General features: G+C 70.8%; 40 protein-coding genes. 22 read left to right on the forward strand and 18 right to left on the reverse strand.

The window, feature by feature from the left end; genetic code table 11:
• From ABS52_13820 to ABS52_13850, 7 genes are all read right to left on the reverse strand, one after another.
• Positions 1-1,473, reverse strand: a complete 1,473-nt coding sequence (locus tag ABS52_13820; GenBank protein ODT02392.1) for a cysteine--tRNA ligase — start codon at positions 1,471-1,473, stop codon at positions 1-3.
• A gap of 164 nt (positions 1,474-1,637) precedes the next feature.
• Entirely contained in the window at positions 1,638-2,834 is a 1,197-nt protein-coding gene (locus ABS52_13825) for a hypothetical protein (GenBank protein ODT02393.1), read from the reverse strand.
• Entirely contained in the window at positions 2,831-3,619 is a 789-nt protein-coding gene (locus ABS52_13830; GenBank protein ODT02394.1) for a hypothetical protein, read from the reverse strand. The genes ABS52_13825 and ABS52_13830 overlap by 4 nt, the downstream gene beginning before the upstream one ends.
• Positions 3,620-3,621: 2 nt before the next feature.
• Complete coding sequence (locus ABS52_13835) at positions 3,622-4,026, reverse strand: hypothetical protein (GenBank protein ID ODT02395.1); 405 nt, start codon at positions 4,024-4,026, stop codon at positions 3,622-3,624.
• A gap of 139 nt (positions 4,027-4,165) precedes the next feature.
• The gene (locus ABS52_13840; GenBank protein ID ODT02396.1) at positions 4,166-5,050 is read right to left on the reverse strand and encodes an L-serine dehydratase, iron-sulfur-dependent subunit alpha; all 885 of its coding nucleotides are present in this window, start codon (positions 5,048-5,050) and stop codon (positions 4,166-4,168) included.
• Between the two features lie 48 nt (positions 5,051-5,098).
• Positions 5,099-5,773 (reverse strand): L-serine dehydratase, iron-sulfur-dependent subunit beta, encoded by a 675-nt coding sequence (locus ABS52_13845; GenBank protein ID ODT02397.1) that lies wholly within the window; start codon positions 5,771-5,773, stop codon positions 5,099-5,101.
• Between the two features lie 34 nt (positions 5,774-5,807).
• Positions 5,808-8,711: an excinuclease ABC subunit A gene (locus tag ABS52_13850; protein ID ODT02398.1), complete on the reverse strand. Its 2,904-nt coding sequence runs from the start codon at positions 8,709-8,711 to the stop codon at positions 5,808-5,810.
• Positions 8,712-8,848: 137 nt separating this feature from the next.
• Here ABS52_13850 and ABS52_13855 point away from each other — a divergent pair, with 137 nt between their 5' ends.
• The 4 genes from ABS52_13855 (at position 8,849) to ABS52_13870 (ending at position 13,314) form a co-directional block, all read left to right on the forward strand.
• Complete coding sequence (locus ABS52_13855) at positions 8,849-9,187, forward strand: hypothetical protein (GenBank protein ODT02399.1); 339 nt, start codon at positions 8,849-8,851, stop codon at positions 9,185-9,187.
• Positions 9,184-10,731, forward strand: coding sequence for a hypothetical protein (locus tag ABS52_13860; GenBank protein ODT02400.1), 1,548 nt, complete (start codon positions 9,184-9,186; stop codon positions 10,729-10,731). Before ABS52_13855 ends, ABS52_13860 begins: the two co-directional genes overlap by 4 nt.
• On the forward strand, positions 10,728-11,486 hold the full coding sequence (locus ABS52_13865) for an ABC transporter (GenBank protein ODT02401.1): 759 nt from the start codon (positions 10,728-10,730) through the stop codon (positions 11,484-11,486). The genes ABS52_13860 and ABS52_13865 overlap by 4 nt, the downstream gene beginning before the upstream one ends.
• Before the next feature lie 79 nt (positions 11,487-11,565).
• On the forward strand, positions 11,566-13,314 hold the full coding sequence (locus ABS52_13870) for a hypothetical protein (GenBank protein ODT02402.1): 1,749 nt from the start codon (positions 11,566-11,568) through the stop codon (positions 13,312-13,314).
• A 31-nt stretch (positions 13,315-13,345) separates the two neighbouring features.
• Here ABS52_13870 and ABS52_13875 read toward each other — a convergent pair whose 3' ends face one another.
• From ABS52_13875 to ABS52_13895, 5 genes are all read right to left on the reverse strand, one after another.
• Positions 13,346-14,002, reverse strand: a complete 657-nt coding sequence (locus ABS52_13875) for a hypothetical protein (protein ODT02403.1) — start codon at positions 14,000-14,002, stop codon at positions 13,346-13,348.
• The gene (locus tag ABS52_13880) at positions 13,999-15,804 is read right to left on the reverse strand and encodes a hypothetical protein (GenBank protein ODT02404.1); all 1,806 of its coding nucleotides are present in this window, start codon (positions 15,802-15,804) and stop codon (positions 13,999-14,001) included. The genes ABS52_13875 and ABS52_13880 overlap by 4 nt, the downstream gene beginning before the upstream one ends.
• 32 nt (positions 15,805-15,836) lie before the next feature.
• Entirely contained in the window at positions 15,837-16,040 is a 204-nt protein-coding gene (locus ABS52_13885; protein ODT02405.1) for a hypothetical protein, read from the reverse strand.
• A gap of 162 nt (positions 16,041-16,202) precedes the next feature.
• Positions 16,203-17,675: a glycerol kinase gene (locus ABS52_13890; GenBank protein ODT02430.1), complete on the reverse strand. Its 1,473-nt coding sequence runs from the start codon at positions 17,673-17,675 to the stop codon at positions 16,203-16,205.
• Positions 17,672-18,709, reverse strand: a complete 1,038-nt coding sequence (locus ABS52_13895) for a hypothetical protein (GenBank protein ID ODT02431.1) — start codon at positions 18,707-18,709, stop codon at positions 17,672-17,674. Before ABS52_13895 ends, ABS52_13890 begins: the two co-directional genes overlap by 4 nt.
• 141 nt (positions 18,710-18,850) lie before the next feature.
• Between ABS52_13895 and ABS52_13900 the strand changes: the two genes are divergently transcribed.
• The 6 genes from ABS52_13900 (at position 18,851) to ABS52_13925 (ending at position 24,320) form a co-directional block, all read left to right on the forward strand.
• Positions 18,851-19,630, forward strand: a complete 780-nt coding sequence (locus tag ABS52_13900; GenBank protein ODT02406.1) for an enoyl-CoA hydratase — start codon at positions 18,851-18,853, stop codon at positions 19,628-19,630.
• Positions 19,627-20,799, forward strand: a complete 1,173-nt coding sequence (locus ABS52_13905) for a hypothetical protein (protein ID ODT02407.1) — start codon at positions 19,627-19,629, stop codon at positions 20,797-20,799. Before ABS52_13900 ends, ABS52_13905 begins: the two co-directional genes overlap by 4 nt.
• Positions 20,792-21,100, forward strand: coding sequence for a hypothetical protein (locus ABS52_13910; protein ID ODT02408.1), 309 nt, complete (start codon positions 20,792-20,794; stop codon positions 21,098-21,100). Before ABS52_13905 ends, ABS52_13910 begins: the two co-directional genes overlap by 8 nt.
• A gap of 185 nt (positions 21,101-21,285) precedes the next feature.
• Positions 21,286-23,220: a DNA gyrase subunit B gene (locus ABS52_13915; protein ID ODT02409.1), complete on the forward strand. Its 1,935-nt coding sequence runs from the start codon at positions 21,286-21,288 to the stop codon at positions 23,218-23,220.
• A gap of 50 nt (positions 23,221-23,270) precedes the next feature.
• On the forward strand, positions 23,271-23,570 hold the full coding sequence (locus ABS52_13920) for a hypothetical protein (protein ODT02410.1): 300 nt from the start codon (positions 23,271-23,273) through the stop codon (positions 23,568-23,570).
• Between the two features lie 90 nt (positions 23,571-23,660).
• Positions 23,661-24,320 (forward strand): hypothetical protein, encoded by a 660-nt coding sequence (locus tag ABS52_13925; GenBank protein ODT02411.1) that lies wholly within the window; start codon positions 23,661-23,663, stop codon positions 24,318-24,320.
• Positions 24,321-24,550: 230 nt separating this feature from the next.
• Here the strand turns inward: ABS52_13925 and ABS52_13930 are convergent, their stop codons facing one another.
• Positions 24,551-24,790, reverse strand: coding sequence for a hypothetical protein (locus ABS52_13930; GenBank protein ODT02412.1), 240 nt, complete (start codon positions 24,788-24,790; stop codon positions 24,551-24,553).
• 18 nt (positions 24,791-24,808) lie between these two features.
• On the opposite strand from ABS52_13930, the gene ABS52_13935 reads away from it, so the two are divergent.
• Entirely contained in the window at positions 24,809-25,060 is a 252-nt protein-coding gene (locus ABS52_13935) for a hypothetical protein (protein ODT02413.1), read from the forward strand.
• Between the two features lie 59 nt (positions 25,061-25,119).
• A complete protein-coding gene (locus tag ABS52_13940) occupies positions 25,120-28,314 on the forward strand; it encodes a hypothetical protein (GenBank protein ID ODT02414.1) in 3,195 nt (1,064 codons plus the stop codon).
• A gap of 141 nt (positions 28,315-28,455) precedes the next feature.
• On the opposite strand, the gene ABS52_13945 is transcribed toward ABS52_13940, so the two are convergent.
• Positions 28,456-29,835 carry a thymidine phosphorylase gene (locus ABS52_13945; protein ODT02415.1) on the reverse strand — a complete coding sequence of 460 codons (1,380 nt, stop codon included), beginning with the start codon at positions 29,833-29,835 and terminating at the stop codon, positions 28,456-28,458.
• 99 nt (positions 29,836-29,934) lie between these two features.
• Here ABS52_13945 and ABS52_13950 point away from each other — a divergent pair, with 99 nt between their 5' ends.
• The 6 genes from ABS52_13950 (at position 29,935) to ABS52_13975 (ending at position 35,522) form a co-directional block, all read left to right on the forward strand.
• On the forward strand, positions 29,935-30,723 hold the full coding sequence (locus ABS52_13950; protein ID ODT02416.1) for a hypothetical protein: 789 nt from the start codon (positions 29,935-29,937) through the stop codon (positions 30,721-30,723).
• A complete protein-coding gene (locus ABS52_13955) occupies positions 30,720-31,124 on the forward strand; it encodes a hypothetical protein (protein ID ODT02417.1) in 405 nt (134 codons plus the stop codon). Before ABS52_13950 ends, ABS52_13955 begins: the two co-directional genes overlap by 4 nt.
• A gap of 153 nt (positions 31,125-31,277) precedes the next feature.
• Positions 31,278-32,129, forward strand: coding sequence for a hypothetical protein (locus ABS52_13960; GenBank protein ID ODT02418.1), 852 nt, complete (start codon positions 31,278-31,280; stop codon positions 32,127-32,129).
• A gap of 112 nt (positions 32,130-32,241) precedes the next feature.
• Positions 32,242-32,769: a hypothetical protein gene (locus ABS52_13965; GenBank protein ODT02419.1), complete on the forward strand. Its 528-nt coding sequence runs from the start codon at positions 32,242-32,244 to the stop codon at positions 32,767-32,769.
• A gap of 160 nt (positions 32,770-32,929) precedes the next feature.
• Entirely contained in the window at positions 32,930-34,945 is a 2,016-nt protein-coding gene (locus ABS52_13970) for a hypothetical protein (protein ID ODT02420.1), read from the forward strand.
• A gap of 16 nt (positions 34,946-34,961) precedes the next feature.
• The gene (locus ABS52_13975; protein ID ODT02421.1) at positions 34,962-35,522 is read left to right on the forward strand and encodes a hypothetical protein; all 561 of its coding nucleotides are present in this window, start codon (positions 34,962-34,964) and stop codon (positions 35,520-35,522) included.
• Between the two features lie 15 nt (positions 35,523-35,537).
• Here the strand turns inward: ABS52_13975 and ABS52_13980 are convergent, their stop codons facing one another.
• On the reverse strand, positions 35,538-36,056 hold the full coding sequence (locus ABS52_13980; GenBank protein ODT02422.1) for a hypothetical protein: 519 nt from the start codon (positions 36,054-36,056) through the stop codon (positions 35,538-35,540).
• 369 nt (positions 36,057-36,425) lie between these two features.
• On the opposite strand from ABS52_13980, the gene ABS52_13985 reads away from it, so the two are divergent.
• From ABS52_13985 to ABS52_14000, 4 genes are all read left to right on the forward strand, one after another.
• Entirely contained in the window at positions 36,426-36,884 is a 459-nt protein-coding gene (locus ABS52_13985; protein ODT02423.1) for a hypothetical protein, read from the forward strand.
• Positions 36,814-37,653, forward strand: coding sequence for a hypothetical protein (locus ABS52_13990; protein ODT02424.1), 840 nt, complete (start codon positions 36,814-36,816; stop codon positions 37,651-37,653). Before ABS52_13985 ends, ABS52_13990 begins: the two co-directional genes overlap by 71 nt.
• Entirely contained in the window at positions 37,650-38,423 is a 774-nt protein-coding gene (locus ABS52_13995) for a hypothetical protein (GenBank protein ODT02425.1), read from the forward strand. Before ABS52_13990 ends, ABS52_13995 begins: the two co-directional genes overlap by 4 nt.
• 119 nt (positions 38,424-38,542) lie before the next feature.
• Complete coding sequence (locus tag ABS52_14000) at positions 38,543-40,369, forward strand: hypothetical protein (protein ODT02426.1); 1,827 nt, start codon at positions 38,543-38,545, stop codon at positions 40,367-40,369.
• A gap of 67 nt (positions 40,370-40,436) precedes the next feature.
• Here the strand turns inward: ABS52_14000 and ABS52_14005 are convergent, their stop codons facing one another.
• From ABS52_14005 to ABS52_14015, 3 genes are all read right to left on the reverse strand, one after another.
• On the reverse strand, positions 40,437-41,150 hold the full coding sequence (locus tag ABS52_14005; protein ODT02427.1) for a hypothetical protein: 714 nt from the start codon (positions 41,148-41,150) through the stop codon (positions 40,437-40,439).
• Between the two features lie 15 nt (positions 41,151-41,165).
• Positions 41,166-41,879 (reverse strand): hypothetical protein, encoded by a 714-nt coding sequence (locus ABS52_14010; GenBank protein ODT02428.1) that lies wholly within the window; start codon positions 41,877-41,879, stop codon positions 41,166-41,168.
• 1 nt (position 41,880) lies between these two features.
• Positions 41,881-42,339 (reverse strand): GTP cyclohydrolase I FolE (locus ABS52_14015; GenBank protein ID ODT02429.1); only part of this gene is annotated, 459 nt, incomplete at its 5' end.

A 42,339-nucleotide genomic window follows, 5' to 3' on the forward strand; every position in this document is an offset into this window, starting at 1 on the left:
CTACCGCCAGCGCTCCAGCTGCGTCCCCTGCGCAGTGTCCTTCACCACGAAACCCGCCCCCTCCACCTCCGCCCGGATCGCGTCCGACGTCGCAAAGTCCCGCCGCGCCCGCGCCGCCAGACGCTCCTGCAACCGCCCCACCGCCCACGTCATCCGTTCACGCTCCGACGCCCCCACCCCCTCCAGCGCCGCCACCTCCGGCTCCACCCGCGACGCCCCCACCACCACCCGCGTCGCCCGCGGCTGGATGTCCAGCACCGAATCCATCAGCCCGAAGACCCGCCGCGCCTCGGCCAGCGCCGGCGTATCCCCCCCCCTCCGGTCGAGCTCGGCATTGGCCCGCTGCAAGAAGGTGAACAGCGCCGCCACCGCCTCGGGGGCGTTCAGGTCGTCCCGCAGTGCCCCCCGGAACGCGCCCTCCCCTTCCCGCGCCGCCTCCGCCAGCTCCAGCGTCCCCCCCCGCGCCGTCTCCAGGCGGTGGGCCAGCTCCCCCACCCGGCGCACCGCCTCGAGCGAGGCCTCGAGCCCTGCCCCCGACAGGTTCATCTGCTTCCGGTAATGCGTCGAGAAGACGAAGTGCCGGAGTGCCGCCGCCGACACCCCCCGCTCCCGCAGGTCCTTCACCGTCGTGATGTTCCCCAGCCGCTTCGACATCTTGGTCCCGTCGATCTGGAGGAACTCCCCGTGGCACCAGAAGCGGGAAAACGTCTTCCCGGTCGCCGCCTCGGACTGCGCGATCTCGTCCTCGTGGTGCGGAAAGACCAGGTCGATCCCGCCACAATGGATGTCCAGCGTCTCGCCCAGGTACTTCATCGCCATCGCCGAGCACTCCAGGTGCCACCCGGGGCGCCCCCGGCCGAACGGAGCATCCCAGGCTGCCCCGGTGACCTCGTCCTCGGGTTTGGCCGCCTTCCACAGCGCGAAGTCCTGCGCGTTCTCCTTCGTATAGTCGTCCTGCGCGACGCGCGCGCCGCTCCGCACCTCCCGGGCGTCGAGCCGCGACAGCTTGCCGTATCCCGGGAAACGGTCGATCGCGAAGTAGATCGACCCGTCCTCCGCCTTGTAGGCCACCCCCTTGTCCAGCAGCCGCTGCACGAGGGCGATCATCTCGGGGATGTGCGTCGTCGCCTTCGGGTACGCCTCGGCGTCCTCGATGCGCAGGTAGCGGCGATCCGCATGGAAGATCTCGGTGACCGGCTCGGTGACCTCGGCGATCGTCTTCCCGGTGGCTTCGGCGCGCCGGATGATCTTGTCGTCGACGTCGGTCAGGTTTTGCACCTGCACGACCTTCCACCCTTCCAGGCGCAACGCCCGCCGCAGCAGGTCGTTGAACAGGAAGGTGCGGAAGTTCCCGACGTGGGCCGGGTCATAGACCGTCGGGCCGCACGAGTAGAAGCGGACGGTCTCGCCGTCGAGCGGCTGGAAGGGCTCGACGGTGCGTGACATCGTGTTGTAGAGGCGAAACTCGCTCATTCCCCCAATCTAGCCGCGCGGCCGCCGATCGACGAAGCGACCGGGCGTCCCCCGTTCCGCGCGCGGTGCCCCCCCCGGCGAGGCAGGCGGACCCCGATGCCGGCCGCCAGCCCCTCCCGCGGGAGCGTCTCGTGGCCGGGCTCGAAGGTCACGCGGCGCGGCTCCTATGCGCCCCGGCGCTCGCCTCCCGACAGCCGCAACACGTCGAGCGGCGGGTCGGCGGTGACCAGGACGCCCCCATCGGCCGCCGGGACGCGCAGCACCAGCACGCGCCCCTGCCCGCCCCGCTCCATCCCCTGCGCGTCGTAGATGCGGTTGATGAGGATGCGCCGCACCATGACGATCAGCACGGCCAGGAGCGGGACCGCCACCGGCAGCCCCATCGGCCCCAGCAGGCGCCCCACGACCAGCACCGCCATGATGCTCAGGACCGGCGGGATCTCCACCTGCTTCGCGGTGATGATGGGGACGACGAAGTTGGCCTCGATGATGTGGATCAGGAAGCCGAGGACGATCACGAGGAGCGCGTGCATCTCCGGCCCCATGCCGAACACCCCCTCCCCCCCGAGCACGAAGAAGGCCGGGAGGACGGACGACACCAGGGTCCCGAAGAACGGGATGATGGCCACGGCGCCGGTGAAGACGCCGAAGGTGAGCCAGTACGGGACGTCGAGGAGGTAGAGGCCGATGGCGGTGAGGATCGCCAGCACGGTCATCGCCAGGAGCTGCCCCACGATCCACGCGCGCAGGGTACCGGCGATGTCGCCCAGGACGTCTCGCACCAGGTCGCGCCGTACCGGGGGAAAGAGGGCGATGAGCCACTCGCGATACGTCGCCGGGTGCAACGCGAGGAAGATCCCCATCACCAGGATGGAGACGATGTTGACGACGGCGTGCCCGATCCCCACCACCTGCGGCAGGATCCCGCTCACCGCCCCCTCGGCCTGCGAGACGATCCCGCTCACCAGCTTGGCCGACTCGGTGCGCCAGATCTCCTGCAGGCGCGGATAGCGCAGGAGAAGTCGTTGCAGCCACTCCTGCCAGGCGGTCACGTAGCCGGGAAGGTTGCCGATCAGCTGCTGCGTCTGCTCGACGACCGGGGGGACGAGGAGGGTGACGAGCCCCGCCACGGCGGCGATCGTGCCGGCGACCGCCAGGGAGAAGGCGATCGATCCCGGGAGGCGCGTGCGCCTGACGAGGGCGTCGCGCACGGCGCCGAGAAAGAGCGAGAGGAGGGCGGCGACGAAGAAGAGGAGGAAGATGTCCGCCGCCCGGTAGAACAGCCCCAGCAACAGAACGGTCGCGACCGTCGACGTCAGGACGGGCGCGACCTTGAGGGGGGCCGAGGGGGACGTCGTCAAGCGCCTGGCGAGTCGTCGGCGTCCTCGATCTCGGCGTGCACGGTCTCCTCGCCGGGAGCCGAGCCGGCGCCGAGCTGCCGCTTCTCCGCCGGCGGCGCCGGCGGCAGGAGCCCCATCTTCTGCTTGAGCGCCAGGAGCTGTGCGTCGGCGCTCGCCCCCCCGGCGGACTTCTCCAGGAGCTTGAAGTCGCGTTGCAGCCGGTCGCCCGAGAACTCCTCGTCGATCTCGGTCGAGGCCTTCAGCATGCGCTCGTTCTGGTCGATCTTCTCCTCCATGCGGGCGAAGGCCTCGAAGGCGGACTTCTCCGACAGCCCCGACATCGTCTCGGAGATGCGCTTCTGCGCCTGGGCGCGCCGCTGGCGGGCGAGGAGGAGGTTCTTCTTTCGCTTGGCTTCCTCGATCTTCTCGTTGAGGTCGCGCAGCGCGTTCTTCAGCTTTTCCGTCTCGAGCTGGTGCGCCTGCCACGTCATCTCGAGCTGCTGGGCGTGGGCGTAGTGTTCGCTCTGCCTGACGAGGGCCTGCTTCGCGAGGTCGTCGCGTCCCTCCTTGATGGCGAGCATCGCCTTCTGTTCCCAGTCCTGCGACTGCTTGTATTCCGCCTGGAACTGGTCGTGGAGCCGCTTCTCGTCGGCGATGGCGGCCGCGACCTGCTGCTTGGCCTTCACCAGCTGGTCGCGCATGTCGACGATGATCTGGTTGAGCATCTTCTCCGGGTTCTCGGCGGAGGAGATCAGATCATTGATGTTCGACTTGATCAGTGAGGCGAGACGGTCGAAGATCCCCATGCTCAGGCTTCCTCGCGGAATGACGCCAGTTCGCGCATGTGCGTGGCGAGCGCCAGCGTCATGCCCTCGTACGATGCCAGGAACTCCTCGAAGTCCAGGTGCGACAGCTCGAGCGCCTCGGTGAGGACGATCGCCCCATCACTGATGCCGTACGACCCGTGCACCAGGTCGCTGGCGTTGAGCTCGAGGAGGCGCCGGTTGAGCTTGTCCTCGGTGGCGGCATCCTTGGGGACGTCCATCACCTTCAAGCGCAACACGACGACGGGCGGATTGTGGTGCACGATGACGTCCGCATCGAGCATGCCGCCTGGCTGCACCCGCCAGAGCCCCGGCTGCACCTCGTCGTACGTCGCCCCCTCGTGCGAGAGGCGGTCCAGGAACAACTCGATGTCTTCGCGACTGACCATGTGCACCTTGAACGAAAGGTCTGGCGGACCCTACGGCGGGAGGGGGGGAGAGGTTTCTCGGGCGAGAAGACGAGAAGACGAGGGAAAACCTATAGGGCAGGCTTCGGTTGGAACAGCATGGGGCGCGTGGTGCTCGCGGCTAGGGCTCGGCGCGCTTGATCTGGACCAGGCGCTCTCGCGCCAGGCGCCGGCCGGTGGGGGTGGCGGCCAGCCCTCCGCCGGCGGTCTCGCGGTAGCGGACGTCCATGCTCCGCCCGATCTCGCCCATGGTGTCGATCACCTCGTCGGCGGGGATGGCGAAGGTGATCCCGGCGAGCGCCATCTCGATCGCGGCGAGCGCGATCGCCGCCCCCGTGGCGTTGCGGAAGACGCACGGAAGCTCGACCAGCCCGCCTAACGGGTCGCAGACGAGCCCCAGCGTCCCCTGCTGGGCGAGGGCGACGGCGTGGCCCGCCTGGGATGGGGTCCCTCCCAGCATCTCGGTCGCCGCACCGGCGGCCATCCCCGCGGCGGCCCCGGTCTCCGCCTGGCACCCCCCCTCCGCTCCCGACAGCGATGCCCGCTCGGCGACGACGGCGCCGATGAGCCCGGCCGTGGCCAGGGCGTCGATGAGCGCCTCCTCGCCCACGCCGCGCGCCTCGGCGAGGCCGAGGAGGACGGCGGGGAGGACACCCGCCCCACCCGCCGTCGGGGCCGCGACGATCACCCCCATCGCCGCATTCACCTCCTGCACCGCCAGGGCCCGGGCCAGCACGTCGCGGAAGGGGGTCCCGGCCAGTGGGCCGGGCGGTCCCTGGCGCAACTTGGCGGCATCGCCACCCACCAACCCGGACGCCGAGCGCAACTCGCCGGTGAGCCCCTGGCTCACGGCGCCGCGCATCACGTCGAGGGCGCGCGCGAGCGTCGCGCGGATGTCGTCCGCCGTGCGCCCCTGGTCGCGCGACTCGGCGGCGAGGGCGACGGCGGCCAGGGTCGTGCGCTGCGACTCCGCGTCGCGGATGGCGTCGGCGAGGGATTTGTACATGGTCGAATCAGAAGACGAGAAGATGAGAAGGCGAGAAGGCGAGAAGGGTCAGGCGCCGACCTTGTCGAGGCGGTAGGCCCAGCTGACCCAGGGGAGGGCGCGAATGTGGTCGCGGACCTCGGGGCCCGGCTCGTCGTCCAACTCGATCACCATGAATGCGTCGCCGCCGCGCTGCTTCCTCGTCAGGCGCAGGTTGGCGATGTTGACGCCGTCGTCGGCGAGGAGGCCGGCGATGCGGGCGACGGAGCCCTTGATGTCCTCGGCCACGAGGACGATGGTGTGGTAGGTGCCGTGCACCTCCACGGGGAAGCCGTCGACCTCGGAGACGAGGATGCGCCCGGCGCCTAACGACGATCCGACCATCACCGCATGGCGGTCGCCCCGCTCGAGCGTGATGCGGACGGTGTTGGGGTGGGTCTCCCCCTCCTCCCCGAGCTTGGTCTTCTCGAACTCGTAGGCGAGCCCCTCGCGTTCCATGATGTCGAGGGCGTCGCGCAGGCGCTCGTCGTCCGGCCGGAACCCCATCAGCCCGCCGGCGATCGCCTTGTCGGTCCCGTGCCCCTCGCCGGTCCGGGCAAAGGAGCCGTGCAGCTCGATGCGGGCCCGCTGGGGCGTGCCGCCCACCAGCCCGCGGGCGAGGAGCCCGAGCCGGCAGGCGCCGGCGGTGTGCGAGGAACTCGGCCCCACCATGACGGGGCCGATGATGTCGAGCAGCGAAACCATCGATGCAGAGACGAAAGGAGGAAGGGCCGGGCGACTAGCGGCGCGCGAGCATGGGCTTCAGGTACTGACCAGTATACGACCCCGACGCGCGCACGACCTCCTCCGGCGTCCCCGTGGCGACGATCGCCCCTCCCTTGGTGCCCCCTTCGGGACCCAGGTCGACGATCCAGTCGGCGGTCTTGATCACGTCGAGGTTGTGCTCGATGACGAGGACCGTGTTCCCGCGGTCGACCAGGCGATGCAGGACGTCGAGGAGGAGGCGCACATCCTCGAAATGCAGCCCCGTGGTCGGCTCGTCGAGGATGTACAGCGTGCGCCCGGTGTCGCGCTTGGAGAGCTCGGTGGCCAGCTTCACGCGCTGCGCCTCGCCTCCCGAGAGCGTGGTCGCGCTCTGTCCGAGGTGAATGTAGCCCAGCCCCACGTCGAAGAGCGTCTGCAGCTTCTGGTGGATGCGCGGCTGGTGCTCGAAGAAGGCCAGCGAATCCTCGACGGTGAGGTCGAGGACCTCGGCGACGTTGAGGCCGCGAAAGCGGACCTCGAGCGTCTCGCGGTTGTAGCGCTTGCCCTTGCAGACGTCGCACGGCACGTAGACGTCGGGGAGGAAGTGCATCTCGATCTTCACCAGCCCGTCGCCCTGACACGCCTCGCAGCGCCCCCCCTTGACGTTGAAGGAGAAGCGCCCCGGGCCGTAGCCGCGGATCTTGGCCTCGGGCATCTCGGCGAAGAGCTCGCGCACGGGGGTGAAGACCCCGGTGTAGGTCGCGGGGTTCGAGCGCGGGGTCCGGCCGATGGGCGACTGGTCGATGTCGATGACCTTGTCGATGTGCTCGAGCCCCGTGATGCGCCGGTGCTCGCCGGGGATGACCCGGGCGCGGTAGAAATGCCGGGCCAGCGTGCGGTGCAGGATGTCCTCCACCAGCGTGGACTTCCCCGACCCGGAGACGCCGGTGACGGCGATGAACGTGCCTAACGGGAAGTCGACGGTGAGGTCGCGCAGGTTGTGCTCCCGCGCCCCCTCCACCCGCAGCAGGCGACCGCGGTCGACCGGGCGGCGGGCGCCGGGGACGGCGATCTTCAGCTCGGCCTTGAGGTAGCGCCCGGTGAGCGAGTCGGGGACGCGCATCACGTCCTGCACGCTCCCGGCGGCGACCACCCGCCCGCCGTGCTTCCCCGCCCCCGGCCCGAGGTCGATGACGTAGTCGGCCTCCCGGATGGTGTCCTCGTCGTGCTCGACGACGATGACCGTGTTCCCCAGGTCGCGCAGCTGCTTGAGGGTGGCGAGGAGGCGCGCGTTGTCGCGCTGGTGCAGCCCGATCGACGGCTCGTCGAGGATGTACAGGACGCCGACGAGGCGCGACCCGATCTGCGTGGCGAGGCGGATGCGCTGCGCCTCGCCCCCCGACAGCGACTCGGCCGACCGGCCCAACGTGAGGTAGTCCAGCCCGACGTCGTCGAGGAAGCGGAGCCGCTCGCGCACTTCCTTGAGGATCGGCGTCGCGATCTCGGGGTCGAGCCCCGCCCGCCCGTTGCCACGAACGGGGACGTCGTCGAAGAAGCGGCGCGCCTCGCCGATCGACAGCTCCACCACCTCGCCGATGTTGCGCTCGTGCACGGTCACCGCGAGCGACTCCGGCTTCAGGCGGCGCCCGGCACACGTCCCGCAGGGGCGCACCACCATGAAGCCGTCGAGCTCCATCCGGATGGTGTCGGAGTCGGTCTCGTGGTAGCGGCGGGCGATGTTGGCGAGAATCCCCTCCCACTGGACGGGAGAGGGGAGACGGGAGGCGGCGACACGCCGCGCGGGCGCCTTGGCCGTGGCGCGCTTCGCCCGGCCCCGGGCGCCTCCCTTCTCGTCAGCCGCAACCCCCGCGTCGCCGGCGCCGCCGTGCAGGAGGACGCGCCGGATGCGCTCGGGGAGCCCGGCCCACGGGGCGTTGAGGTCGAACCCGAGCGCCTTCGCGAGCCCCGGGAGGATGACCCGGCGCAGGTAGCCGTCCGGCTCCCCCCAGGGAAGGATCACCCCCTCGAGGATCGTCAGCGACGGGTCGCCGATGATCAGCGCCTCGCTCACCTCGCGCCGCGTCCCGAGGCCGCTGCAGGCGGGACAGGCCCCGAAGGGCGAGTTGAACGAGAAGTGCCGCGGCTCGAGCTCCGGCATGGAAATGCCGCAGGTGGGGCAGCCGTAGCGCTCGGAAAACAGCTGCGTCCCCTGCTCGCCGGCGTGCGTCACGACCTCCACGAGTCCGTCGGCGAGCTTGAGCGCGGTCTCGATGGAATCGGTGAGCCGCCCCCGATCCTCGCCCCGGACCAGCAGGCGGTCCACCACGATGGAGACATCGTGATTCTGCCGGCGGTTCAGCTTGGGCGGCGAGGCGAGTTCGACCAGTTCGCCGTCGACCATCGCGCGGAGGAAGCCCTGCTTCCGCGCGGCCTCGAAGAGCTCGCGGAACTCGCCCTTTCGCCCGCGGACGAGGGGGGCGAGGATCTCGATGCGCGTCCCCTCGGGCCACGCCAGGACGCTGTCGGTGATCTGTCCTGCGCTCTGCCGCTGCACCGGACGCCCGCAGCTGGGACAGTGCGGCGTCCCGGCGCGGGCGTAGAGGAGACGGAGGTAGTCGTAGATCTCCGTGACCGTCCCGACGGTCGAGCGCGGGTTGTGCCCGGCAGTCTTCTGCTCGATCGAGATGGCCGGCGACAGCCCTTCGATGGTGTCCACGTCGGGCTTCTCCATGAGCCCGAGGAACTGCCGCGCGTAGGCCGACAGCGACTCGACGTAGCGCCGTTGCCCCTCCGCGTAGATGGTGTCGAAGGCGAGCGACGACTTCCCCGACCCCGACAGCCCCGTGATCACGGTGAGCTTGTCGCGCGGGATGGTGACATCGACGTTCTGCAGGTTGTGCTCGCGAGCCCCGCGAACGATCAGCGCTTCGTCGGCCATAGATCCCGAATATTGACCGAAGGCCGGGCGCGCTTCAAGGCTGGCAGCTGGCGCGACCCGCGTGACTTCCGCTACCTCTGCGCTGTCCCTGCTGGGGCGGCGTGCCCCGGCCACCGCCCCCCGGACCAGTCGAATCCATGCCCCACACCGATGCCGTCGTCGTGATGACGACCGTGGCCTCCCCCGACGAGGGGGCAACGCTCGTGCGTGCCCTCCTCGAGCGCCGCCTGATAGCCTGCGGCACCCTCCTCCCCGGCTCCCGGTCGCTGTACCGGTGGGAGGGGAGAATCGCCGACGAGCAGGAGACCGTCATCCTGATGAAGACCCGCTCCGCGGTCCTGCACGCGCTGGAGCGGGCCTTCGCCGAGTTGCACCCGTACAAGGTGCCCGAGCTGCTCGCCCTCGAGGTGCAGTGGGGACTCGAGAAGTACGTGAACTGGATCAACGACGAGACCTCGATGGCCCTCCTGTCATGAACGCGCGCGGCGCCCTGGCGATCGGGATCCTCGCGGCATGGGGGGCGGGGATCGCCGCCTTCGCGCAGCGCGAGCTCTCGCGCTCTCCGCGCGAGAAGCTGGCGGCGGCGGCGATGCGCGTGGCCCCCGGCGCCACCTTCTTCGCCGTGGAGCGCGACGGTCGGCATGTGGGGTTCGCGTCGAGCACCATCGACACGGTGCCCGGCGGCGTGCAGGTGACCGACTACCTGGTCGCCGACCTCACCATTCGCGGGGCGCTCCAGCGCTCGACCGCGCAGTCGGTGGTGCGCCTGTCGCGCGCCCTGGCGCTGCGCGACTTCGCCATCACCGTCGCCAGCGACTCGATGGCCCTCCGGGCCGACGGCCGCACGGTCGGCGACTCCCTCCTCCAATACGTGGTGCAGGCCCCTGCCACCCCCGCCGACACCATCCGCGTGCAGCTGGCGGGGCCGCTCCTCCTCCCCACCGTCGTCCCGCTGGCGGTCATGCTGGGCGATGCGCCCGAGGTGGGGCGCGACGCCACGGTCGACATGTTCGACCCCGTGACCATGTCGGCCCGCCCGCTGCCGGTGTCGATCCGCGCCGAGTCGACCTTCGTGCTCGTCGACAGCGCCGCCTTCGATCCCAACTCGCGCCGCTGGCTCGGCGCCCACGCGGACACCGTGCGCGGCTTCCACCTGGTGGCCACGGATGGTGGCCCGTTCGATGCCTGGGTCGACGATCTCGGGCGAATTATCACCCTCCGGGCGCCGGGCGGGCTCACCGTGCGGCGCACGGCCTACGAGGTGGCGTTCGAGAACTGGCGCGCCGCCAGCTCGCTGCGCGCCCGCGCCGCCAGGGGTGAGCGTGCCACCCTTCCCCCGGCGCGCGCGGCCGGGACGCCGCTCGACACGCTGCGCGTCCGCATCCGCGGGCTCGACCTCGCGCGCCTTCCCGTGCACGGCGGCTCGCAACGCGTGCAGGGCGATACGGTGACCGTGGTCCGCGACGACCAGCGCGCGCTGCTCCCTTCATTCCCCCTCCCGCCGAGCCCGGCGACCCGCGCGCGCTTCGCCCGCGAGCTGCGCGCCGAGCCGTTGCTCGAGGTCGAGCACCCGGTCATCGTGGCGCTGGCGCGGAAGCTGCGACGCCGCGAGGCGCAGACCGACCTGGTCGCCCGACGCATCGCCGAGTGGGTCCACGACTCGCTGGTGGTGGAGCCATCCGTCACCCTCCCGAGCGCCGTGGGGACGCTCCGCTCGCGTCGCGGCGATGCCGCGGAGCATGCGCAGCTGTTCGTGGCGCTCGCCCGCGCCGCCGGGATCCCGGCGCGCACCGTCAGCGGCATCCTGCTGGCGGACGGCACGCCGTACCGCCACGCGTGGGCCGAGGTGATGCTGCAACGCTGGGTTGGGGTCGACCCGACCCTCGGGGCGTTCCCCACCGACGCCTCGCACATCCGCCTCTGGGTGGGGAGTCTCTCGTTGGAGGCGGAGCTCGCCCGCGTCATCGACCCCATCGGCCTCGACGTCATCTCCCGGACGCCCCGCCCCGCATCACGATGATCGAACTCACCGGACTCACCAAGAAGTACGGCAACTTCACGGCCGTCGACGCGATCGACCTCTTCGTCCCGAAGGGAGAGCTGTTCGGCTTCCTCGGGCCGAACGGCGCCGGCAAGACGACGACGCTCCGGATGATCGCCGGGATCCTCCGTCCCACGGCGGGGAGCGTGCGCATTGCCGGGTTGGACCTGGCCGCCGACCCGATGGCGGCCAAGGCGAAGCTCGGCTTCATTCCGGATCGCCCGTTCATATACGAGAAGCTGACGGGGATGGAGTTCCTGCGCTTCGTCGCGGGGCTGTTTCGCGAGGACGGCGCCAGGGTCGAGCAGCGCGCGCGCGAGCTGCTGGCGCTCTTCGACCTCGAGGACTGGCGCGACGAGCTCGTGGAGTCGTACTCGCACGGCATGCGCCAGAAACTGATCATTTCCAGCGCCTTCGTGCACCGCCCGGAGGTGATCGTCGTCGACGAGCCGATGGTGGGGCTCGATCCGAAGGCGGCGAGGACGCTGAAGGACCTGTTCCGTGAATACACCCGCCGCGGGCACACGATCATGATGTCGACGCACACGCTCGAGGTGGCGCAGGCGATGTGCGACCGGATCGGGATCATCCAGAAGGGGCGCATCCGCGCCTGCGGGACGATGGACGACCTGCGACGGCACGCGGAGCGCGGCGATGAGGGGCTGGAGGAGATCTTCCTGCGGCTGACGGGCGAGAACGCGGTGCGGGGGCTCGTGGAGGTCCTCGATGCCTGACCATCCGCTCCCGCCGCTCCCGGCTGCCCCGACGCCGGGGGTGGTGGAGCGACACCGTCTCCTCTCGGGAGCGCACCCGTTGGTGGCAGGTGACGATGCCCGCTACACCCCCGCCGGAGGACGGGTCGTCCCGGGGGCGGGCAAGGGGAGCACGCTCCTCCATCTCCTCTCCCCCAAGTGGCTCACCGCCCGCGCCCGCGCGGCAACCGCCGAGACGGGGCGCGCCGCGCGCTACGCGCTTCTCGGGGTCATCGGGCTGGGATTCTGGGCCTTCGCCTTCGGCGCGCTCTACCGGGTGCTGGCCTACTTCAAGGGCGTCGAGGAGATCGGGGCGCTGCTCGCGGGGAAGCTCCTCGGGATCCTCCTCCTTTCGTTCGTCTCGATCCTCCTGCTCTCGAACATCATCACGTCGCTGTCCAGCTTCTTCCTCGCCCGCGACCTCGACCTGCTCGTCGCGGCACCGGTGGACTGGCTCACGCTGTATGGCGCGAAGCTGCTCGAGACGATGGTGCACTCGAGCTGGATGGTGGTGCTCCTCGCCATCCCGATGCTGAGCGCGTATGGAATCGCGTACCAGGGCGGGCCGCTCTTCCCGCTGGTGGCGCTGGTGGCGTTCGTCCCGTTCCTCATCATCCCCTCGGTGGTGGGGAGCGCCATCACGTTGCTCCTGGTCAACATCTTCCCCGCCAGGCGCACCCGCGACATCCTGTCGGTCATCACGGTGCTTGCCGGGGCGGGCGTGGTGATCCTCTTCCGCCTCATGCGCCCGGAGCAGCTGGCCCGGCCCGAGGGGTTTCGTTCGCTCGTGGAGTTCATCGCCATCCTCCGGGGCCCCACCTCGCCGGCGCTCCCCAGCGAATGGATGCAGCGAACGCTGATGGGATGGCTCACCGGGGACTTCGACCCGCTCCCCCTCTACCTCTTGTGGTCGACGGCCGCCGCGTTCGTCGTGCTCGGGGCGTTGCTGCACCGCCGCCTGTACGCCGTCGGCTTCACCAAGGCGCAGGAGAGCGCACAGCAGGGCGTGCGCAGCACGGGGCGCCCGGCAATCGTGGCCCGGCTCCTGGCGCCGTTCGGGACGCTGCGGCGCGAGCTGATCCTCAAGGAGCTCCGCGTCTTCTTCCGCGACACCACCCAGTGGTCGCAGCTGATCCTGCTGGGGGTGCTGGTGGTCGTGTACGTCGTGAACATCAAGTTCCTGCCGCTCACCGGCGACGGGATCACCTTCTTCATCGTGAACCTCATCCCCTTCCTCAACCTCGGGCTGGCGGGATTCGTGCTGGCGTCGGTCGCCGCGCGCTTCCTCTTTCCCGGCGTGAGCCTGGAGGGACGCTCGTGGTGGCTGCTGCGCTCGAGCCCGATGTCGATGCGCGAGCTGCTGTGGTCGAAGTTCTGGGTCGGGACCGTCCCCCTCCTCGTCCTCGCGCTCGCGATCGTCACCGTGACCAACACGCTGCTGCAGGTGAGCGCCTTCATGTTCGCCGTCTCGGTGGGATCGATCACGCTCCTCACCTTCGCCATCGCCGGGCTCGCGGTCGGGTTCGGGACGCTCTACCCGCGCTTCGAGACCGAGAACGCGGCGCAGATCCCCACCTCGTTCGGCGGACTGATGTTCATGATGACCGCCGTGGTCGTGATCGGGGGGATGATCTTCCTCGAGGCGCGCCCGGTGTACCAGTACCTGTCGGCCCGGCTGTACGGCGCGCCGGAGACGGTCGATCCGACCCAGATGGTGCTGGGCTTCGGCCTCGCCGCGCTCCTCTGCCTGCTGGCGACGTTCGTCCCGCTGCGCATGGCGCAACGGCGGCTGGAGGCACTGGAGCGTTAGGCCACGCGGGGGCCGCGGAAACGGCGCCCGCTCAGGGCGTGGCGAGCGCCGCCCCGCAGTGGTCGCAGAAGCGGGCCCCCGGGACGCGGAGCTCGCGCCCGCACGACGGGCAGCCGCCCAACGCCCGGCCGCAGTGCGAGCAATGGCGCGCCCCGGGCTCGGGGCGCGGCCCGCACGTCGCGCACGACACGGCGCGCTGACGCGCTTCGCGCACGAGGCGCTCCGCCATCGCGTCCAGCTCCAACGGCGCATCGCCCGGCGGCGCGGGGATCGACTCGACCGTCCCGGCGCTGGGAGGGGTGCGGCCGGCCGCAGCTGACGGAGATGCGGTCGCCCCCTTCGCCGCCCGCCGCTCGAGCCCAGCGCGCAGCGTCCGGTAGTCACCCTCCGACAGCTTCCCCATCGCCAGGTCGAGCTCCAGCTCCTCGAGCTCGGCGGCCAGCGACGCCGGCAGCGCGGCGAATCGGGCGCGTGGAGCGCCGGCCGGCGCCGGCAGCGCCCCGGCGGGAACGGTCGCGCTCCCCGATTCGGCGTCCGCGGCGCGCCCGGATGCGGCAGATGCGGGATCGGCCGCGGCGCCATGCCGGCGGGGGCCTTCGCCAGCTGCAGTGTGACGCCGCAGGAAGGGGGCCGCGGCAAAGGCCACCCCTCCGACGACGAGCACGATTCCGATGATGAGCGCAGTCATTCGCAGGTCTCGCCGGGTGCAACCCCGGCCGGTGATGAGGTGAGGAGCGTCGCCGCCCGGACCAGCGCGGCGAGGACGACCAATACGAGGGCGAGGGTCCATCCCGCGGCGAACGGCACGACCGTCACCGACAGGCGCACCCCCTCGTCGGCACCGACCTCGGCCAGTTCGACGCGCACCTCCTGCGACCGCGTCCCGAAGTCCGCCGGGCGCGAGGCCGCCGGGCCCAGCGTCTCGTCACGCGAGTCGACATATTCGCGCAGCTCCACCGACACCAGGGGGAGCGGTCGCCCCCCGCGGCCCGGCTCGAGGGCGACGGCGAGGACGTGGGCGTTGCGATCGGGGAAGCGGGAGACGCCCTGGTGGGCGAGCGTGACGGGGGGACCGAAGCGCATCGCCACCTCGCCCTCTCCTCCGCTCGGGATGGCGATGGCGGTGCGGACGGCCCCTCCCTCCCCCGCCGACGCGAGGGCGGCCGCGGCCGTGGCCAGCGAGAGGATCGTCAGCGGGAGCGTCGCCACGCCCCCCGTCGCACCCGCCAGCCGCAAGGCGGCCATCCCCGTCGCGAGCCCCGCCAGGACCGACCAGGCGAGGGAGGGTGATGCGCTCGGCGACAGCCAGGCGCCAAGCGCGCCCCCGGCCACACCGCCGGCCACCACCCATGCGGCGCCGTACCGCGGCGCGCGGACGGCGGTCGCCTCCGGCCCCGGGACCTCCGCAAGGACCAGGGCCGCGCCGCCCGCGGCGAGAAGCCACTGGGCCGCGGGGACGCTCCAGGCCCCTCCGTCTCCCGCCAGCCACAACGTGGTCGCCGCTCCGCTCGCGAGGGCAGAGATCGCCAGGAGCGCCAGCACGCGCCGCACGCCGGCCCGCGCGCGAACGGCGCCCCGGGCCGCTCCCCAGGTGGCCGCACCGAGGGAGGCCACGGCGAAGGCCGCCATCGCCGGCGCCGCCGCGGCGCGCCCGGGAGGGGCGAGGACGACGACGCACATGAGTCCCAGCGCGCCGAGGGCGGTGCCCAACGCCGCGGCCCCGCCGGCACGCCCCCCGTGCCACGCGAAAACGGTCGCGACGAGCGCCGGGACGAGGGCCCCGCCCCATGCAGCTGGCGGGGCCGGCGAGGCCTGGGCGCCGGCGACGAACGCCCCGCGCGCCGACGCCCACATCGCCACCCCCAGCAGGGCGAGCGTGCCAAGCGGCAGCAGCGCCTGCAGGCGCGGTGCGGCCGCGGTGGCTCCCCCCTGCGCCAGGCGGTCGGCCGCCGCCACGCTCGCGACCGTCGCCAGCGCGATGGCCGCCACCAGCGCCATGCGCCCCGCGACCGACCACGCATTCTGCAGCACGGGCGCCAGGCCGAGCCCCTCGGTGGGAATCCACGGCAGCGTGGTGAACGGTGCGGCCGCCAGCGAGGCGGCGCACAGCGACATCACGATGGCCCCCGCCACCGCCACACCGAGCGAGCCGCGCGCACGTACCGACGCCAGGCTCCCGGTGACGGCGACCAGCGCCGCCGTCGGGAGGACCGCGCCGGCCGGGAGGTTCCAGATGGCGGCCAGCCGGTACGGCGCCGGGACGTTTCGCGCGATGCTGCGCGCCACGTAGCTGACCGTGACGTCTCCCGACAGGAGCAACGCCAGCATCACGGCGGTGGCGCCGGCGGCCGCCACCGCGCTCGCGACGAGGGCCCGCTGGGCCGACCGCCGGGCCGGGTGACCGGGGGACTGCGCGGCAAGACCGCCGATGAAGGCCCAGGCCGCGAACAGCGCGGCCGCCCAACTGGCCAGGAGTCCCGCAGGAGCCATGTCAGCGGGACGACGAGGGGAGCGCCACGCGCTCAGCGATCTCCGTCACGCAGCGCTTCCTGCCGCACTTGCGACATGATGCGCTCCAGCGCCCGCTCGGCCGTTTCACGATCATTCGGGTCCCACGGCCCCGTCGCCTGCCGATGGATCTCCCGCACCTGCGCGAGCATGTCGTCGATGAGAATCCGGAGCAGGACGTTCTTGCGCTGTTCGCGCGGGACGTCGTCGTCGGTCATGGGCGGTGGGGGATATGAGGATCCCGCGCGCGGGAATCGCTGTCACTCGCGCAGCGCGTGAATGATGGTGTGACTGGCCGCCCCGGTCCAGCGATGGCCCGACGGAGACCGGACGGCGCGCGGACGGGGAACGGCGAGTGCGACGCCCGGCGCCCGCCGGCCTCATGGGCGATCATCGGCCCAGGCGAGCGCCGCGCGCACCGCCCGCTGCCACCCCGCGTACCCCGCCCGCACCTCCGCCGCCGCGCGCTGCGGCGAGAACCGCGTGAAGTCATGCGCGGCCAGGAACTCGCCGGGCGAGCGCCACACGCCGGCGGTGACTCCCGCCAGCCCGGCCGCGCCTAACGCCGTGGTCTCGATCATCGCCGGGCGCTCGACCACCACCTGCAGGACGTCGGACTGGAACTGCATCAGCCAGTCGTTGGCCGTGGCCCCGCCATCGACGCGGAGACGGTCGAGCGCCACGCCCTGCTCCCGCACCGCGGCCGCGACATCGGCCGTGCCATAGGCCATGGCCTCCAGCGCCGCCCGGGCCAGGTGGGCGCGCGACGTCCCGCGCGTGATCCCCACGATGGTGCCGCGCGCCTCCGGGGCCCAGTGCGGGGCACCAAGCCCCACCAACGCCGGGACGAAATACACGCCCCCCGTCGACTCGACCGACCGGGCCAACGACTCGGTCTCGGCGGCGCTCTCCACCAGCTGCAACCCGTCGCGGAGCCACTGCACCGCGGCACCGGCCACGAAGATCGCCGCCTCGAGGGCGTAGACCGGACCACCAGACGCGTCGCACGCGACCGTGGTGAGGAGTCCTCCCCCGCCCTTGGGGCGCGCCGCACCGGCATTGAAGAGGAGAAAGGCACCCGTGCCATACGTGTTCTTCCCCTCGCCGCCGGCCCAGCATCCCTGGCCGTACAGCGCCGCCTGCTGGTCGCCCGCGACGCCGCAGATCGGGAGCTCCACGCCCAGGTGCTCGCGCCGCGCGACACCGAAGTCGCCTGCCGAACGACGCACGTCCGGGAGCATTGCGAGCGGAACTCCGAAGAGGGCACACAGCTCCGGGCTCCACGCCCCCGCGTCGATGTCATAGAGCATCGTACGCGAGGCATTGGTGGGATCGGTGGCGTGCACCTCCCCACCCGTGAGGGTCCAGATGAGCCACGCGTCGATCGTGCCCGCCAGCAGCTCGCCCCGGGCGGCGCGGCGCTCGAGCGCTTCCTCGCGCAACAACCACTCCAGCTTGGTCGCCGAGAAATAGGGATCCACGACGAGCCCGGTGCGCGTCGCGATCTCCGCCCCCCGTGGCGCGAGCTCGGCGCAACGCGCGGACGTCCGGCGATCCTGCCACACGATGGCGCGCGACACCGGGCGTCCCGTCTCGCGTTCCCAGACGATGATCGTCTCGCGCTGGTTGGTGATGCCGACGGCGACCGGCGTGACACCCGCCATCTCGATGGCCTCGCGCGCGGCCTCGCACGTCCGCTGGAAGATCTCGACCGCGTCGTGCTCCACCCACCCGGGCCGTGGATAGTGCTGCGTGATCTCGCGGTAGGCACGTGCCGCAACGGCGCCGTCGGCGCGGACGACGAGGCAGGTGGTGCCGGTCGTCCCCTGGTCGATGGCGAGCACGTGCTTCATGCGCTGGTCCACCAGGCGCTCGTGAAGTCGTACGGCCCCCGCACGATCCCCCGGTGGGTGATGATCGCCGTCACGAGTGTCGCCGGCGTCACGTCGAAGGCGGGGTTGCAGACCATGACGTCGCTCGGCGCGGTCGCGGCGCCGAAGGGGCGCACCACTTCCTCGCGCGCGCGCTGCTCGATGACGATCTCGCGTCCGGTCGGCGTCGTCGGATCGATCGTGGACGACGGGGCCGCCACGTAGAAGGGGATCCCATGATGGTGCGCGAGGACCGCGACTCCATAGGTCCCGATCTTGTTGGCCACATCACCGTTGGCGGCGATGCGATCCGCCCCCACGATCACGAGGTCGATCGCCCCGAGCGCCATGAGCGACGCGGCCATGCTGTCGGCGATGACGGTGACCGGGATCCCCGCCCGGGCCAGCTCCCACGCCGTCAGGCGGCTCCCCTGCAACAGGGGGCGCGTCTCGTCCGCATAGACCACCACCCGGCGCCCGTTCCGCGCCGCGTGGTAGACTGGGGCCAGCGCCGTCCCGATGCCCCCCGTGGCCAGCGCCCCGGCGTTGCAGTGGGTGAGGACCCGAGCCCCCTCCGGAAGGAGCGGCTCGCCGTGGGCGCCAATGGCCTCGCACATGGCCCGGTCCTCCTCGAGAATCGCCGTCGCCTCACGCCGCAGCGTGGCGAGGAGGAGCTCGTTGCTCCCGTCCGTCACGTCGGCCAGGCGCTGCATCCGGTCGACGGCCCAGCCGAGGTTGACGGCGGTGGGTCGCGCCTCGCGGATCTCCGCCGCCACCGCCCGCAAGCGATCGCGAAACGCCCCCGGCGCCTCTCCGGCATGCGGAGCCAGGGCGGTGACGATCCCCATGGCGCCCGCGATCCCGATGGCTGGCGCCCCGCGGACCGCGAGAGTCCTGATGGCATCGCGCACCTCGTCCACCGTGCGCAGGTCGCGCTCGGCGAACGTCCCCGGGAGCTGGGTCTGGTCGATGATGCGCACGGCGTCGCCGCCCGGCGACCAGCGCACCGCCTGAATGATCTCCATGGCGGGCTAAGCTACCCCGTCCCCATCGTGAGCGGGAGCGGATCGACGGCATCACGCCCGAGGGGCGCATGGCGGTAGATTTCACCCGGCTGACGTACGCGGCCCCACCCTCGTCCCTCTCGTGCCTGCGCCATGTCCTTCGACAACCTCACGCTCGGCGTCACCGATCGCATCGCCCTCCTCACGGTGAACCGCCCCGACAAGCTCAACGCGCTCAACGACGCCACGATCGCCGAGCTCGGTCGGGCCATCGACGAGGTGCGCCGCCGCGATGACATCGGTGGGGTGATCGTGACCGGGGCGCAGCGCGCGTTCGTGGCCGGGGCCGACATCGGCGAGCTGTCGAGCCAGCGGCCGATGGATGCCAAGATGCGCGCCGCACACGGGCAGCGCGTCTTCGACGCCTTCGAGCAGTCGCCGAAGCCGGTCATCGCCGCGGTGAATGGCTTCGCGCTCGGCGGCGGGTGCGAGCTCGCGATGGCGTGCCACATCCGCATCGCCTCCGAGGCGGCCAGGTTCGGCCAGCCGGAGGTGAAGCTCGGCATCACCCCGGGATACGGCGGGACGCAGCGGCTGCCGCGCCTCGTGGGACGCGGGCGCGCGCTGCAGTTGCTTCTGACGGGGGAGATGGTCGATGCGCAGGAGGCGCTGCGGATCGGTCTCGTGAACAAGGTGGTGCCGGCGGCCGAGCTGCTCCCGGCCGCCGAGGCGATGATGCGGCAGATCCTGGCCAACGCGCCGCTCGCCGTCGCGCACTGCATCGAGGCGGTGAACCGTGGCAGTGAATCCACGCAGGACGACGGGCTCAACCTCGAGGCCAACCACTTCGCGATCCTCTCGGGGACGGCGGACATGGCCGAGGGGATGGCGGCGTTCCTGGCCAAGCGTCCCCCGAACTTCACGGGCCGGTGACACTCGCCCTGGCCGCGCTCTCCATCCGCGACTTCCGGAACCTGGCGCGCGTCGAGCTCGAGGTGCCGGTGGCGGGGATGGCGATCGTCGGCCCGAACGGGCACGGCAAGACGAACCTGCTCGAGGCGATCCGCTACCTGCACACGCTGCGATCGGTGCGGGGGGCGCGCGACGTGGAGCTGGTCCGCTTCGGCGCCGAGGCCTTCCACGTGAAGGCGTGCCTGGCGGGGGCACGGGTGGACGTGATGGGGGTCGGCTTCGCGCGCGCGGCGCGGCGCAAGAAGGTGACCATGGACGGCGTGGAGTGCGAGCGGCTGGCCGATGCCTTCGGGGCGGTGCCGTCGGTCATGTTCTCGCCGCGCGACGTGGAGCTGGTGGCGGGGGCGCCGACCGAGCGCCGGCGCTTCCTCGACATCGCGCTGGCCTCCACCTCGCGACGCTACCTGACCGCGCTGCAGCGTTACCGGGCGGCGCTCGTCAGGCGCAATGCCTCGCTCCGCGAGGCGGTGCGGCGGGGCGACGGCGCCCAGCGGGCCACGGTGTGGGAGCCGGCGCTGGCCGAGGCCGGCGCGACGCTGTGGTGCGAGCGCCTGCAGTGGAGCCGCTGGGCCGCCCCCCGGCTCGAGGCGCTCTGTGCGGCCATCGGCGAGCGACAGCGGGTGACACTGGAGTACCACACCGCCCTCGCGGTGCCGGGGAACGATGCCGGGGAGGAGGGGGCGGTGAGGATGCAGCTGGCGGCGGCGCTCGAGCGCGACCGCGCCCACGACCTCCGGCGCGGGGTGACGCACAGCGGTCCGCACCGTGACGACCTGGCGCTCGAGATGGGGGGGAAGGCGCTGCGCGCCTTCGGGTCGGCGGGGCAGCAGCGCACCGCAGCGATCGCCCTTCGCCTGCTGGAGCGCGAGACGCTGCGGGAGCGCGGGGGGCGCACCCCGCTGGTGCTCCTCGACGACCCGTTCGCCGAGCTCGACGTGGAGCGTGCGCGCCGGATCCTCGGGGTCCTGCGGGAGGGGCCTGCCGGACAGACGTTCCTCGTCGTGCCGCGCGAGGGCGATGTGCCGCCGGAGTACACCTCGCTGCCGCGCTATCGCATTCTCGACGGGGAGTTGGCGCCAGAGGGCGTGACCGGCGCCGGGGTGGCCACCGGGAGGCGGGGCGATGCCTAACGGGCCGGACTCACCGGAGCGCCTGGCCGACCTCCTGACGCAGTTCCTCAAGCGCAGCGGGATCGACGCGCGGGTGAAGCAGGCGGCGGTGCTCGAGCAATGGGGGGCGCTGGTGGGGCCGCAGATCGCCGCCGTGACGCGCCCCCTCTCCATCACCGAAGACGGGACGCTCTTCGTCGCTGTCCGCAGCCACACCTGGATGTCGGAGCTCACGATGATGGAGCGCGAGCTCCTGGCCTCGATCAACCGGATCACGGGTGACAAGCCGATCCATCGGCTGCGCTGGACGCTGATGCGCTAGCGGCGGGGCGATTCCCCGGGGCGGACGGCACCGGGCAAGTGCCGCTAAGCCGTTAAGAAACAACCGGTTAGGCGAGCAGCTCCGCGGTTGAAAATGTGCTCGTGCCGGGGTACATTTCATGGTTCTCGCACTCCCCGAGCTTCGGCACTTCTTCGGGTCCCTCCAGCCGTCCAACACGGGCAGACATGGCCAAGACCAATCCCCAGGCGAACTCGTACGAATCGAGCAACATCCAGGTCCTCAAGGGGCTGGAAGCGGTTCGCAAGCGCCCGGGCATGTACATCGGCTCGACGTCAGCGCGCGGGCTTCATCACCTGGTCTACGAGGTGGTGGACAACTCCATCGACGAGGCGCTGGCCGGCTTCTGCGACACGGTGAAGGTGACCATCCACGCCGACGACTCGATCACGGTGGAGGACAACGGGCGCGGCATCCCGGTCGACATGCACCCGACGGAGAAGATGCCGGGGATCGAGGTGGCGATGACGGTGCTGCACGCCGGCGGCAAGTTCGACAAGGACAGCTACAAGGTGTCGGGCGGGCTCCATGGCGTGGGCGTCTCGGTGGTGAACGCCCTCTCCGAGCAGCTCAAGGTGTGGACGAAGCGCGAGGGGAAGGAGTACTACATGGACTTCCGGCGCGGGACCACCACCACGCCGCTCAAGGCGCTGGGCAAGGTGCGGGAGCGCGACACCGGGACGAAGGTCTACTTCAAGCCCGACCCCGAGATCTTCACCGAGCTGCACTACGACTACGGGACGCTGGCCAACCGCCTGCGCGAGCTGTCGTACCTCAACAAGGGGGTGATCATCACCCTCAGCGACGAGCGCGTGGAGGGGACGAAGACCGAGACCTTCCATGCGAAGGGCGGGCTGCAGGAGATGGTCAAGTTCCTCAACACCAGCAGGAAGCCGCTCCATCCCGAGGTGCTGTACCTCGACACGGATCGGGACGACATCGGGATCGAGATCGCCCTGCAGTACAACGACGGCTACAGCGACAACGTCTTCACCTTCGTCAACAACATCAACACGCACGAGGGCGGGACGCACCTCACCGGCTTCAAGGCGGCGCTCACCCGCACCATCAACAGCTACGCGCAGAAGGGGAACTTCCTCAAGAAGGCCGACTTCTCCCTCTCGGGCGACGACGTGCGCGAGGGACTGACGGCGGTCGTCTCGGTCAAGGTGCGCGAGCCGCAGTTCGAGGGACAGACGAAGACGAAGCTCGGGAACTCCGAGGCCGAGTCGGCGGTGAAGACGGTCGTGAACGACTGGCTCTCGGCGTACCTCGAGGAGCACCCGCGCACGGCCAACATCATCGTCGAGAAGGCGGTATCGGCGGCGCGGGCGCGCGAAGCGGCACGCAAGGCGCGCGACCTCACCCGCAAGAAGTCGGCGCTCGACGTCGGCACGCTCCCCGGCAAGCTCGCCGACTGCTCCCTCTCCGACCCCGCGATGTGCGAGCTCTTCCTCGTCGAGGGCGACTCGGCCGGCGGCTCGGCCAAGCAGGGGCGCAACCGCGAGTTCCAGGCGATCCTCCCGCTCCGCGGGAAGATCATCAACGTCGAGAAGGCCCGCATCGACAAGGTCCTCTCCAACGAGGAGATCCGGACGATCATCACCGCGATCGGCACCGGGATCAAGGACGAGTTCGAGATCGAGAAGGCGCGGTACCACAAGATCATCATCATGACCGACGCCGACGTGGACGGGGCGCACATCCGCACGCTCCTGCTCACGTTCTTCTTCCGCCAGATGCGCGAGCTCATCGAGGCCGGCTACATGTACATCGCGCAGCCCCCGCTGTACCGCGTGGCGAAGGGGAAGCAGGAGTTCTACGCCTACGACGAGAAGGAGCGCGAGGCGTACACCGAGCGCCTCGGCGGGTCGGAGCGCAACTCCGTGAACATCCAGCGCTACAAGGGACTCGGCGAGATGAACAAGGAGCAGCTCTGGGACACCACCATGGACCCGGAGCGCCGCACCCTCATGCGCGTCAACATGGACGACGCGGTCATGGCCGACCAGATCTTCCAGACGCTGATGGGCGACGACGTGGAGCCGCGCAAGGCATTCATCGAGGCCAACGCGCGCTTCGTGAGCAACCTCGACATCTGACGATCCCCCCCTCCTCCCCCGAGGGGCCGGAGCCCACGCTCGGCGCCCTGGTGACGTCGCTCACGCGGCGAGCCCCCGACGCGCTCCTGGTGGTGATGACGGTCACCGGACTCGTGGGAGGAGTGGCACTCGTCCTCCTCGCCCCTGGCGCGTGGCATGCCCTCCCCCCGTTCCTCCTGTTGGCAGCTGGCGGCGCGTGGGGCATCGCGGCGAAGGAGCGGGGGGACACGAAGAGGCGAGCGCGGGCGCTGACGACGCTGCGCGCGGCGGCGGTCCTGCTGGGGATCGTTGCCGTGGCGCTGCTCGTGCTTGCCTTCTTCGGCGTCGCACTCGGCACCTGGATCTCGTAGCACCGTTGCGCCGCAGGCTCGACCCGCCTATCTAGGAACCGCGGTCGCCCTGGCTCACAGGCACCGCTGACTTCAACCCGGAGCGTATACATGAAACGCCAGATCCTCGCTGCATTCGCTGCCTCGCTTCTGCCGCTTGCCGGTGCGCAGGCACAGGCCTGCCTGGGCCTTTCGTCGTTAGTCACCAACTCGACCAACCTGACGGTCGGCGGCCTGTTCACCAGCGGCGCCAAGGCCATCGACGCGCGCCTCGGCCTCGGCTCGTCCATCGCCTTCGGCGGGGTCTCCGCCCAGCTGCGCGACATCGATCACGTCGACGGCACCGCCAAGTCGGTCGCCATCGACGGTGGCCTCTCCTACATGGTCGGCACCCGCAAGAACGTCGCGGTCTGCCCGGTCGGCACCCTCGGCTACGTCAACTACCCCGATGTCGAGGTCCTCGGTGGCAGCTACGGCTCGAGCGAGACCTACGGCACCGCCGGCATCGCGATCGGGAGCGAGGTCGGGACCAGCTCCACGATGCGCCTCATCCCCTTCGCGGCGCTCCAGGCCGCCTACACCCGCTTCACCGTCGACGTCGCGGGCGGAACGGAGTCTGATACCGAGACGTTCGGCATCCTCTCGGGCGGCTTGAGCTTCGTCCTCACCCCCACCTTCCTCATTCGCCCGCACATCTCGCTCCCGTTCGGGGTCGAGGACGCCGACCCCACGTACGGCGTCGGCTTCTCCTTCGCCTTCGGTCGGCGTTAGGCGACGCGCGGGCCCGGCTCGCCGGGCAGGGAGGAAATGACAACGGCGGCACGCGCGAGACGATGCGCGTGCCGCCGTTCCGCTTGACGCCCCACGGCGGGCGCTGGCCCGGTCCGACCGGAAGCGAGACGGCCCACGCCGGACTGCCCGTCACCGCATCCCCGGCGGGGAGCGCGCCGACCGTGCGTGCCGGCGCCGACCGCGCGTACGGCGCGCGTTGCCGTGCGGGCCTACTCCGACTTCGCGTACCTCGCGAGTTGCCGCGCGTACACCACGTGCACGGCGATGATGGCGGCCAGCGGGACACCCACGCCGATGTAGGCGATGGTCGCATGTACGCCGTCGATGCCGCCGGTCGCGGTGGGCGTCGCCACCCAGGCCAGCAGCGCGAAGAGCGCCACACACCCCGCGGCGACTCCGAAGGCGCCGAGCGAGGCGAGCTTGCCGTACTTCTTCAGGTCGATGTCCACGGAGTCCTCGATGGCGTGATGTGGATGGCGGGCGAGAGCGGCGGGATGGAGCGGCGGGATGGAGCGGCGTCCGCACGATCCCGTTCGGCGGGCGATTGCGACAAGATGTCGCGCGTGTTTCCCACGGAGAAGGGGGGCGCCATGGGACGGCACGGGGGCGGAGGCGCCCGGGCGCGCGGCGGGCGGGCGCGCGATGGGTGGTCGCGCCGCGAGGGCGCGGTGGCTGGTCGCGCCGTGGCCGCTCCCGCGATCGTCGACGGCGGCGTATGATTGCCGCGCGCGATGCCACGAGGCATCGCCCTCCCAATTCCCCAGAGGTACGCGTCTCCATGACTCCTCGCGCCACCTGCCGCGGCCGACGCACGGCGTCGATCCTGGTCCTCGCCCTCCTCGGCGCCACCCTGCCGGCGGCTGCCCAGGTGCAACGCGCCGCACCGCCGGCGATGGGCGGCTCCATTGCCGAGTCCACCTTCGCCGGGCTCGCCTGGCGCAACATCGGCCCGGCCAACATGTCGGGGCGCATGGCCGACATCGAGGGGGTCGCCGGCGACCCGGCGATCCTGTACGCCGGGAGTGCCTCGGGCGGCGTCTGGAAGTCCATCAACGGCGGGACGAGCTGGACCCCGGTCTTCGACAGGGAGCCGGTGCAGTCGATCGGCGACCTCGCCGTCGATCCGACGAACCACGAGGTGGTATACGTGGGGACGGGTGAGGGGAACGTCCGCAACTCGGTCTCGTTCGGCAATGGGATCTACCGCACCACCGATGGCGGGCGCACGTGGAAGCACCTGGGGCTCGCCGACACGCGGCACATCCCGCGCGTGGTGATCCACCCCAGGGATCCGCGCAAGGTGTACGTGGCGGCGATCGGCCACGCGTTCGGCCCCAACGCGGAGCGCGGCGTCTTCATGAGCGAGGACGGGGGCGACAGCTGGAAGCCGGTGCTGCACACCGACGACCGGCACGGCGCCTCGGACCTCGACATCGATCCGCAGAATCCCAACATCCTCTACGCGGGGATGTGGCATTTCGACCGCAAGCAGTGGACGTTCCGCTCCGGCGACACGCTCGGTGGCGTGTACCGCTCCACCGATGGCGGGCGCTCGTGGCAGAAGATGACCAAGGGGCTCCCGAAGCTGATGGGGCGCATCGGGATCAAGGTCGCGCCGTCGTCGCCGAACGTGGTCTACGTGGTGGCCGAGACGAAGGAGGGGTACGTCTTCCGCTCCGACGACCACGGCGAGAGCTGGCGCAAGGTGAGCGACAACGCCCACACGCTCGGGCGCGGCTTCTACTATGCGGACCTGCGGGTGGACCCGCAGAATCCCGACCGCGTGTATACGTTAGGCATGTCGTACATGGTGTCGATCGACGGCGGGCTGACCTTCAAGCCGATGACCGGGAACTTCCACGGCGACCACCAGACGATGTGGATCGACCCGTCCAACCCGAAGCGCCTGTTGATGGGGGACGACGGGGGACTCAACGTCTCGTACGACCAGGGGAAGACGTGGGAGTGGTTCCAGAACCTCCCGGTGGGACAGTTCTACCAGCTCAGTTACGACATGCGCGAGCCGTTCTACCACGTGGCCGGCGGGCTGCAGGACAACGGCGTCTGGACCGGCCCGTCGCGCACGCGCGGGGCCGCCGTGCTGGCCAGCGACTGGCGCTTCATCCAGAACGGCGACGGCTACTACGCGGTGTCGCACCCGGACAACCCGGACCTCTTCCTGAGCGACTACCAGGCCGGGGGGATCCAGGCGACCAACCTGCGCACCTACGAGCAGCGGGAGGCGTCGCCACAGGTGAAGCGCATGGACGGTTATGCGGCGGACTCCAACGCGGTGCGCTTCAACTGGAACGCGCCCATCGTGCAGTCGCCGCACGACCGGAAGGTCGTCTATTTCGCCGGCAACATCGTGTACCGCTCCAGCGACTGGGGGAAGACCTGGACGGCGCTGTCCGGCGACCTCTCGAAGAACGACCGGTCAAGGCAGGGCGACGCCGGCGGGCCGATCCTGAAGGAGAACACCGTCGCCGAGTACTACGGCAACGTGTATTCGCTCGCCGAATCGCCGGCGCAGCCGGGGGTGCTCTGGGCGGGGACCGACGACGGCAACCTGCAGGTGACGCGGGACGACGGGAAGACATGGGTCAACGTGGCGCCTAACGTGGGCGGAGTCGGCCCCGACGCCGTGGTGAGCGGCGTCGAGCCATCGCGCACGGCGGCGGGGACGGCGTATGCCGCCTTCGAGCGCCACATGATGGACGACTACCGGCCCTACGTCTTCAAGACGACCGATTTCGGGCGCACGTGGAGCAACATCACCGGGAACCTCCCGGCCAACGCGTACGTGCAGGTGATCCGCGAGGATCCCCGGAATCCCAACCTGCTGTACGCGGGGACGGAGCTCGGGCTCTACGTGTCGTGGACCGGCGGGACCAGCTGGACGCGGTTGCACCTGAAGAATCTCCCGTCGGTCGCCGTGCACGAGGTGCTGGTGCATCCGCGCGAGAACGACCTGATCCTGGCCACGCATGGCAGGGCGATCTGGATCCTGGACGACGCCGCGCCGGTGCAGCAGATGTCGGCGCAGGTGGCGGCGAAGGCGTCGCACCTCTTCCCGGTGCGCACGGCCACCCGCTACAACCAGGGGGACCAGCAGTGGAACTGGGGAAACAAGCAGTTCCGCGGCCAGAACGCGCCCTATGGCGCGATCATCTCCTACTGGCTGGGGCAGAAGCCGGCAGCCGACTCGCTGCTCAAGCTCGAGATCCTCAGGGACGGTGCGGTGATCCGGACCCTCAAGCGCCCGGGCACCGACGCCGGCTTCAACCGCGTGACGTGGGACCTGCGCATGGATGCGCCCAAGGTGCTGAGCGACATGCCGCCCGACAGCGCCGATCCCTCGGACTGGCGTGCGCGCCCGATGGGGCCGCAGGTCCTGCCCGGACAGTACGTGGTGCGGCTGACGGTCGCCGGTGCCTCGCAGGAGCAGTCGCTGACGGTGCGCATGGATCCCAGCGCCGAGGTCACCGAGGGTGAGCCCCGCCAGCAATTCGAGCAGGCGACACGCCTCAACACCGTCATCGCCTCGCTGATCGACACCGAACGCAACCTCGTCGCCTTCAAGGGGGAGATCGAGGAGCGCCGGGCCAGCGGGACCGAGATGCGCGGCGACGCCGCCCGGGACATGGCGACGGCAGCCGGCGAGGAGATCGTCAAGCTGGACAGCGTCCGCCTGCAGCTGACGAGACCGCGCAGCGACGTGGTCCCCTTCTATTCCGAGGGGCCGCGCCCGCTCGAGCGCGCGATGTCGCTCATGGGGAGCATCGACAACGGCCTCACCCCCGTCATCGCCGCCCAGCGCGAGTACATGGGCGACGTGCGCCGCGACGCCCAGACGGTGATCGACATGGTGGAGCGGCAGGTCAATGCCAGCGTGCAGCGGATGAACCCGATTCTCCGGGCGCTGGGCCTCCCGGAGTTGGTGCCGCCGCCGAAGAAGACGACGGCCATGTGAGGAGCAGAAGACGAGAGGACGGGAAGACGAGAAGACGAGAGCACGCCCCGCCGCCTGCCCCGCCGCCTGCCCCGCCGCGTGCGAGTGCGGCGTCCGAAGGCTCCCTGGATCCCGTCTTCTCGTCTTCCCGTCTTCTCCCCACTATCTCGGTTCCACGTACACCGGGAACTCCGCCGTCCGCACCCACGGCTCCGCCTCGTACGGTTCCACCCCCGCCCGGGTCACGCGGTGCGACACGAGCGGGAGCGGCGGCTCGGCCTCGTCGGCAATCACGAACGCCTCGGCCAACGACGCCATGCCGGCGGCGATCCCGGCTTCGTCGCGCGCGAAGATCGTGGCCAGCGGCTCCCCCAGCCGGACCACGTCGCCCGGGCGCGCCCGGATCACGAAGCCCACGCTCGGGTCCACCGCGTCCTCCATCCGGGTGCGCCCTCCTCCCAGGGCGATGACCCCCCGCCCCACCGCGCGCGGCTCCACCCGCGCCACCACCCCGCCGCGCGGCGCGGAGTAGATCTCGACCTCGCGCGCCTGGGGAAGGCGCGACGGATCGTCGACCACCGACGGATCGCCCCCCTGCGCCGCGATGATGCGCTGGAACATCTCGGCGGCCCGCCCGTTGGAGATCGCCACCTCCATCTTGCGCCTGGCGTGGTCCGCATTGGGCGCCACGCCGCCCAGGACGAGCATCTCCGCGCCTAACGCGTACGTCACCTGCATCAGGTCCGGCGGCCCCTCGCCGCGCAAGGCGTGGATCGCCTCCTCGACCTCCAGCGCATTGCCGCACGCGCGTCCGAGCGGCCGGTCCATCGCCGTCAGCAGCGCCACCACCGGACAGCCGTGCTCCGCCCCCAGGTCGATCATGAGCCGCGCCAGCTCCACCCCCCGATCGAGATCCGGGAGGAAACCACCCGAGCCCCGCTTGATGTCCAGGACCAGTCCGGTGAGCCCTTCCGCCAGCTTCTTGCTCATGATCGACGCCGCGATCAGGGGGATGCTCTCCACCGTGCACGTGGCGTCCCGCAGCGCGTACAAGCGGCGGTCCAGCGGGGCGATCTCCTCGCTCTGCCCGATCAGCGCGCAACCGAGCTCGTCCAGCTGGCGGCGCGCCTCCGCAAGGGAGAGCCGCGTCCTGAAGCCGGCAATCGACTCGAGCTTGTCGAGCGTCCCCCCCGTATGCCCCAACCCGCGCCCCGACATCATCGGGACCACCACGCCCAGCGACGCTACCAGGGGAGCGAGGACCAGCGACACCTTGTCGCCCACGCCACCGGTGGAATGCTTGTCGATGCGCCCCGCCGCAAGGTGCGCGAGGTCGAGGCGTTGCCCGCTATCGAGCATCACGCGGGTCAGCGCTCCGACCTCCTCACGGTCGAGCCCGCGGAGGAAGGCGGCCATGAGGAACGCCGCCATCTGGTACTCGGCCATGCCTCCCGTCGCGTAGGCGCGCGCCAGCGCTTCCCACTGGCCCGGGGAGAGCTTCCCGCCATCGCGCTTCAGTTCGATCAATCGCTGGGCAAGCATGTGCGGTCGGTTTGGGGTATTATCTCTCACCCCCACGACCTCGCCCCTGTCAGCGCTGCTGCGCGCCGCGTAGCGGAGCCGCGGAGACCCATCGTGTCGTTGCAGACCATCCGATCCCTGCTGCTGGCCGCCTCGGCCCTCCTGCTCTCCTCGGTCGCCGGCGGTCAGTCGGTCGCCGAGCAGATCGCGCGCGGTGACCGGGAACAGGAGACTTTCAACCCCGCCGCCGCACTCCTCCAGTACGAGGCGGCGCTGGCCGCCGACCCGCAGAACGGGGAAGCGCTCGGCAAGGCCTCGCGAAGTGCCGTGGACATCGGGGAGCGGACCGCCGACCCCCGCGAGCGAACGGCGCTCTTCCGCAAGGGAGAGCAATACGCCCGCCGGGCCGTCGAGGCAAGCCCTAACGATCCGGATGCCCACTTCCACCTTGCCCGCGCGCTCGGCCGCAATGCGCTCACCCTCGGCGTGCGCGACCGCGTGAAGTACGCAACCGAGATCCGGGCGCAGGCGCTGGAGGCGTTGCGCCTCGACCCCAACCACCCGGGCGCCTTGCACGTCCTCGGCGTCTGGAACGCCGAGATCATGCGCCTCAACGGATTCGAGCGCTTCTTCGCGAAGAACGTGTTGGGCGGCAAGGTCTTCGGCCAGGCGAACTGGAAGGACGCGGTCGCGTTCATGGAGCGAGCGGTCGCGGTCGATCCCGACCGCCTCACGCATCGACTCGACCTGGGCAAGATCTACGCCGACATCGGCGAGAAGGCAAAGGCACGGGAGCAGTTCGAGCTCGTGATCCGCGGACGGCATACCGACTTCAACGACCCGCTGTACAAGCAGGAAGCCGATGCGGCGTTGCGCCGCCTCGACGGCCGCAGCAAGGAGGGGGGATGACAGGACGGGACCGCAGGGTCCTCATCATCGAGGACAACGAGGACAACCGTATCGTCTACTCGACCATTCTTCGCCACCACGGCTTCCGCGTCAGCGAGGCGCTGGACGGCGAGGAAGGGATTGCCAGGGCGCGGCAGGAGCTCCCCGACCTCATCCTGATGGACATCTCGATCCCGCTGGTCGACGGGTGGGAGGCGACGCAGCGGCTGAAGAGCGAATCGCTGACGCGCCACATTCCCGTGATCGCCCTCACCGCCCACGCCATGCCCGGTGACCGCGAGCGCGCGCTGCAGGCCGGATGCGACGGATATCTCGCGAAGCCGTGCGCACCGCAGGCAGTCCTGGCCGAGGTGAACCGGCTGATCGACCGCGGCCCTCACACCCTTCCCGGCCCGGGATGATGGTACACACCGGTCGCGTGACGCTGCTCACGCGACCGGCGCGCGGCGGCGCACGCAATGACCCGCACCCGTGCTGGCGCGTCCTTGGGCGGAGATCCCGCCGCCCGGTCGGCGGGACCCGCATCGCCCTCCACGAGACGCGCCGCGCTCCGCATGTCCCTGCCAACGCCTGCTTCCCTCGACGCGCCGCCGACGGCAGACGCGTCCACCTCGCTCGACACCTCGACGCTCCGCCACACGGCGGAAGACGAGGCCGTCCGGCTCCGCGAACGCATCGACGACCTGACCCGGGAGCGCGACCAGCTCCTGGTGGTCGTCGACCTGCAACGGGAACTCGGGAGCTCGTTGCAGGTGGCGGAGGTGCTGCAGCGCATCGCCCGCCGGCTCGGCGAGCTCTTCGGGCTCGACCGTTCGTCCATCTACCTGGCCGGTGAGGGGAACCGAGAGGTCCACCTGGTGGCCACCTACGAGGACCCCACGCTCTCGAACCTGGCCATCGACCTGGACCGCTACCCCGAGCTCGCCCATGCCTTCACCTCGGGACAGACGGTCTTCATTCGGGACGTGCAGGTCGACCCGCGACTGGAGAGGGTGCGCGAGGCGCTCGACCTGCGGAGCGTCCGCTCGATCGTCGTCGTCCCGATCCGCTGGCGCACGGCGGTGATCGGCGCGATCGTGCTGCGCACGGAGCGTGGCAGCACGCCGTTTTCCGACCGTGACATCCAGTTCTGCGAGGTGATCGCCTCGCTCGCCGCGCGCGCCCTGCGCAACGCCCACCGCTTCGAGCGGGTGCAGCGTGCCGAGGATGCAGAGGACGCGCGCCGGCGGCGCCTGGAGATGGAGCGGATCGCCTTCGTCGGCTTCATCCGGCGCCTGGTGGCACGTTATGCCCGCAGCGAAGACCAGCTCTGGGCCGAGACGCTGCTCCCGCGCGAGTCGGACGAGGAGCTGGATCGCCTGGTCTCGGTCGCGCTGCAGGTGATCGCCGAGGAATCGAAAGGGTGACGCGGCTGGCGCGGTAGCACACCGCGGCTAGCTTGCCCGGGGAGCGCCGCCGGGAACGGTGGGCGCGTTGGGCGCGTTTACCGTGCAGACACCCTTCACCCAGCGACGCGACATGCTCATTTCCGACGCGATGACGGCCGCCATGTGCGAGCAGATCGGCAACGAACTCGCGGCCTCGCACCAATACGTGGCCATCGCCGTGTACTTCGATGGCGAGGGGCTTCCGGCCCTGGCCAAGCACTTCTACCGGCAGGCCGCCGAGGAACGCGACCACGCGATGCGTTTCGTGAAGTACCTCGTCGACGCCGGGGCGACCCCCACCATCCCGGCCATCCCGGCGCCGCGGTCCGCCTTCACCTCCGCCGAGGACGCGGTCAAGCTCTCGCTCGAGTCCGAGCTGCGCGTCACCAAGCAGATCAATGCCCTCGTGGACCTCGCGATCAAGGAGAGCGACCACCTCTCCAAGAACGCCTTGGAGTGGTTCGTGAACGAGCAGCGCGAGGAGGTGTCGAGCATGGACACGCTCCTGCGCATGGTCCGCCGGGCGGGCGAGCCGGGACTGTTCTTCGTGGAGAACTTCCTCCTCCAGGGGGGGCTCGAGGAGGGGGTGCAGGGGGGCGAGGGCGAGGCGGCGGAGTAGCCCCCGCCACATCGAGCCCCCGTCACCGGGGAGACGGGGTCCGGCGCTTGTCGCCGGACCCTTTTTCGCATTGTTTCCGCCCACCCCCCCTTCGCGGGCGTCCTCTCGTCTTCTCGTCTTCTCGTCTTCTCGTCTTCTCGTCTTCTCGTCTTCTCGCCCGATGCCCGCCCCCGCCCAACGCGCCGCCGAACTGCGTACGCTGCTCGATCGCGCGTCGTACGAGTACTACGTGCTCGACCGTCCGTCGATGTCGGACGCGGAGTACGACCGGCTGTTCCGCGAGCTGCAGGCGCTGGAGCGCGAGCACCCCGAGCTGCAACTTCCCGACTCGCCCACGCGGCGCGTGGGGGCCTCCCCGGTGAGCGCCCTCCCCAAGCACACGCATCGGGTCCCGATGCTGTCGCTGGACAACGCGTTCTCCGACGAGGAGCTGCAGGCGTGGGAAGAGCGCCTCGTGCGCCTGGCGGGAGAGGAGGTGCGGCGCGCGGGCTATTCGGCCGAGCTCAAGATCGACGGGGCGGCGGTGTCGCTGCTGTACGTGGACGGGGTCCTGGTGACGGGGGCGACCCGCGGGAACGGAACGGTGGGCGAGGACGTGACGCCGAACATCCGGACCGTCCGTGACGTCCCGCTCCGGCTGCACGGCGGCGGCCACCCCGGGCGCGTGGAGATCCGCGGCGAGATCTACTACCCGTTCGACCTGTTCGAGCGCATGAACGAGCAGCGCGTGCAGGCGGGGGAGCCGGTCTTCGCCAACCCGCGCAACGCGGCGGCGGGGTCGCTCCGCCAGCTCGACCCCGCCATCACCGCCACCCGCCCGCTGCGCTTCTTTGGCTACACCGTGGTCGCCGCCCCGGGAGAATCGCTCCCGGTGTCGACGCAGTGGGAGGTCCTCGATGCCCTGGAGTCATGGGGGATCCCGGTGGCGCCGCACCGGCGCCGCTGCGCATCGCTGGCCGAGGTGAACGAGTGGGCCCATCATCTGGAGCACGCGGTGCGCTCCACGCTCAACTTCGCGATCGATGGCGGGGTGGTGAAGATCGACCGGCTCGCCCTCCAGGACGAGCTCGGGGTCGTCGGGGGGCGCGAGCCCCGCTGGGCGGTCGCCCGGAAGTTCGCCCCCGACATCGCCGAGACCCGCCTCCTCGAGATTCGCGTCAACGTCGGCCGGACGGGGGCCCTCAATCCCTACGCCGTCCTCGACCCGGTGGAGATCGGGGGGACCACGGTCACCTACGCCACGCTGCATAACGAGGACCTCATCGTCGCCAAGGACCTGCGCATCGGCGACACCGTGCAGGTCAAGCGCGCCGGCGAGGTCATCCCGCAGGTGATCGGCCCCGTTCCCGAGAAGCGCACCGGCACGGAGCTCGCCTGGCGGATGCCCCGCGAGTGCCCGGTGTGCGGCACTCCGGTGATCCGGGACGAGGAGGAGGTCGCGATCTACTGCCCGAACGTCGAGTGCGAGGGACGACGGCTCGAGGGGCTCGTCCACTTCGCGTCGCGCGATGCCATGGACATCCGCGGGCTCTCGTATGCCCGCGTCGAGCAGCTGGTGGCCGCGGGGCTGGTGCGTGACCCGTCCGACCTGTACCTCCTGACCACCGAGCAGGTCGAGCGCCTCGAGCGTTTCGCCGAGCGCAGTGCGCAGCTCCTGGTCGAGGCAATCCAGGCGTCCAGGGCGCAGCCCCTCTCTCGCCTCCTGTTCGGGCTGGGAATCCGCCACGTCGGGGCGACGGCGGCCGAGCTGCTGGCGCGCCACTTCGGGTCGATGTCGGCCCTCATGGGCGCGCCCGAGGAGGAGGTGGCCCGCGTCCATGGCATCGGGACGATCATCGCCAGGTCCGTGGTGTCATACTTCCAGGATCCAGCGGCACGTGCCCTCGTTCACCGGCTGGAGGTGATGGGGCTCACGATGGACGAGCCGCAGCCGATGGCCCACGATGGTGCCCTCAGGGGGCTCACGGTCGTCATCACAGGGACGCTCCCGACCCTCAGCCGCACCGACGCCACCGAGATGCTCGAGCGCGCCGGTGCGCGGGTCACCGACAGCGTGTCGAAGAAGACGAACTTCCTGGTCGCCGGCGAGGCGGCGGGGAGCAAACTGGAAAAAGCCAAGGCCCTCGGCGTCGAGGTCATCGACGAGGCCGAGTTGCTGCGGAGAGTTGGACGCTAACCACACGGGATTCCCCATGCCTCAGCCGCTCGACCTCACCGGACACGGGATGCTTGCGCTCACGCGCGCGTCGCTCGCCACGCTGCGCTCGGCCCTCCTGCGCGATGGCGGCCCGGATGCCGCGGTGTACCTCCAGGAAGCGGGCTACGCCGGCGGCGATGCCATGTGGGAGGCCTTTCGCCGATGGCTCGGCGAACGGAGCGAGATCCCCGCCGAGTCGCTCGACGTCCAGGCGTTCGAGCAGCGGGCCTCGGAATTCTTCCGCGACGCCGGCTGGGGGAGTCTCTCGATCGGCTCGATGGGCGATGTCGTCGCCACCCTCGACTCCCCCGATTGGGGCGAGGCAGACCCGTCGAGCGCCATGGACCAGCCCTGCTGCCACCTCACCACCGGGATGTTCGCCGACCTCTTCGGCCGCGTGGCCGGGGCGCCGGTGGCGGTGCTGGAGGTGGAGTGCCGCTCCGCGGGAGCGCCGCGCTGTCGCTTCCTCGTCGGGAGTCCGGCGGTGATGGAGCAGATCTACGACGACATGGGGCGCGGCCTCCCGTACGAGGACGCCATCACCGCCCACGCCTGACGTCGGCCGGGGCGCCTAACGCACCTCGTGGTACTTCGGGTTGGGGATCAGCTCCCCGCCCACCAGCACCTCGCGGTCCCAGGGCAGGACGATCGTGCTCTCGGTGGCCAGGGCGTGGAAGTCGGGCTCGTAGCTCCCGGTCTTGAACGAGACCGCGGTCCGGACCTCGGACGCCCCCGCATTCACGATCGCCGCCACCGCCAGGCGCATCGTGGCCCCGCTGTCGCACGTCTCGTCGACGATCAGCACCCGGCGCCCGCGCACCTCGTGAGGGGCCGCCCCGAGGACGGCCGGCGTCTCCCGGACCCCCGCCGGGTCACGTCGACTCACCAGGATCGATCGGAACTCGCGCTCGAGGATCGCCGCGACGACCGCCGCCGGGATGACCCCGGCCGTGGCCACGCCGACCACTATCTCCGGGTCGTAGGCCCTGGCCACCTTCAGGGCGAGCGCACGGGAGAGCTCGCCAAAGAGCGGCCATTCCACATCAAACCGTCCCTTGGTGGGATCGATCTCGTAGCGACGCGGCGACATGTCTCAACCTCGGCGTGAACGTCCTCGGCATCGTGCGGCGCCGTGCGGGCGCGCCATCGGCGATGGCTCCCCACCCGGCCCTGCCGGAACTGCTCGAGGCTAACCTAGCGAGGCGCATGCGTGGGGGCGAGTTGGTGATCTCCGACGCACGCGTCGGGCGCAACGCGCGCCGCCGCGTCCGTTCCCGCCACCTCGCCGTGCGCGCTGCCGGCACGGGGCCAAGAGGTGCGATCGGCGGCGGCGGCGCAGCTGCCCTGCGGTTGCCCATGCTGGCGATGCACGATAGCTTTGCGCCTCAAGCGCCTGGCCGTGCGCACGAGGTGCGCGCGAGCGCGCCGGCCGCCCTCCCTTCAGACCAGCCTCGATCGCATGTCATGGTTGAGCCGCCTTCTTGGCGGCCGGAGCGAGAAGGAAACCCGGCGCCTCGACTACCTCGGCGAGGCGCTGTCCCTCGAGAAGTCGGGGGACCTCGACGCTGCCCTCACCTCGTACCGACTCGCCCTGCGGGAAAAGCCGGACGACCACAAGATCCTGCTCAACATGGCCATCGCCTATTCGCGCCAGTCGCGAATGGACGAGGCGATCCGCTGCTACAAGCGCGCGCTCGAACTGCAGCCCGCCCTTCCGGGTGCCCATTACGGCCTCGCCTTCCTCCTGATCAAGCGGGGCGACCGCGACGAGGCGGCACAGCACCTCGAGGCATTCCTCGCCTCCCCCTCCAGGAGCGCCGATTCGGCCAACATCGAGCACGCGCAGCGTGCGCTCGACGAGCTGCGTTCGCCGCAGGTGGCCGAGCCAGCGGCGGAGTCGCCAGAGCTCGAGAAGTAGGGTGGGGCGCGTCCTCGCGGTCGTCAGCCAGAAGGGGGGAGTGGGGAAGACCACGACCTCGGTCAACCTCGCCGCCGCCTTCGCCCGGCGCGGGCTCAAGACGCTCGTCATCGACGTCGACCCGCAAGGTGCCGTGCGCTACGGGATCGGGCTGCGCCGCGGGCACCCCTCGTACGGCTTCGCCGATTACCTCAACGGCGTCCGCAACCTGCGGGAGATCATCCTCCCCACCGCGCTCCCCTGGCTTCGTGTGATCCTGGCCGGCTCCGTGTCGGATTCGGCAGATCACACCTTCTACCAGCAGCTCATCGCGGAGACATCGGTACTGCGCGACCTGCTGGCGACCGCTCGCGAGCGGTGCGACGTGGTGGTCGTCGACACGCCGCCCGGCCTCGGCCCCATCGTCCATCGCGTCCTCGAAGCCAGCCAGCACGTCATCGTCCCGCTCCAGTGTGAGCCGCTCGCCCTGCAGACAACTCCGCAGATCCTGCGGGGTATCCAGGAGATCGTGGAAAGCAACCGCGACCTCACGCTGGACGGCATCCTGCTCACGATGTTCGAGGCGGGGCATCCCTCGTCGCAGCGCGTGGCCGATTACGTTCGCGAGCACCTGCCGCGGAACATGGTCTTCGACGTCGTGATCCCCCGCACCGAGGCGGCGCTGGAAGCGTTCGCCGCCGGGCAGCCGGTGGTGCTGCGGACCCCGGCCGACGCCGCGGCCCAGGCGTACGTGAACCTCGCCACGCTCCTCGCGGAGCGATTCCGGTGACCCGCCGCCGGGCGGCGCTGGCGTGCCTGGCCCTCGTGTCTGGCACGGTGTCGTGCATCGACGTGAGTGTCGATCCCCACGCCATCTCCGCCATCGAGTTCGTCGCCACGACCAACCCGTCGGTGGTGACTGGTGACACCTTGCGCGACACCCTCGGCGTCGCCGAGGTGCTGCGCGCCCAGGTGTACGGCGGGGACGGGGAACGACTCCCGGATGTCCCGGTGTCCTTCGTCACCACCGACACGTTCGCCACGATCGCGAACGGCAACCTGCTCGTCGCCCGGAGCGGCGTTCGAGGGACGGCCAAGATCTATGCGGTCGCCGGCGGGTTGCAGAGCCTCGTGCGCAACGTCGAGGTCATCCCTCGCCCCGACTCGATCGCCCCGAACGGTGCCGCGACCGACACGGTGAGCTACCGGCTCCCCGCCACGGGGACGTCGATCGATTCGTCCACGACCGTCGGCTTCATCGTCCGCGCGGGGCAAGGGGTGGTGAACGCCGTCCGCGTGAAGTTCGAGATCGTGCGCGGGGGGACCGTCCTTGGCCCGGGCGACACGACGACGTACTCGCTCGTCGGCCCCCAGGGGCGCGCGTCGGCGGTCGACACCACCGACGGGCAGGGCATCGTCAGCCGCACGTTGCGCGTACGTACGGTGGCGGGAACGGTGATTCGGGATACTATCGTGGTGCGCGCGAACGCGACCATCGGCGGCGCCGCGCTGAAGGGTGCCCCGGCGCGCGTCACCATCGTCGTCATCCCCGCCCCGTAGCGCTGGATCGGGTGCTCGATCCGGTGTGGCCGCCGGCCCTCAGCGGGGTGACGGCGCTGCCCGGCGCGAGGCGTGGCGCAAGATCGTTGGCTTGTCCTCATCGTCCGCAGGAGTCGCCGATGTACGCTAGTGGAGGCCCACGCCCCCCCGAGGGGACGCTGACCCGGCTCTTTTTCGACGCACTGGAGCGGTACGACAAGCCCGACGCCATGCTCGTGCGCGTCGCGACGAATTCGTGGGAGCCGATCTCGCATCGGGCCATTCGTGACCGCGTGCGTCGCATCGCGCTCGGCCTGGGCGCCCTGGAGATCATCCGGGGCGACCGCATCGCCCTCCTGTCGGAGAACCGCCCCGAGTGGGCGCTGACGGATTGGGGGTGCCTGAGCATCGGCGTGGCCGACGTCCCGATCTACCCGACGCTCCCGCCCGAGCAGATCCCGTACCTGCTGAACGACTCCGGCGCGGTGGCCCTCTTCGTCTCCTCGCGCGCACAGGCGCAGAAGATCGCCGCCGTGCGGGACCAGGTGCCCGGGCTGCGGCTCGTCATCGCCTTCGACGCCGATGCGAGGGACCTGGCCGACCTCACGCTGGCGGACGTCGAGGCCAAGGGGGCGGAGTGCGACACGCCGGAGCGCGCCGAGGCGTGGGAGCGTGAGGCGCGCGCGGTGATGCCCGGCGACCTCGCCACGATCATTTACACTTCCGGCACGACCGGCGCCCCGAAGGGGGTGATGCTGACGCACGACAACTTCTGGTCGAACATCGCGGCCACCCGCGACGCGATCCCGATGGAGGGGAACGACGTGGCGCTGTCGTTCCTGCCGCTGAGTCACATCTTCGAGCGCACGGGGGACTACTGGTTCTACGCCACCGGGACGTCGATCGCCTACGTCGACTCGTTCGACCTGGTCCCGATCTGCATGCAGGAGGTTCGCCCGACCATCGCCATGTCGGTGCCGCGCCTGTACGAGAAGATGTACGCCCGCGTGCTGGAGAACGCGCTGTCAGGGGGCGCGCTCAAGAAGCGGATCTTCTTCTGGGCGCGCGCGGTGGCCGAGCGCTGGGCGGAGCGGCGACTGGCGGGCGAGGCGCCGCGCGGGCTGCTGGCGCTGCAGTATGCGCTGGCGCAGAAGCTGGTCTTCTCCAAGCTGAAGGCGCGCACCGGGGGGCGGCTGCGCTACTTCGTGTCCGGGGGAGCGCCGCTGGCGAGCGAGATCAACAAGTTCTTCTTCGCGGCGGGGATGACGATCCTCGAGGGGTACGGGCTGACGGAGACCTCGCCGGTGATCGGCGTGAACACCCCCGAGGCGTTCCGCATCGGGACGATCGGGAAGCCGGTGCGCGGCGTGGAGGTCATGATTGCACCTGACGGGGAGATCCTGACCCGTGGGCCGCACGTGATGAAGGGCTACTGGAACAAGCCGGAGGCGACGGCCGAGGCGATCGACGCCGAGGGCTGGTTCCATACGGGCGACATCGGGGTGATCGAGGACGACTTCATCCGCATCACCGACCGCAAGAAGGACATCATCGTCACGGCAGGGGGGAAGAACATCGCCCCGCAGCCGATCGAGAACCTGATCAAGACGAACAAGTACGTGAGCCAGGCGGTGATGATCGGCGACCGCCGCAAGTTTCCCGTGGTCCTCGTCGTCCCCAACTTCGACCAGCTGGAGAAGTGGGCGGCGCTCAAGGGGCTCATCTGGACCGAGCGCGCGCAGCTGTTGCAGATGCCGACCGTGCAGGCCAAGATGGAGAAGGAGGTGCACAAGCAGCTGCCGGGGCTGGCCAGCTTCGAGACGCCCAAGAAGGTGGCGCTGCTGGAGCACGACTTCTCGGTCGAGTCCGGGGAGATGACGCCGACGCTCAAGGTGAAGCGTCGGGTGGTGGACCAGCGGTACCGGGCGTTGATCGACCAGCTGTACGAGGACGAGCACACCGCCTGACGGCGCGGCGCGGCAGGCGGTACCGGCGCACCGCACGGCACCGGCGCGCCCAACGGCGCGGGCGCGCCTAACGGCGCCGGAGCGCGACGGGGGCGCTGACGCCCCCCTCCCCTTCCGCCACCCACTCCCCCGCGTCGCGCGCCAATTCCCGCACCCCCGCCGGGAGCGAGGCGTCGGTCGGTGCCACGAGTCGTCCCCCCCGGCGCAGCCCCCGCGCCACCGCCGCCAGGATGCCGGGGGTCGCGGTGGTGCGGTCGAGCCACGCCGCGCGCAGCGCCCCGCTCGCCACCGGAACGCCGTCGGCGGCACGCATCGCCGACGGTGGGCGCCCCCACCCCCCCGGAGGGTGCGACGCATTCAGGAGGAGCGTCATCACCTGCCCCTCGTCCTCGAATGCTTCGGCGTGGCGCGCGTGCACGCCGCCCAGCAGGACGATCCCACCGGGCTCGGCGAGGGCGAGGAGTGCGCGAGCGCGCAGGAACGTCCCCTCGTCGGACGCCTCATCAGACGCCTCGTCGTCGGGCGCCTCGCCGGACGCCCGGCCATGGTCGCGACCTTCCGCCGGGGGGATTGCGGCTGGCGGCTCTCCGCCGGCCCCGCTCCCGTCGCCCGCCGTGAAGTCGACCTCGCCGCCGCGCACCGGGAACTGCCGGCGGCACGCGGGGCACCCCAGCGTCCCCTCGACGACCTCGCGCCCGTCGAAGCGCGTCACGCTCGCCACCAGCCACGTGTCCTCGTGCGGGTGCGGGCAGCGCAGGGTATCGACCAGCTCGATGTGCATGCGACGAATGCTCGCCTACGCGTGGCTCAGCCGCAACTCGTCGACGTTCACGTCGGCCGGGCGCGTGACGACCCAGGCGACCGCATCGGCGACCGCCTCCGGCCGCAGCATGAGGGCGCGGGGAGTGAAGCCGGGGCGCGTCTCGGGGTGGATGGGATCCCACATCGCCGTATCGACGGGCCCCGGGGAGACGAGCGACGTGCGCACGCCGGTGCCGCGCAGCTCCTGGCGCAGGATCTCGTGCATGGCCCGCGCCCCGAACTTGGATGCCGCGTAGGCCGCGTTTTCCGGGAAGGTCTGCCGGTCGGCGATCGAGCCGATCGTCACCAGGTGCCCGCTCCCCCGCGCACGCATCCGCGGCACCAGCGCGTGCAGCAGGCGATACGGCGCCAGGAGGTTCAGCGACACCATCTGCTCCACCTCGGCCGGCGGCATCGCGCCGATCGCTCCCAGGGCGAAGATTCCGGCGTTGTTCACGAGGACGTCGGGGACGCCCATCGCCCGTTCGATGGCGCCGAGCGCCGCGTCCACGTCCTCCGTGCGCGCGAGGTCGCAGGGGATGGGGAGGGCGTGCGTCCCCAGCGAGCCGGCGGCCGCGTGCAGCGCGTCGCGGTTGCGCGCCAGCAGGGCGACGCGCGCGCCGTCAGCCGCAAGGGCGCGCGCGATGGCCAGCCCGACCCCGCGCGAGGCCCCGGTGACGACCGCGCTGGTCCCCTCGAGCGCCCGCATCTCAGCGGCCGTTGCCCGCCCCGTGCGCGAGGCGCAGGAACTCGTCGCGGGTCCGCGCGTCGTCGCGGAAGCAACCCAGCAGCGCCGACGTGATCGTCTTCGAGTTCTGCTTCTCCACCCCCCGCATCATCATGCACAGGTGGTACGCCTCCACCACCACCCCCACCCCGTGCGGCGCCAGCACCCCCGCGATCGCCTCCGCAATCTCCCCCGTCAGCCGCTCCTGCACCTGCAGCCGCCGCGCGAACATGTCCACCAGCCGCGGCAGCTTGCTCAACCCCACGATCTTCCCGTTCGGGATGTACGCAATGTGCGCCTTCCCGAAGAACGGCAGCAGGTGGTGCTCGCACAACGAGTACAACTCGATGTCCCGCACCATCACCATGTTCTCGTGCGCCTCCGCGAACACCCCCTCCCCCACCACGTCCGCCACCCGCTGCGTGTACCCCCGCGTCAGGAA

It is taken from the genome of Gemmatimonadetes bacterium SCN 70-22 (genome assembly GCA_001724275.1).
Classification (GTDB): domain Bacteria; phylum Gemmatimonadota; class Gemmatimonadetes; order Gemmatimonadales; family Gemmatimonadaceae; genus SCN-70-22.

Bases quoted from the DNA above. Each gene is read 5' to 3' on its own strand.
- ABS52_13820 (ODT02392.1), bottom strand. From the start codon at position 1,473: ATGAGCGAGTTTCGCCTCTACAACACGATGTCACGCACCGTCGAGCCC.
- ABS52_13830 (ODT02394.1), bottom strand. From the start codon at position 3,619: ATGGGGATCTTCGACCGTCTCGCCTCACTGATCAAGTCGAACATCAAT.
- ABS52_13835 (ODT02395.1), bottom strand. From the start codon at position 4,026: ATGGTCAGTCGCGAAGACATCGAGTTGTTCCTGGACCGCCTCTCGCAC.
- ABS52_13840 (ODT02396.1), bottom strand. From the start codon at position 5,050: ATGTACAAATCCCTCGCCGACGCCATCCGCGACGCGGAGTCGCAGCGC.
- ABS52_13845 (ODT02397.1), bottom strand. From the start codon at position 5,773: ATGGTTTCGCTGCTCGACATCATCGGCCCCGTCATGGTGGGGCCGAGT.
- ABS52_13850 (ODT02398.1), bottom strand. From the start codon at position 8,711: ATGGCCGACGAAGCGCTGATCGTTCGCGGGGCTCGCGAGCACAACCTG.
- ABS52_13855 (ODT02399.1), top strand. From the start codon at position 8,849: ATGCCCCACACCGATGCCGTCGTCGTGATGACGACCGTGGCCTCCCCC.
- ABS52_13860 (ODT02400.1), top strand. From the start codon at position 9,184: ATGAACGCGCGCGGCGCCCTGGCGATCGGGATCCTCGCGGCATGGGGG.
- ABS52_13865 (ODT02401.1), top strand. From the start codon at position 10,728: ATGATCGAACTCACCGGACTCACCAAGAAGTACGGCAACTTCACGGCC.
- ABS52_13875 (ODT02403.1), bottom strand. From the start codon at position 14,002: ATGACTGCGCTCATCATCGGAATCGTGCTCGTCGTCGGAGGGGTGGCC.
- ABS52_13880 (ODT02404.1), bottom strand. From the start codon at position 15,804: ATGGCTCCTGCGGGACTCCTGGCCAGTTGGGCGGCCGCGCTGTTCGCG.
- ABS52_13885 (ODT02405.1), bottom strand. From the start codon at position 16,040: ATGACCGACGACGACGTCCCGCGCGAACAGCGCAAGAACGTCCTGCTC.
- ABS52_13890 (ODT02430.1), bottom strand. From the start codon at position 17,675: ATGAAGCACGTGCTCGCCATCGACCAGGGGACGACCGGCACCACCTGC.
- ABS52_13900 (ODT02406.1), top strand. From the start codon at position 18,851: ATGTCCTTCGACAACCTCACGCTCGGCGTCACCGATCGCATCGCCCTC.
- ABS52_13910 (ODT02408.1), top strand. From the start codon at position 20,792: ATGCCTAACGGGCCGGACTCACCGGAGCGCCTGGCCGACCTCCTGACG.
- ABS52_13915 (ODT02409.1), top strand. From the start codon at position 21,286: ATGGCCAAGACCAATCCCCAGGCGAACTCGTACGAATCGAGCAACATC.
- ABS52_13925 (ODT02411.1), top strand. From the start codon at position 23,661: ATGAAACGCCAGATCCTCGCTGCATTCGCTGCCTCGCTTCTGCCGCTT.
- ABS52_13935 (ODT02413.1), top strand. From the start codon at position 24,809: ATGTGGATGGCGGGCGAGAGCGGCGGGATGGAGCGGCGGGATGGAGCG.
- ABS52_13940 (ODT02414.1), top strand. From the start codon at position 25,120: ATGACTCCTCGCGCCACCTGCCGCGGCCGACGCACGGCGTCGATCCTG.
- ABS52_13945 (ODT02415.1), bottom strand. From the start codon at position 29,835: ATGCTTGCCCAGCGATTGATCGAACTGAAGCGCGATGGCGGGAAGCTC.
- ABS52_13955 (ODT02417.1), top strand. From the start codon at position 30,720: ATGACAGGACGGGACCGCAGGGTCCTCATCATCGAGGACAACGAGGAC.
- ABS52_13960 (ODT02418.1), top strand. From the start codon at position 31,278: ATGTCCCTGCCAACGCCTGCTTCCCTCGACGCGCCGCCGACGGCAGAC.
- ABS52_13965 (ODT02419.1), top strand. From the start codon at position 32,242: ATGCTCATTTCCGACGCGATGACGGCCGCCATGTGCGAGCAGATCGGC.
- ABS52_13970 (ODT02420.1), top strand. From the start codon at position 32,930: ATGCCCGCCCCCGCCCAACGCGCCGCCGAACTGCGTACGCTGCTCGAT.
- ABS52_13975 (ODT02421.1), top strand. From the start codon at position 34,962: ATGCCTCAGCCGCTCGACCTCACCGGACACGGGATGCTTGCGCTCACG.
- ABS52_13980 (ODT02422.1), bottom strand. From the start codon at position 36,056: ATGTCGCCGCGTCGCTACGAGATCGATCCCACCAAGGGACGGTTTGAT.
- ABS52_13985 (ODT02423.1), top strand. From the start codon at position 36,426: ATGTCATGGTTGAGCCGCCTTCTTGGCGGCCGGAGCGAGAAGGAAACC.
- ABS52_14000 (ODT02426.1), top strand. From the start codon at position 38,543: ATGTACGCTAGTGGAGGCCCACGCCCCCCCGAGGGGACGCTGACCCGG.
- ABS52_14005 (ODT02427.1), bottom strand. From the start codon at position 41,150: ATGCACATCGAGCTGGTCGATACCCTGCGCTGCCCGCACCCGCACGAG.
- ABS52_14010 (ODT02428.1), bottom strand. From the start codon at position 41,879: ATGCGGGCGCTCGAGGGGACCAGCGCGGTCGTCACCGGGGCCTCGCGC.